This is a genomic window from Pantoea wallisii, from assembly GCF_002095485.1.
GTDB classification, from domain to species: Bacteria; Pseudomonadota; Gammaproteobacteria; order Enterobacterales; family Enterobacteriaceae; genus Pantoea; species Pantoea wallisii.
Genome location: NZ_MLFS01000010.1, coordinates 1 through 57,671 on the forward strand (window position 1 = coordinate 1; position 57,671 = coordinate 57,671).

General features: G+C 57.3%; 48 protein-coding genes, 6 pseudogenes and 1 riboswitch (1 of these 55 running past the window's edge). Of the genes and pseudogenes, 32 read left to right on the forward strand and 22 right to left on the reverse strand.

Going from position 1 to position 57,671, the window contains the following annotated elements; translation table 11 throughout:
* From HA48_RS05430 to ilvA, 5 genes are all read left to right on the forward strand, one after another.
* The coding region (locus HA48_RS05430) for a thiamine pyrophosphate-dependent enzyme (RefSeq protein WP_425270658.1) at positions 1-1,024 on the forward strand (1,024 nt) is incomplete at its 5' end.
* Positions 1,021-1,278 carry an acetolactate synthase 2 small subunit gene (gene ilvM, locus HA48_RS05435; protein WP_128600120.1) on the forward strand — a complete coding sequence of 86 codons (258 nt, stop codon included), beginning with the start codon at positions 1,021-1,023 and terminating at the stop codon, positions 1,276-1,278. The genes HA48_RS05430 and ilvM, both read left to right, overlap by 4 nt.
* An 18-nt stretch (positions 1,279-1,296) precedes the next feature.
* On the forward strand, positions 1,297-2,226 hold the full coding sequence (gene ilvE / locus HA48_RS05440; RefSeq protein ID WP_128600121.1) for a branched-chain-amino-acid transaminase: 930 nt from the start codon (positions 1,297-1,299) through the stop codon (positions 2,224-2,226).
* 61 nt (positions 2,227-2,287) lie between these two features.
* Entirely contained in the window at positions 2,288-4,138 is a 1,851-nt protein-coding gene (gene ilvD, locus HA48_RS05445; protein ID WP_128600122.1) for a dihydroxy-acid dehydratase, read from the forward strand.
* A gap of 6 nt (positions 4,139-4,144) precedes the next feature.
* Positions 4,145-5,692, forward strand: coding sequence for a threonine ammonia-lyase, biosynthetic (ilvA, locus tag HA48_RS05450; protein ID WP_128600123.1), 1,548 nt, complete (start codon positions 4,145-4,147; stop codon positions 5,690-5,692).
* Here the strand turns inward: ilvA and ilvY are convergent, their stop codons facing one another.
* Positions 5,693-6,574 carry an HTH-type transcriptional activator IlvY gene (gene ilvY, locus HA48_RS05455; RefSeq protein WP_128600124.1) on the reverse strand — a complete coding sequence of 294 codons (882 nt, stop codon included), beginning with the start codon at positions 6,572-6,574 and terminating at the stop codon, positions 5,693-5,695.
* A 161-nt stretch (positions 6,575-6,735) separates the two neighbouring features.
* Here ilvY and ilvC point away from each other — a divergent pair, with 161 nt between their 5' ends.
* Positions 6,736-8,211, forward strand: coding sequence for a ketol-acid reductoisomerase (ilvC, locus tag HA48_RS05460; RefSeq protein ID WP_128600125.1), 1,476 nt, complete (start codon positions 6,736-6,738; stop codon positions 8,209-8,211).
* Positions 8,212-8,348: 137 nt separating this feature from the next.
* On the opposite strand, the gene HA48_RS05465 is transcribed toward ilvC, so the two are convergent.
* The 3 genes from HA48_RS05465 to HA48_RS05475 form a co-directional block, all read right to left on the reverse strand.
* On the reverse strand, positions 8,349-9,683 hold the full coding sequence (locus tag HA48_RS05465; RefSeq protein ID WP_128600126.1) for an MFS transporter: 1,335 nt from the start codon (positions 9,681-9,683) through the stop codon (positions 8,349-8,351).
* Between the two features lie 289 nt (positions 9,684-9,972).
* Positions 9,973-10,974: an inner membrane protein YhjD gene (gene yhjD, locus HA48_RS05470; RefSeq protein WP_128600127.1), complete on the reverse strand. Its 1,002-nt coding sequence runs from the start codon at positions 10,972-10,974 to the stop codon at positions 9,973-9,975.
* 141 nt (positions 10,975-11,115) lie between these two features.
* Positions 11,116-12,015 (reverse strand): LysR family transcriptional regulator, encoded by a 900-nt coding sequence (locus HA48_RS05475; protein WP_128600128.1) that lies wholly within the window; start codon positions 12,013-12,015, stop codon positions 11,116-11,118.
* 115 nt (positions 12,016-12,130) lie between these two features.
* Between HA48_RS05475 and HA48_RS05480 the strand changes: the two genes are divergently transcribed.
* Positions 12,131-12,889: an SDR family NAD(P)-dependent oxidoreductase gene (locus HA48_RS05480; protein WP_128600129.1), complete on the forward strand. Its 759-nt coding sequence runs from the start codon at positions 12,131-12,133 to the stop codon at positions 12,887-12,889.
* 112 nt (positions 12,890-13,001) lie between these two features.
* Here HA48_RS05480 and HA48_RS05485 read toward each other — a convergent pair whose 3' ends face one another.
* A complete protein-coding gene (locus HA48_RS05485; RefSeq protein WP_128600130.1) occupies positions 13,002-13,850 on the reverse strand; it encodes a PhzF family phenazine biosynthesis protein in 849 nt (282 codons plus the stop codon).
* 113 nt (positions 13,851-13,963) lie between these two features.
* On the opposite strand from HA48_RS05485, the gene HA48_RS05490 reads away from it, so the two are divergent.
* Positions 13,964-14,587, forward strand: a complete 624-nt coding sequence (locus HA48_RS05490; RefSeq protein ID WP_128600131.1) for a glutathione S-transferase family protein — start codon at positions 13,964-13,966, stop codon at positions 14,585-14,587.
* On the opposite strand, the pseudogene HA48_RS05495 reads toward HA48_RS05490, so the two are convergent.
* A pseudogene (locus HA48_RS05495) lies at positions 14,554-16,055 on the reverse strand (aminotransferase-like domain-containing protein). The gene HA48_RS05490 and the pseudogene HA48_RS05495 sit on opposite strands and share 34 nt — an antisense overlap.
* Before the next feature lie 126 nt (positions 16,056-16,181).
* Between HA48_RS05495 and HA48_RS05500 the strand changes: the two are divergent.
* Entirely contained in the window at positions 16,182-16,769 is a 588-nt protein-coding gene (locus HA48_RS05500) for a LysE family translocator (RefSeq protein ID WP_128600132.1), read from the forward strand.
* A 59-nt stretch (positions 16,770-16,828) separates the two neighbouring features.
* On the opposite strand, the pseudogene mqo reads toward HA48_RS05500, so the two are convergent.
* Both mqo and HA48_RS05510 read right to left on the reverse strand, forming a co-directional pair.
* Positions 16,829-18,435 (reverse strand): annotated as a pseudogene (mqo, locus tag HA48_RS05505) (malate dehydrogenase (quinone)).
* Between the two features lie 514 nt (positions 18,436-18,949).
* Positions 18,950-19,195 carry a DUF1158 domain-containing protein gene (locus HA48_RS05510; RefSeq protein WP_128600134.1) on the reverse strand — a complete coding sequence of 82 codons (246 nt, stop codon included), beginning with the start codon at positions 19,193-19,195 and terminating at the stop codon, positions 18,950-18,952.
* 285 nt (positions 19,196-19,480) lie between these two features.
* Between HA48_RS05510 and mntP the strand changes: the two are divergent.
* The 4 genes and pseudogenes from mntP (at position 19,481) to treB (ending at position 22,999) form a co-directional block, all read left to right on the forward strand.
* Positions 19,481-20,052, forward strand: a pseudogene (gene mntP, locus HA48_RS05515) (manganese efflux pump MntP).
* Between the two features lie 129 nt (positions 20,053-20,181).
* Complete coding sequence (azuC, locus tag HA48_RS22915; RefSeq protein WP_128600184.1) at positions 20,182-20,259, forward strand: stress response protein AzuC; 78 nt, start codon at positions 20,182-20,184, stop codon at positions 20,257-20,259.
* A 194-nt stretch (positions 20,260-20,453) separates the two neighbouring features.
* Complete coding sequence (locus HA48_RS05525; protein WP_128600135.1) at positions 20,454-21,290, forward strand: fumarylacetoacetate hydrolase family protein; 837 nt, start codon at positions 20,454-20,456, stop codon at positions 21,288-21,290.
* Between the two features lie 266 nt (positions 21,291-21,556).
* Positions 21,557-22,999 (forward strand): PTS trehalose transporter subunit IIBC, encoded by a 1,443-nt coding sequence (treB, locus tag HA48_RS05530; RefSeq protein ID WP_128600136.1) that lies wholly within the window; start codon positions 21,557-21,559, stop codon positions 22,997-22,999.
* Between the two features lie 128 nt (positions 23,000-23,127).
* Here the strand turns inward: treB and HA48_RS05535 are convergent, their stop codons facing one another.
* The 8 genes from HA48_RS05535 to HA48_RS05560 all read right to left on the reverse strand — a co-directional run bounded on the left by HA48_RS05535 (position 23,128) and on the right by HA48_RS05560 (position 30,736).
* Positions 23,128-23,913: a hypothetical protein gene (locus tag HA48_RS05535; protein WP_128600137.1), complete on the reverse strand. Its 786-nt coding sequence runs from the start codon at positions 23,911-23,913 to the stop codon at positions 23,128-23,130.
* Between the two features lie 46 nt (positions 23,914-23,959).
* Positions 23,960-24,085 (reverse strand): hypothetical protein, encoded by a 126-nt coding sequence (locus HA48_RS22770; RefSeq protein WP_279626735.1) that lies wholly within the window; start codon positions 24,083-24,085, stop codon positions 23,960-23,962.
* Positions 24,082-25,110: a radical SAM protein gene (locus tag HA48_RS05540; protein WP_244182801.1), complete on the reverse strand. Its 1,029-nt coding sequence runs from the start codon at positions 25,108-25,110 to the stop codon at positions 24,082-24,084. Before HA48_RS05540 ends, HA48_RS22770 begins: the two co-directional genes overlap by 4 nt.
* Positions 25,083-25,364: a hypothetical protein gene (locus tag HA48_RS22400; protein WP_244182802.1), complete on the reverse strand. Its 282-nt coding sequence runs from the start codon at positions 25,362-25,364 to the stop codon at positions 25,083-25,085. The genes HA48_RS05540 and HA48_RS22400 overlap by 28 nt, the downstream gene beginning before the upstream one ends.
* A complete protein-coding gene (locus tag HA48_RS05545) occupies positions 25,364-26,638 on the reverse strand; it encodes a glycosyltransferase family 2 protein (protein WP_128600138.1) in 1,275 nt (424 codons plus the stop codon). The genes HA48_RS22400 and HA48_RS05545 overlap by 1 nt, the downstream gene beginning before the upstream one ends.
* Before the next feature lie 13 nt (positions 26,639-26,651).
* Entirely contained in the window at positions 26,652-28,025 is a 1,374-nt protein-coding gene (locus HA48_RS05550; RefSeq protein WP_128600139.1) for a glycosyltransferase family protein, read from the reverse strand.
* Between the two features lie 291 nt (positions 28,026-28,316).
* On the reverse strand, positions 28,317-29,663 hold the full coding sequence (locus tag HA48_RS05555) for an MFS transporter (RefSeq protein WP_128600140.1): 1,347 nt from the start codon (positions 29,661-29,663) through the stop codon (positions 28,317-28,319).
* A gap of 170 nt (positions 29,664-29,833) precedes the next feature.
* On the reverse strand, positions 29,834-30,736 hold the full coding sequence (locus HA48_RS05560; RefSeq protein WP_128600141.1) for a GntR family transcriptional regulator: 903 nt from the start codon (positions 30,734-30,736) through the stop codon (positions 29,834-29,836).
* 136 nt (positions 30,737-30,872) lie between these two features.
* On the opposite strand from HA48_RS05560, the gene HA48_RS05565 reads away from it, so the two are divergent.
* The 3 genes from HA48_RS05565 (at position 30,873) to HA48_RS05575 (ending at position 33,509) form a co-directional block, all read left to right on the forward strand.
* Complete coding sequence (locus tag HA48_RS05565) at positions 30,873-31,901, forward strand: zinc-binding alcohol dehydrogenase family protein (RefSeq protein ID WP_128600142.1); 1,029 nt, start codon at positions 30,873-30,875, stop codon at positions 31,899-31,901.
* 169 nt (positions 31,902-32,070) lie between these two features.
* Positions 32,071-32,147, forward strand: a riboswitch (Fluoride riboswitch).
* An 86-nt stretch (positions 32,148-32,233) separates the two neighbouring features.
* A complete protein-coding gene (crcB, locus tag HA48_RS05570) occupies positions 32,234-32,611 on the forward strand; it encodes a fluoride efflux transporter CrcB (protein ID WP_128600143.1) in 378 nt (125 codons plus the stop codon).
* Positions 32,612-32,711: 100 nt separating this feature from the next.
* The gene (locus HA48_RS05575) at positions 32,712-33,509 is read left to right on the forward strand and encodes a sugar phosphate isomerase/epimerase family protein (protein ID WP_128600144.1); all 798 of its coding nucleotides are present in this window, start codon (positions 32,712-32,714) and stop codon (positions 33,507-33,509) included.
* Here the strand turns inward: HA48_RS05575 and HA48_RS05580 are convergent.
* A pseudogene (locus HA48_RS05580) lies at positions 33,506-34,110 on the reverse strand (alpha/beta hydrolase). The gene HA48_RS05575 and the pseudogene HA48_RS05580 sit on opposite strands and share 4 nt — an antisense overlap.
* 209 nt (positions 34,111-34,319) lie before the next feature.
* Here HA48_RS05580 and HA48_RS05585 point away from each other — a divergent pair.
* Positions 34,320-35,444, forward strand: a complete 1,125-nt coding sequence (locus HA48_RS05585; RefSeq protein ID WP_128600145.1) for a GNAT family N-acetyltransferase — start codon at positions 34,320-34,322, stop codon at positions 35,442-35,444.
* Here HA48_RS05585 and HA48_RS05590 read toward each other — a convergent pair.
* Complete coding sequence (locus tag HA48_RS05590; protein ID WP_128600146.1) at positions 35,441-37,273, reverse strand: ABC transporter ATP-binding protein; 1,833 nt, start codon at positions 37,271-37,273, stop codon at positions 35,441-35,443. The genes HA48_RS05585 and HA48_RS05590 overlap by 4 nt on opposite strands.
* A 63-nt stretch (positions 37,274-37,336) precedes the next feature.
* Between HA48_RS05590 and HA48_RS05595 the strand changes: the two genes are divergently transcribed.
* Positions 37,337-37,831: a GNAT family N-acetyltransferase gene (locus tag HA48_RS05595; RefSeq protein ID WP_128600147.1), complete on the forward strand. Its 495-nt coding sequence runs from the start codon at positions 37,337-37,339 to the stop codon at positions 37,829-37,831.
* A 181-nt stretch (positions 37,832-38,012) separates the two neighbouring features.
* Here the strand turns inward: HA48_RS05595 and HA48_RS05600 are convergent, their stop codons facing one another.
* Positions 38,013-38,927: a sugar ABC transporter substrate-binding protein gene (locus tag HA48_RS05600; protein WP_128600148.1), complete on the reverse strand. Its 915-nt coding sequence runs from the start codon at positions 38,925-38,927 to the stop codon at positions 38,013-38,015.
* Between the two features lie 435 nt (positions 38,928-39,362).
* Here HA48_RS05600 and HA48_RS22255 point away from each other — a divergent pair.
* The 9 genes and pseudogenes from HA48_RS22255 to HA48_RS05640 all read left to right on the forward strand — a co-directional run.
* A pseudogene (locus tag HA48_RS22255) lies at positions 39,363-40,736 on the forward strand (MFS transporter); the annotation flags it as partial.
* 54 nt (positions 40,737-40,790) lie between these two features.
* Positions 40,791-41,702: a 2-hydroxyacid dehydrogenase gene (locus HA48_RS22405; RefSeq protein WP_279626736.1), complete on the forward strand. Its 912-nt coding sequence runs from the start codon at positions 40,791-40,793 to the stop codon at positions 41,700-41,702.
* Positions 41,703-41,911: 209 nt separating this feature from the next.
* Positions 41,912-43,075 (forward strand): HD-GYP domain-containing protein, encoded by a 1,164-nt coding sequence (locus HA48_RS05610; RefSeq protein WP_128600150.1) that lies wholly within the window; start codon positions 41,912-41,914, stop codon positions 43,073-43,075.
* Positions 43,076-43,183: 108 nt separating this feature from the next.
* The gene (gene kdpF / locus HA48_RS05615; protein ID WP_021507879.1) at positions 43,184-43,273 is read left to right on the forward strand and encodes a K(+)-transporting ATPase subunit F; all 90 of its coding nucleotides are present in this window, start codon (positions 43,184-43,186) and stop codon (positions 43,271-43,273) included.
* The gene (gene kdpA, locus HA48_RS05620) at positions 43,273-44,952 is read left to right on the forward strand and encodes a potassium-transporting ATPase subunit KdpA (protein WP_128600151.1); all 1,680 of its coding nucleotides are present in this window, start codon (positions 43,273-43,275) and stop codon (positions 44,950-44,952) included. The genes kdpF and kdpA overlap by 1 nt, the downstream gene beginning before the upstream one ends.
* Before the next feature lie 7 nt (positions 44,953-44,959).
* Positions 44,960-47,008, forward strand: coding sequence for a potassium-transporting ATPase subunit KdpB (gene kdpB, locus HA48_RS05625; protein ID WP_128600152.1), 2,049 nt, complete (start codon positions 44,960-44,962; stop codon positions 47,006-47,008).
* An 11-nt stretch (positions 47,009-47,019) separates the two neighbouring features.
* Complete coding sequence (kdpC, locus tag HA48_RS05630; RefSeq protein WP_128600153.1) at positions 47,020-47,592, forward strand: potassium-transporting ATPase subunit KdpC; 573 nt, start codon at positions 47,020-47,022, stop codon at positions 47,590-47,592.
* 95 nt (positions 47,593-47,687) lie between these two features.
* Entirely contained in the window at positions 47,688-50,363 is a 2,676-nt protein-coding gene (gene kdpD, locus HA48_RS05635) for a two-component system sensor histidine kinase KdpD (protein WP_128600185.1), read from the forward strand.
* Positions 50,364-50,417: 54 nt separating this feature from the next.
* Positions 50,418-50,915 carry a TIGR00645 family protein gene (locus HA48_RS05640; protein ID WP_128600154.1) on the forward strand — a complete coding sequence of 166 codons (498 nt, stop codon included), beginning with the start codon at positions 50,418-50,420 and terminating at the stop codon, positions 50,913-50,915.
* A 109-nt stretch (positions 50,916-51,024) separates the two neighbouring features.
* Here the strand turns inward: HA48_RS05640 and HA48_RS05645 are convergent, their stop codons facing one another.
* Complete coding sequence (locus tag HA48_RS05645; RefSeq protein ID WP_128600155.1) at positions 51,025-51,954, reverse strand: LysR family transcriptional regulator; 930 nt, start codon at positions 51,952-51,954, stop codon at positions 51,025-51,027.
* Between the two features lie 93 nt (positions 51,955-52,047).
* Between HA48_RS05645 and HA48_RS05650 the strand changes: the two are divergent.
* From HA48_RS05650 to HA48_RS05670, 5 genes and pseudogenes are all read left to right on the forward strand, one after another.
* A pseudogene (locus tag HA48_RS05650) lies at positions 52,048-53,257 on the forward strand (MFS transporter).
* A gap of 53 nt (positions 53,258-53,310) precedes the next feature.
* Entirely contained in the window at positions 53,311-54,660 is a 1,350-nt protein-coding gene (locus tag HA48_RS05655; RefSeq protein ID WP_128600156.1) for a cation:proton antiporter, read from the forward strand.
* Between the two features lie 26 nt (positions 54,661-54,686).
* Positions 54,687-55,034 (forward strand): hypothetical protein, encoded by a 348-nt coding sequence (locus tag HA48_RS05660; protein WP_128600157.1) that lies wholly within the window; start codon positions 54,687-54,689, stop codon positions 55,032-55,034.
* 212 nt (positions 55,035-55,246) lie between these two features.
* Positions 55,247-56,143 (forward strand): alpha/beta hydrolase, encoded by an 897-nt coding sequence (locus tag HA48_RS05665; RefSeq protein WP_128600158.1) that lies wholly within the window; start codon positions 55,247-55,249, stop codon positions 56,141-56,143.
* Between the two features lie 226 nt (positions 56,144-56,369).
* Entirely contained in the window at positions 56,370-57,011 is a 642-nt protein-coding gene (locus tag HA48_RS05670; protein ID WP_128600159.1) for a hydrolase, read from the forward strand.
* A 40-nt stretch (positions 57,012-57,051) separates the two neighbouring features.
* Here HA48_RS05670 and HA48_RS05675 read toward each other — a convergent pair whose 3' ends face one another.
* Together HA48_RS05675 and HA48_RS05680 are read right to left on the reverse strand one after the other, a co-directional pair.
* Complete coding sequence (locus tag HA48_RS05675; protein ID WP_128600160.1) at positions 57,052-57,480, reverse strand: hypothetical protein; 429 nt, start codon at positions 57,478-57,480, stop codon at positions 57,052-57,054.
* Positions 57,477-57,671: the 3' portion of a hypothetical protein gene (locus HA48_RS05680; protein WP_128600161.1), read on the reverse strand. 504 nt of this gene lie beyond the right edge of the window; 195 of the gene's 699 nt are visible here — the last part of the coding sequence; its start codon lies off the right edge, out of view; it ends in the stop codon at positions 57,477-57,479. Before HA48_RS05680 ends, HA48_RS05675 begins: the two co-directional genes overlap by 4 nt.

The following is a 57,671-nucleotide window of genomic DNA, read 5'->3' on the forward strand; positions in this document are numbered from 1 at the left end:
GGCATGGCGCAGGCGGTGCCGGCGCTGCGTGCTCTGGCACAGGAGACCGGCATCCCATCGGTATCTACCTGAAAGGCTGGGCAGCGCTGATGTCAGCAGCGATCTCTATCTCGGCATGCTGGGTATGCACGGCACTAAAGCGGCGAATCTGGCCGTGCAATCCTGCGATCTGCTGATTGCAGTAGGCGCGCGTTTCGATGACCGCGTAACCGGTAAGCTCGATACCTTCGCACCGCATGCCAGCGTGATTCACATCGATATCGATCCCGCCGAGCTGAATAAGTTGCGCCGTGCCCACGTCTCTCTGCAGGGCGATCTTAATCAGGTGCTGCCAGCGCTGAGTATGCCGCTGCACATCGACGGCTGGCGCAGTGAAGTTAAAGCCATGAAAGCGGAGTTTGACTGGCGTTACGATCATCCGGGCGAAGCGATCTATGCGCCGCTGTTGCTGAAGCAGCTGTCGGATCGCAAACCCGATAGCGCCGTGGTGACCACCGATGTCGGGCAGCACCAGATGTGGGCCGCGCAGCATATGCACTTTACCGCACCTGAAAATTTCATCACCTCCAGCGGTCTGGGCACGATGGGCTTCGGCTTGCCGGCAGCAATCGGTGCGCAGGTGGCGCGTCCTGACGATACCGTAATTTGCGTATCAGGCGATGGCTCCATCATGATGAACATCCAGGAGCTGGGCACCATTAAGCGCGGTAAGCTGCCGGTAAAAATTCTGCTGCTGGATAACCAACGTCTCGGCATGGTGCGCCAGTGGCAGCAGCTGTTCTTTGGTGGCCGCTACAGCGAAACCATCCTCACCGATAATCCCGATTTCCTCACGCTGGCCAGCGCGTTTGATATTCCTGGCCAACGCATTAGCCGTAAAGATCAGGTCGACGCCGCAATTGATGCGCTGCTGAACAGTGAAGGTCCTTACTTCCTGCATGTTGCGATTGATGAGCATGAAAACGTTTGGCCACTGGTCCCGCCAGGTGCCAGCAACGCAAATATGATGGAGAAAACCGTATGAACCAGCATCAATTGTCTATCGAAGCCCGCTTCCGCCCTGAAATATTGGAGCGCATTTTGCGTGTTGTGCGCCACCGTGGTTTTCAGGTGTGCTCAATGAATATGGCGTCCGCCATCAACGCGGAAAATATTAATATCGAAATGACCGTTGCCAGCCAACGCTCCGTCGATTTACTGTCAACGCAGTTAAGCAAACTTATGGATGTCGCCTGTGTCGAGATCCAGCAACAGACAACACAACAAATCCGCGCTTAGTCGCCAAAGGAAATAACGATGAGTACGAAGAAAGCAGACTTTATTTGGTTCAATGGCGAGATGGTTAAGTGGGAAGACGCGAAGGTTAGCGTTATGTCTCACGCACTGCATTACGGTACTTCTGTGTTTGAAGGCGTACGCTGCTACGACTCACACAAAGGTCCGGTGGTGTTCCGTCACCGTGAACACATGCAGCGTCTGCACGACTCCGCCAAAATCTATCGTTTCCCGATTACCTCCAGCGTTGATGAGCTGATGGAAGCGTGCCGCGAAGTCATCCGCGTGAATAACCTGAAAAGCGCCTATATCCGTCCGCTGGCCTTTGTTGGCGACGTTGGTCTGGGCGTGAATCCGCCAGACGGCTACACCACCGATGTCATCATCGCCGCCTTCCCGTGGGGCGCTTACCTCGGTGCGGAAGCGCTGGAAAACGGTATTGATGCTATGGTCTCTTCATGGAACCGCGTGGCGCCAAATACCCTGCCAACCGCAGCTAAAGCCGGTGGTAACTACCTCTCTTCACTGCTGGTGGGTAGCGAAGCGCGTCGTCACGGCTATCAGGAGGGGATCGCTCTTGATACTCAGGGTTACATCTCAGAAGGCGCAGGCGAAAACCTGTTTGAAGTAAAAGATGGCATTCTGTTCACGCCGCCGTTTACCTCTTCAGCCCTGCCGGGCATCACCCGTGATGCCATCATCAAACTGGCGAAAGATATGGGCATTGAAGTGCGTGAGCAGGTGCTGTCGCGCGAATCACTGTACCTGGCTGATGAGATCTTCATGTCCGGTACGGCCGCTGAGATCACCCCGGTACGCAGCGTTGATGGCATCAAAGTGGGCGCAGGTAAACGCGGCCCGGTGACCGAGCGCATCCAGAAAGCCTTCTTTGGCCTGTTCACCGGCGAAACTGAAGACAAGTACGGCTGGTTGGATCAGGTTAATCCATAACAAGATCGCTACGCGGGTGCAGCAGCGCCCGCGTCATTTTTCAGACTGGAGTAAATAGAGCATGCCAAAGTACCGTTCCGCCACCACCACCCATGGTCGTAACATGGCGGGTGCCCGTGCCTTGTGGCGCGCGACAGGAATGACCGACGATGATTTCGGTAAGCCGATTATCGCCGTGGTCAACTCATTCACCCAATTCGTCCCGGGCCACGTGCATCTGCGCGATCTTGGCAAGCTGGTTGCTGAGCAAATTGAAGCAGCGGGTGGTGTGGCTAAAGAGTTCAACACCATTGCGGTGGACGACGGTATCGCCATGGGCCATGGCGGCATGCTGTATTCACTGCCTTCACGCGAGCTGATCGCGGACTCCGTTGAGTACATGGTCAATGCACACTGCGCCGATGCCATGGTGTGTATCTCTAACTGCGATAAAATCACCCCGGGCATGCTGATGGCGGCACTGCGCCTCAATATTCCGGTGATCTTCGTCTCCGGCGGCCCGATGGAAGCGGGGAAAACCAAACTCTCCGATCAGATCATCAAGCTGGATTTGGTGGATGCGATGATCCAGGGTGCGAACCCGAACGTCAGCGATGCCGACAGCGAGCAAATTGAGCGCTCAGCCTGCCCAACCTGCGGCTCCTGCTCCGGTATGTTCACCGCTAACTCCATGAACTGCCTGACAGAAGCGCTGGGCCTGTCCCAGCCGGGCAACGGCTCGCTGCTGGCCACGCACGCCGATCGTAAAGAGCTGTTCATCAATGCCGGCAAACGCATTGTTAGCCTCACCAAACGCTACTACGAGCAGGATGACGTCAACATGCTGCCGCGTAACATCGCGACCAAAGCAGCGTTTGAGAACGCCATGACGCTGGATATCGCCATGGGCGGTTCCACCAATACCGTACTGCATCTGCTGGCGGCGGCGCAGGAGGGCGAGATCGACTTCAATATCTCCGATATCGACCGCCTGTCACGTAAAGTGCCGCAGCTGTGTAAAGTGGCGCCCAGCACCCCGAAATACCACATGGAAGATGTGCACCGCGCCGGCGGCGTAATCGGTATTCTTGGCGAACTGGATCGCGCAGGGCTGATCGACACCAGCGCGCGCAATATTCTGCAGCAGACGATGCGTGAGACGCTGGATCAGTACGACATCATGCTGACGCAGGACCAGGCCGTAAAAGATATGTTCCGCGCCGGCCCGGCGGGCATCCGCACCACGCAGGCTTTCTCGCAGAGCTGTCGCTGGGACACGCTGGATGACGATCGTGCTGAGGGCTGTATCCGTACGCGCGAACACGCCTACTCACAGGATGGCGGCCTGGCAGTCCTGTACGGTAACCTGGCGGAAGATGGCTGTATCGTTAAAACGGCGGGCGTCGATAAAGAGATTCTGACCTTTAAAGGGCCGGCAAAAGTCTATGAAAGCCAGGATGATGCCGTTGAAGCGATCCTGGGCGGTAAAGTGGTGGCAGGCGATGTCGTCGTCATTCGCTACGAAGGGCCAAAAGGCGGCCCGGGTATGCAGGAGATGCTCTATCCAACCACCTATCTGAAGTCGATGGGCCTCGGCAAAAGCTGTGCGCTGATCACCGATGGCCGCTTCTCAGGCGGCACGTCCGGCCTGTCGATCGGCCATGCCTCGCCGGAAGCCGCAAGCGGTGGCACCATTGCGCTGGTGAAAGATGGCGACATGATCGAGATCGATATCCCGAACCGCGGCATTAAACTCGCCGTGCCGGATAACGAACTGCATGCCCGTCGTGAGGAGGAGCAGGCGCGTGGCGAGGCGGCGTATACGCCACATGGCCGTGAGCGTCAGGTCTCCTTCGCGCTGCGTGCTTACGCATCTCTCGCCACCAGCGCTGACAAAGGCGCGGTGCGCGATAAGTCTAAGCTGGGAGGCTAATCTCTGATGGCTGAGTCTCAACCGCTCTCCGCGTCGCCAAACGGCGCGGAGTATCTGCGCGCGGTGCTGCGTTCACCTGTGTATGAAGTTGCCCAGGTGACACCGCTGCAACCGATGGAAAAAATATCATCACGTCTTGGCAACACGATTCTGGTGAAGCGTGAAGATCGCCAGCCGGTGCACAGCTTTAAGCTGCGCGGGGCTTACGCGATGATTGCCGGGCTGACTGAAGAGCAGAAAGCGCGCGGCGTGGTGACGGCTTCGGCGGGTAACCATGCGCAGGGCGTGGCGCTCTCAGCCAGCCGGCTGGGCATTAAATCGCTGATTGTGATGCCGGTTGCCACGGCGGACATCAAGGTTGATGCCGTGCGCGCATTTGGCGGTGAGGCTTACCTCTATGGTGCAAACTTCGATGAGGCCAAAGCGAAAGCGATTGAGCTTGCGGAGCAGCAGGGTTACACCTTCATACCGCCGTTTGACCACCCGGCGGTAATTGCCGGGCAGGGCACGCTGGCGATGGAGCTGCTGCAGCAGGATGCACATCTGGATCGCGTGTTTGTGCCGGTGGGCGGCGGTGGCTTAGCCGCAGGCGTCGCCGTTTTAATCAAACAGCTGATGCCGCAAATCAAGGTGATCGCCGTCGAGTCCGTAGATTCAGCCTGCCTGAAAGCGGCGCTGGAGGCCGGTGAGCCGGTCGATCTGCCGCGTGTCGGGCTGTTTGCCGAAGGCGTCGCCGTGAAGCGTATCGGCAACGAAACGTTCCGGCTGTGCCAGGCCTATATCGACGACATCGTTACCGTGGACAGCGATGCTATCTGCGCGGCGATGAAAGACCTGTTCGAAGACGTGCGGGCCGTGGCGGAGCCGTCAGGCGCGCTGGCGCTGGCGGGCATGAAAAAGTACATTCAGCAGCACGACATCAAGGGCGAACGCCTGGCGCACGTGCTGTCCGGCGCTAACGTGAACTTCCACGGTCTGCGTTATGTTTCTGAACGCTGCGAGCTGGGTGAACAGCGCGAAGCGCTGCTGGCGGTCACCATTCCGGAGCAGCAGGGCAGTTTCCTCCGCTTCTGTCAGACGCTGGGCGGCCGTGCTGTCACGGAGTTCAACTACCGGTATGCTGATGCGGATAACGCCTGCATCTTCGTGGGTGTGCGCCTGACGCGCGGGCTGGAGGAGCGCAGCGAGATCATCAGCCAGCTAACCGAAGGCGGTTATCAGGTGGTGGATTTGTCAGATGATGAGATGGCGAAGCTGCACGTGCGCTACATGGTCGGCGGCCGGCCGTCGAAGCCCCTGCGCGAAAAACTGTTCAGCTTTGAATTCCCGGAAGCGCCCGGTGCGCTGCTGAAGTTCCTGCAGACGCTGGGTGCGCACTGGAACATCTCCCTGTTCCACTACCGCAGCCACGGCACCGATTTTGGTCGCGTGCTGGCAGCGTTCGAGGCGAACGACAAAGAGCCGGATTTCGAAACCCATCTCAATGCGCTGGGCTACGAGTGGCACGATGAAGCGAATAACCCGGCGTTCCGTTTCTTCCTCGCCGGGCAGTAGCTACAGCAGGTTCCAGAACGCATTAATCAGCGGCTCACCGAGCCGCTTTTTTTGTACGCAGACGCCCAGCTCCAGCGGCGCCACCGACTCCACGTTCTCCAGCGTCAGCACGCGATTGCGCACCGGTTCAGGACTGTTCTCCAGCACCACGTCCGGCAGCAGCGCAATGCCGCAACCCAGCGCCACCATCGATACGATCGCTTCATGGCCCGAAACCGTGGCATAGATCACCGGATTAGCGATGCGCCGCCGGCGGAACCACAAATCAATGCCGCGCCGCACCGGGCCTTGTTCCGGTACGATAAACGGAATCTGCGACCAGTCTGGCTGCGCCTGCGTAGCCTGGCTGCGCACCGCACACGGCAGCGCGGGCGCGATCAGCACCAGCGGGAGAATGGCGAGCGGCGTGAAGTCGATGCTGGCGGGCAGCGATTCCGGGCGACCGGCAATCGCCAGATCGGCCTCACCGGACTGCACCATCTCAATTGCGTCGGCCGCATCGCCGGTAGTGAGCTTGATTTCCACCTGGGGATGCTCCGCACGAAAGCGGTCGAGAATCGGTGGCAAATGGCTGTACGCGGCCGTCACCGAACAGAACAGGCGCAGCTCGCCGCTCAGCGATGGCCCGTTCAGATCCATCACGTGGCGCAGCTGCTGGTATTGCAACAACGTTTGTTGAGCAAACTGACGCAGCCGTTCGCCGGCTTCGGTTAACGTCACCGTGCGGTTATCACGCAGAAACAGCGCGTGGCCCACATCCTCCTCAAGGCGCTGAATCTGGCGCGAGAGCGTGGACGGACTCACGTGCATGGCACGCGCGGTGCGGCCAAAGTGGCAGCTCTCCGCCAGGTGGAGGAACAGTTTCAGGTCTCGTAAATCCATGCGCGTTTACCCCGGCAGTGATGTTGCAAATATTGCAATGTGACGTTGTTAATATATCAATTTAAGCAACAGAATTCCTGTCATATGATGGGGTCATTCGCGGCGCTGCTTACAACGCCGTTACTGAACAAAAGCAAACACAACATCTGAGCGGAGTCCCCATGGCTAACTACTTCAACACACTGAATCTGCGCAATCAGTTAGCGCAGTTAGGCAAATGTCGCTTTATGGCGCGTGATGAATTTGCTGACGGCGCCAGCTTCCTGAAAGGGAAAAAAGTGGTGATTGTCGGCTGCGGCGCGCAGGGCCTGAACCAGGGTCTGAACATGCGTGATTCCGGTCTGGACGTCGCCTATGCGCTGCGTGCTGAAGCCATTGCTGAGAAGCGCGCCTCGTTCCGCAAAGCCACCGAAAACGGTTTTAAAGTGGGGACTTACGAAGAGCTGGTTCCGCAGGCGGATCTGGTGGTTAACCTGACGCCAGACAAACAGCACTCCTCTGTTGTGCAGGCTGTTCAGCCGCTGATGAAAGATGGCGCCGCGCTGGGTTACTCGCACGGTTTCAACATCGTTGAAGTAGGCGAAACCATCCGTAAAGACATTACCGTCGTGATGGTAGCGCCAAAATGTCCGGGCACCGAAGTGCGTGAAGAGTATAAGCGTGGTTTCGGTGTGCCGACGCTGATCGCCGTTCACCCGGAAAACGATCCAAAAGGCGAAGGCATGGCGATTGCCAAAGCCTGGGCAGCAGCAACCGGCGGCGACCGTGCGGGCGTGCTGGAGTCCTCCTTCGTGGCCGAAGTGAAATCTGACCTGATGGGCGAGCAGACAATTCTGTGCGGTATGTTGCAGGCTGGCTCACTGCTGTGCTTCGACAAGCTGGTGGCAGAAGGGCACGATGCAGCCTACACCGAAAAACTGATTCAGTTCGGCTGGGAAACTATTACCGAATCGCTGAAGTTTGGCGGCATCACTCTGATGATGGATCGTCTCTCTAACCCGGCGAAAATCCGTGCTTATGCGCTGTCTGAGCAGCTGAAAACCATTATGGCACCGCTGTTCCAGAAGCACATGGATGACATCATCTCGGGCGAATTCTCCTCTGGTATGATGGCTGACTGGGCGAACGACGACAAAAACCTGCTGACCTGGCGTGAAGAGACCGGTGCAACCGCATTCGAGAACGCGCCACAGTTCGAAGGCAAAATCGAAGAGCAGGAGTACTACGACAAAGGCGTCGTGATGGTAGCGATGGTGAAAGCGGGCGTTGAGCTGGCGTTTGAAACCATGGTTGATGCGGGCATTATTGAAGAGTCAGCGTACTACGAATCTCTGCATGAGCTGCCGCTGATTGCGAACACCATTGCACGTAAGCGTCTGTATGAGATGAACGTGGTGATCTCCGATACCGCTGAATACGGTAACTACCTGTTCTCCTTCGCCGCAGTTCCGCTGCTGGAAGAGTTTATGACCACGCTGCAGCCGGGCGATCTGGGCAAAGCGATTGAAGGTACGCAGGTGGATAACGCGCAGCTGCGCGACGTGAACGAAGCGATTCGCCAGCATCCAATCGAAGCGGTTGGCCGTAAACTGCGTGGCTACATGACCGACATGAAGCGTATCGCTGTAGCGGGCTAAGCCCCGAAAGACACGATTTTCAGCCCACAAAAAACCCCGGTTTGCCGGGGTTTTTTTATGTCCGCATGCAGAAGCGTCTCGCCATACACGCAATAAAAACCCGGCCAGCGCCGGGTTTCCCACTCAATCACTCTGCATCACACCGCTTCATACAGCGTTTGATGGCGCGTCTCTTTACAGGCAATCAGCGCGATCAGCGTCAGCACGGCCATTGACGCCAGATAGAAGCCAACCGCCTGCAAGCCGTAATTCGCGTTCAGCCAGGTCGCGATATAGGGCGCAACCGACGCACCCAAAATTGACGACAGGTTATAGGAGAACGAGGCGCCGGTATAACGCACTTCAGTCGGGAACAACTCTGGCAGCAGCGCGCCCATCGGGCCAAACGTCAGGCCCATGATGCTGAGGCCCAGCAGCAGGAAGCCCATCACCAGGATCTGCGAACCCGATCCGAGCAATACCGGGAACATCAGCGCAAAAGCGATAATCATCAGCGTAATCGTGATCATGGTTTTGCGACGGCCAAAGCGGTCCGCCAGCAGGCCGGCAATCGGCACCATCACACCAAAACCGATGACCGCCACCATCAGCATCCACAGGAAGCTGTTACGTGAATAACCCAGACCGACCGGCGCTGGCGCGGTGCCATAGCTCATTGAGTAGACGGTCATGATGTAGAACAGCGTATAGGTAGCCAGCATGATAAAGGTGCCAAGGATGGTCGCGGTCAGGTGCTTGCTCAGTAGCGTACCGATCGGCATCCGTACCTGTTTGTTCTCTTTCTGTACCTTCGCAAATACCGGGCTCTCGTGCAGCGACACGCGCACATACAGGCCGATCAGCACCAGAACGGCAGAGAGCACAAACGGAACGCGCCAGCCCCACTCCATAAACTGCTCATCGGTCAGCAGCCAGGAGAGCAGCAGGAAAGTGCCGTTGGCAAAGAAGAAGCCGATCGGCGCGCCCAGCTGCGGGAACGATCCGTACAGCGCGCGCTTCTTCGCGGGGGCGTTCTCGGTTGCCAGCAATGCTGCGCCGCCCCATTCACCGCCCAGCCCCAGCCCCTGACCAAAACGCGCCAGCGCCAGCAGCAGCGGTGCGGCCACGCCAATGGTTTCATAGCCTGGCAGCAGGCCGATCAGTACCGTTGAGACGCCCATCGTCAGCAGCGAGGCAACCAGCGTGGCTTTACGACCCACGCGATCGCCAAAGTGGCCAAACAGCGCAGAACCAATAGGGCGCGCAACGAAAGCGATCGCGAAGGTCGCCAGCGACTGAAGCGTTGCGACCGTGGCATCACCCTGCGGGAAGAAGATGTGCGGGAAAACAATCACCGCCGCCGTCGCGTAGATATAGAAATCGAAAAATTCGATAGCGGTGCCGACCAGCGAGGCGACAACCACTTTGCCACGTGAGTTAACCGGCGTATCGGCCTGTTGTTGATCAGATGATGTTGAGATAGAGGCTTGCATAATTGTTTCTTAATTGTAAATGTAAACAAAGAATCTTACGCACCTGTTTTGCGGCATTCAATGGCGAAAAACCGCGTGAAAACAGGCTTTTTCGGGGAAAAAGAGGATAATTTCTGAGTTAGGTTAATCGGCGGCGGATGGGCGCGGGAAGTGAGCGTTTTCTGGCGGGATTCTCTGCAAAAGGGCCAAATAAAAGTGACCCTTTAGCGTTTCCTGCTGGTTATTGCACGATTAATAACCAGCAGGGGATATTTTCAACTACGGCAATGCACGTAACCTGATTGTCGCCTCATGCGGAGTGACGCGGCTGCGATATCTCCGGATCGTCTTTGTATTTTGCGGTGGCGATCCACGCCGCGCAAAACAGCGTCAGGCGCGCAAAGAAGTAGAAGAAGGCCATTAACCCCAGCACGGAACCAAAGGCCGCCCCGGAAGGCGAGGTCGCCAGTTTCGGCAGCGTCAGCGTCATGACAAACTTAATTACCTCAAACCCAATGGCCGCCAGCAGCGTGCCGCGCAGCAGCGCCTTTTTACGTGGTTTGTGGCGCGGTAAGATCCAGAATATCCACAGGAACAGCAGATAGTTGGCAAAGATAGAGATGGAGAGTGCAATGATGGTCATCGCCGGACGCAGCCACTCAATATCCTGCAGCCCCAGCGCAGTGACGATGGCCTCCTGCGCCGAACCGGCAATCGATGTCAGCGACAGGGTGATCACCAGCGCCAGCATCAGGCCGAGCAGCGACAACAGATCGCGGGCATATTTCTTCCAGAACTTCTCTTTATCGTCCGGCTTGCGCTCCCAGACATCGCGCGACTGGGCCCGTACCGCTTCACGCAGGTTGCCCATCCAGTTAATCCCGGAGTAAAGCGCCAGCAGTAAACCGGTCAGGCCGACGGTAGCGCGCTGCTGAATGGCTGTGTTCACCGTGTTCTTTAACGTGGTGGCCAGCGTCGGATCGCTAATGCTGTTAACGATCTTATTGATCAAGCCAGTAAGCAGATCCTGATTTGACGCCAGCACAAAACCTACTGCGGCAAATGACACCATCAGAATCGGTATCAGCGAGAGAAATGAAAAATAGGTAATTGCTGCGCCAAACTGGCTACCGAGACGATCGTTAAAGCGCTCCAGCGCGCGCATAAAGTGCGCAACGGCCGGAATGGCCTGAAACCAGGCAGCAAAGCGCGACACGTTCTGAATTGAGCCGTCCACGGTTTTATTGCCGGTTTTAATATCGATCAGCGGCTTGGTCTCTGCCGCACGCTCTTCTGCATGTTTGTCCGTCATAGACGATAACCATCCTGTTCACTGCGAAAATGAAATTATATACCCTAAATTGCGGGTGAGGCAGGAGAGCGACAATCGGCCGCCTGGCAAAGCCACTCTTTGGAATAATGCGCGCACTATTTGGACAGGGCGGAGAAGCGCTCAGGTTACATACTCCTGCAGCACATGGCTCAGCCACTCCATAAATACGCGTACGCGGCGCGCCACGTTGCGGCGATGCGGATAGAGCAGCGAAATCGGCATGGGTTTCGCCGGGAAGTGGTGCAGCACCTCCACCAGCTGTCCGGACTCCAGCAACGGCTGTACGCCAATGGCCGGCACCTGAATGATGCCCAGCCCGGCAATGCAGGCCGCGCGATAGGTCTCCGTGCTGTTTACCGTGACGACGCCGCCGGTTTGGACATAGTGGCTCTGCTTACCGTCAAAATATTCAAATCCCGACGAAGGCTGACCGAGCTGTTGGGTGTAGTGGACCATGGCGTGCTGCGACAGATCTTCCAGCCGTACCGGCATCCCGAAGCGGGAGAGGTAACCCGGACTGGCGCAGTTGATTAATGCATGTGAGCCGATTTTGCGCGCAATCAGCCCGGAATCTTTCAGCTCACCGACGCGGATAACGCAGTCAAAGCCTTCCCGAATTACATCAACCTGACGGTCGCTGCTGCTGAGCTCAATCTCGATACCGGGATAGTGCTGCAAGAACTCCGGTAAACGCGGCAGGATAAAGCCTGTCGCCATGGCCACCGACATATCAACGCGCAGCTTGCCGCTCAGGGTAGTGGGATCGTGCTGGAAGAGGCTGTCCATATCATCCAGCATTGAGAGCAGATCGAGACAGCGGTCGTAATAAACTAACCCATCCTGCGTCAGATGTACGCGTCGGGTAGTACGGTGTAACAGACGCGTTCCCATCTGATTCTCCAGCGCCTGCAGCTGCCGCGACACGCTGCCTTTTGGCAGGCCAAGGCTCTCAGCCGCCCGGGTAAAGCTGCCCATCTCTGCCACCCGCACAAAAACCTGCATTGCGTGAATTTTATCCATGTTGTTCACCGATTGTTGTTGTTAGTGAAACAGTGCTGCGTATTTCCCTGCGTTTATAGATCAATTATTCGCGAATATCCTTAATGCGTGTTCAATTTTCCAACCGGAGCGAAGCATGTCTCACAAAATTGCATTGATTACTGGCGGTAACCGCGGTCTGGGCAAGAATGGTGCGCTGAAACTGGCGGCAAAAGGTATCGATATTCTGTTTACGTATCGCGGCCACGCGGAGGAAGCGCAGGCAGTCGTGAAGGAGATTGAAGCGCTGGGCGCGCATGCCGTGGCGCTGCAGCTGGATGTTAGTGACAGCTCGCAGTTCGACGCCTTTGTTGCGCAGGTGAAAGAGACGCTGCAAACCACCTGGCAACGCGACAGCTTTGATTATTTAGTGAACAACGCTGGCCACGGGCACTACAAGCTGTTTGCAGAAACCACCGAGGATGAGTTTGACGCGCTGGTAAATGTCCATCTGAAAGGTCCGTTCTTCCTGACGCAGAAGCTGCTGCCGCTGATTATTGATGGCGGACGTATCCTGAATATCTCCAGCGGCCTGACGCGCATGACGCTGCCGGGTTCAGGGACATACGCCGCTGTCAAAGGCGCGATGGAAGTGCTCACGCGCTATCAGGCCAAAGAGTTGGGTGAGCGCCGCATTCGCGTCAACATCCTGGCACCAGGTGCGATCGAGACCGATTTTGGTGGCGGCCGCGTGCGGGATACGCAGGATCTTAACAACCATATCGCTTCCGTGACCGCGCTGGGCCGCGTTGGCCTGCCGGATGATATCGGCGATGCGATTAGCGCCATTCTCAGTGAAGAGACCGGCTGGATCACCGCGCAGCGCATTGAGGCTTCCGGCGGCCAGGCGTTATAAACCGGTGTGATTTTGCCAGGTGCGCATCAATGCGCACCCTACATACCCAAAACGACGCTATTCATGTAGGGTCAGCATTCATGCTGACCTGGTAAAAAAGCATGCTGCCTTTTTATATTGCTATCGTTCCGTCAATCACTGTCACCGTCTGCCCGCCGATCCAGATCGCCTCATCAGCAAACGTCACCTCAATACGGCCGGCGCGCTGAATGGCGCTCCCCTGACGCGCACGGTAATCGCGCGTCTGGCCTTGCGCCGCCAGATAGCGTGCCAGACAAGCATTTGCGCTCCCGGTAACCGGATCCTCCGTCAGACTGCCGCCCTCTACCAGCAAGGCGCGAACCTCATACTGCTCACTCTCTCCTTGCGGCAGCGCACCAAACAGCGCCGCGCCGTTCACATCTGCATGCTGCAGTAAGCGCTGCAGATCTGCCGCGCTGGCCGCGACATCCAGTACCGCCTGCGCACTGCGCATCGGAATCATCAGCCAGCGGATCCCCATATCTACAATGGCTGGGGTCTGACTCAGGTCAAACGCTTCACTGTTAAACGCGCTACTCATCAGCGCATCACTGAACGGCGTCAGCGTTGCCGCTGGCGCAGCAAAGGCCAGCGCGCCGTCATCGCTGATGCTGACTTCGACCAAACCGATACCGCACTCCTGCACGATTTTACCGGGCGTTTTTAGCGGCCAGCCCGCTTCCAGCAGCGCGTGCGCGGTACCCAGCGTGGGGTGGCCGGCAAAGGGCAACTCACCTTCCACGGTAAAAATACGTACGCGGTAGTCCGCTGCGGCATCCTGCGGCGGCAAGACAAACGTGGTTTCGGAGAGGTTAGTCCAGCGTGCAATTGCTGCCAGCTGCGCATCGTCATACCCGCGCGCGTCCATGATCACCGCCAGCGGATTGCCTTTGAACGGTATTGAGGTAAAGACATCCACTTGTTTAAACGCGACCTTCATTGCCACTCCTTTCTCATTAAGGTTGTCTGAAACCCGGATTTACATCCTGCTGATTGCGTATCACATCGAACAGGGCTATGAATAGATTAAGAATTCTGGAAGCGGAGTCCGCCATGTTAAAAGTGTTAGGTCGTAACTCTTCAATCAACGTGCGTAAAGTACTGTGGCTGTGCGCTGAGCTGGATATCGCTTATGAACACGAACCCTGGGGCGAAGATCCACAATCGCTGCATTCAGCACAGTTTATGGCGCTCAATCCCAACGCCATGGTGCCGGTGATCATTGAAGATGATCTGGTCCTGTGGGAATCCAATGCTATCCTGCGCTATCTGGCCAACAGCAATGGCGGCGAGTGGCTTTACTCCGATAACCCTCGCGCACGCGCGCCGGTTGATCAGTGGATGGACTGGCAAGCCACAGAACTTAACACCTCATGGCGCTACGCGTTTATGTCGCTGGTGCGAAACTCGCCAGCCCATCAGGACCCGCGCCTGCTGGCCGCTGCCGTAAAGGGCTGGACGCACACCATGGGCATTCTCAATCAACAGCTGGAGAAAACCGGCCGCTATGTCGCCGGACGCAATTTCACGCTGGCGGATATTCCGGTGGGCCTGGCGGTGAATCGCTGGTTTGAAACCCCGCTCGACCATCCCGATCTGCCGGCGGTGCGCAACTATTATGAGCGCCTGACCGAGCGTGAGGGTTACACCACCTGGGGCCGCAACGGCAAACCCTGATCCTGTCCTGGTGCGATGCCGGTGATTTCGCAGGCCAGCGCACCGGTGCGCTTCAGCGCCCAGGTATAACGCTCGTCAAACGGATAGCAGCAGGAGAGGCGTAGCGCATGTTTATAGCGTTCGCTAAGCGAGTAAAGCGCGCCTGGCGTGACGCAAATCTGCTCCTGCAGTAACCGGTGAAACATCTCTACGGTATCCACGTTTCCCGGCAGCTCTACCCAAAACACAAAACCGCCGCGCGGCAGCGTGGCGCGGGTTCCCTGCGGGAAGTGGCGTGCAATAATGCCACGCGCCGCATCAAGATTGGCGGCATAGCGGCGCCGCAGCGAGCGCAGATGGTGATCGTAACCGCCGTTAGCGAGAAACTCCGCCAGCGTTTCACTCAGCAGCTTTGATTCCGTCATGGAGGAGACCGCTTTCAGCCGGGCAATCGCCGCGTGAAAACGCCCGGCGGCAGTCCAGCCAATGCGGAAATCCGGTGCGACGGTTTTCGTAAAGCTGGTGCAGTAAATGATCCAGCCATCCTCATCAAAGGCTTTTGCCGGCGGTGAGAGGGGCCAGTCGAACTGCAACTCGTCATACAGGCCATCTTCAATGAGCGGACAGTGGTAAGTATTCACTAACTTTGCCAGCCGTTTTTTGTTTGCCAGCGGCATGACATACCCCAACGGGTTCTGTGCGCCCGGCATGGCGATCAGCGTCTGGATGCGCTGCTCCTGCAGCAGCATCTCCAGCGCGTCCAGCGACAGGCCATTTTGTGGATCGGTGGGAATCTCCAGCGCTTTCAGCCCCAGCGACGCCAGTAGCGGAAACAGGAAGAAGTAAGTCGGGGACTCCAGCCCTACGCAGTCGCCCGGTTTGGTCACGGCGCGCAGGGCCAGCTGCAGCGCCTCCATACAGCCGTGGGTGAGGGTGATATCCTGCACGGCGAGATTCAGCCCGGTATGCAGACTGCGGCGCGCAATCTCCTCCCGTAAGCGCTCACTACCCGGCGGAAGCGCGTAACGTCCAATGATGTCGTTATCACGCCGGATAATCGAGGCCGTAATACGGCCTAATTTTGCCGCCGGGAAAAGCTCACTGTCCTGCGGGCAGGCCAGCGAAATGTTAGTATAATCAGGATGGTTCTGCGCGGCAAAAACCTGCTCAATCAGCGCGAGCTTCTGCGTGCTGGGATCGTTAACCTTTGCCGTTAACGGTTTTAACGGCGGCTTAATCGCGGGCAACACGCCACGCACGTAATAGCCCGATTGCGGCCGGGCTTCAATCAAACCGCGATCTTCAAGAATTTGCCAGGCATTGAGCACGGTATTGATGCTCACCTGATGCGCCTGGGCAACGCGGCGAATGGCCGGCAGCCGTTTACCCGGCTTTAGCGTGCCTGATGGATGGATTCGGCAAAGCTATCGGCCAGTTGCTGGTAGAGCGTCTGACCGGATGAAGCAGCAAGGGACACAAAAGCCTCCATGCACCATGGGTACAATTGAATGATCAGTAAACTGTATCCATTACAATAGTCATTTTGTGTCTCTGTTTCCATTACGCTGCGCGCATTAGCATGATGAGCACTACTGGTTCATCAAGGAAACGCCCCATGCTCGATCCCTCTTTCTTTAGCTATGTCACGGTTATGTCGATCACGCCCGGCCCCAATAATCTGCTGCTGGCGACGTCAGGGGTCAACTTCGGCTTCAGGCGTACCCTGCCGATGCTATTTGGAATACTGCTGGGATGCGCGCTACAGATGCTGCTGGCGAGCGTGGCGCTGGAGATGCTGCTGCACTGGATGGCCTCAATACGCCTGCCGCTGACGGCGATAGGGTGCAGTTACCTTTTATGGCTATCGTGGAAGATCTTTCGTGCCGGAGCTCCTCAAACGCGCGAGCGCCCACGGCCGATGACGCTGATGGGCGGTATCTGCTTCCAGGCCGTGAACCCCAAAGCCTGGCTGATGGTCACCAATGTCGCGCTGATGTACGCCAACAGTAATGGGGTGCTCACGGTGATACTCGGATTTGCCGCGCTTAATCTGCCGTGCATTCTGATTTGGGCCGCGCTGGGTGACCAGCTACGCAGTCACCTGCAGGTGGCGTGGAAACGTCAGGCGTTTAATAGCGTGATGGCGCTGTCGCTGGTGGCGACAACGGGATGGATGCTGTATGACGCGGTGCAGTTAAGTTAAGGTCAGCAGGATGCCATGTGTGCCAACCCGGTTTGCCATGAAGCAAACCGGGCTGCTATTTACTTGCCTACACTGTGCCGTTCGCGCGCTTCGTCGTTGGCGGCCAGCGGTGTAACAACCGGCGCGTAATCGAGTTGCAACACGCGGCTGGTTTCGGCCAGCACTTTCTCGGTCAACGCCACATCGCCGTTCAGCTTACGGCCCCATGATGGGATCACGTTACGGATTTTGGTCTGCCACTCCGGTGAGCGCATCTGCTCAGGGAAAGCTTTCGCCATCAGCTCCAGCATAATTGGTGCAGCGGTTGAGGCGCCGGGAGAGGCACCCAGCAACGCGGAGATCGAGCCGTCAGCAGACGTGACCACCTCCGTGCCCAGACGCAGCACGCCGCCCTCTTTCTCATCATTTTTGATGATCTGAACACGCTGACCAGCCGTGACTAAGCGCCAGTCCTCCTGCTTCGCCTGCGGTACATAGGCGCGCAGCGCTTCCATACGATCGGCATCGCTTTGCAGTACCTGATCAACCAGATATTTCACCAGGTCAAAACTCTTCAGACCCACCTGCATCATAGGCAGCAGGTTGCTGGTGTTCATGGCACCAAACATATCCAGCAGCGAACCCTGCTTCAGGAATTTGGTTGAGAAGGTCGCAAAGGGACCGAACAGGAGCACCTGCTTACCATCCAGCACGCGCGTATCCACATGCGGTACCGACATGGGCGGGGCACCGACGCTGGCTTTGCCATACACCTTCGCCATATGCTGCGCGACCACGTCCGGGTTCTCGGTAACCAGGAAAGAGCCCCCCACCGGGAAGCCGGCGTAACCTTTCACTTCCGGAATGCCGGTTTTCTGCAGCAGCGGGAGCGCTGCACCGCCGGCACCAATAAATAGCTGACGCGCGATAAGCTGGCGATGCTCACCGCTGGCCAGGTTGTGCAGGCTTACCTGCCAGCGGCCATCGCGCAGGCGCTTGATATCCCGGACTTCCTGGCGCAGGCGCAGACGGAAATGCGCTTTCTTCTCCAGCGCGGCAATCAGCTGGCGCGTCACTTCACCGAAGTTAACGTCGGTGCCCATTTCGGTCCAGGTAGCCGCAACCTTCTGTTTCGCATCGCGTCCGTTCATCACCAGTGGAATCCACTGACTGATTTGATCGCGATCTTCAGAGTAGTTCATGCCGCGGAACAGGGTGCTTTTTTGCAGCGCCTGAAAGCGTTTGCGCAGGAACTCAACGTTTTCATCGCCCCAGACGAAGCTCATGTGCGGCGTACTGTGGATAAAGCTTTTGGGATTACGCAGATTGCCCTTCTGGACATGATACGCCCAGAACTGGCGGGAGATCTGGAACGACTCATTGATCGTCACGGCTTTGGCAATATCAATGCTGCCATCCGCCTTTTGCGGCGTATAGTTCAGCTCTGCCAGCGCGGCGTGTCCGGTGCCGGCATTGTTCCAGCCGTTAGACGATTCGACCGCCACGTCATCAAGGCGCTCTACCATCTCAATTAACCAGTCCGGCTCCAGATCCTGCAGCCACGTGCCCAAGGTCGCGCTCATCACACCCGCGCCGATCAGCAGCACATCAACGTCTTTTCGTTCCTGAGGTTTGCGCTTTCCTTGCCAGCGGCGGCCAGCGCCAGATTTACCGCAGTATTGCTCATGAGGCGACATCTCCTCTCTCTGTTGCCCTGAAGCTCAACAGGTTCGCAGGCGAAATAGCCACGCTTCTTGCGAGCGCGTTGCGCTATCTCTCAAAGGTTAAGACTCAGGTTAAGCCATGGGGCGATAACGGTTAACTACACGTTATGCATATGCATCTGAATATAACATTCTCGTATCGGAATTAAACGTTTGTTTATTTTTTAAATGCAGAAATGATTCAGCATAAGAATTAATCAGCCAGAACCTGGCGTCATAAGGGATTTTTATCCCGTAATCAGTCGCTTATGTTAACGCAGTTGTTATGGCGTTGTAGGAGGAGAAGAAACAGGCAGTGAGCAGGATCACAATGTAATTCATTGAAATTAAAGGCTGTGATAGAAATTGCTTTTTAATGCGGATTTTCTGTTGCGCAATGTGTCGCCCACTTGTGTAAGAAAAATGTTACGTTTTTGTGATTCTGATTTTGGGCGCGGTGAACACGCTCTGTACAGAGGAGAGTGAGCGACTGAGACCTTAGCGCGGTTGAGACCAGCGGCGCCAGGCGAAGCGAATGATGAAAAACTCAATCGTGCCCAGCAGTAAAAACCACAGGCAAAAAACGATGGTATAGAGCTGGCTGAGATCCTGCAGATGCAGACTCTCCTGCAGCTGTTTTGCCAGCGCAAGACCAAATGAGGGGGCAGGCAGCAGCAGCGCGGAAAAAAAGCCCAGCAGCAGAATACCGCCTGGGATGATCAGCGTTTCGAACGGGTTTTTCATTGCACATTTCCAAATCTGTTAGCGCAGGCATTAGCGCATAAAACCGCGGCACGACGCAATCCCCATGCCCCGCAGTCGCCAGAAATTTCTTCTATTCCATCTACTTAGCGCCATAATTAGCGCAAGTTAAGAGTTATAGCCTTTGCTATACTTAAACCCATGATTTTGTTGTCTTTTTATTCGTGTTTTTGCGTGTTAGACTGCGCGCACTTTTTCATTACTGAACAACAAATGCGGACAAAGTGCAGGCTTAATCGTCTTTTCCGCCATGTTAGTTGAAAACCCATGACATTTATCGCAACCCTGATTCTGGCTTTAGGCATGTCGATGGACGCCTTCGCTGCCGCACTTGGCAAAGGCGCGTCGCTGCATCGCCCGGGATTCAAAGAAGCCTTGCGTACGGGTTTGATCTTCGGCGTGATCGAAATGCTGACGCCTCTGCTTGGCTGGGCAATCGGACTGGCTGCCAGTCACTACATTATGGCGTGGGATCACTGGGTCGCCTTTAGCCTGTTGAGCGTACTGGGCGGCCGTATGATTATGGAAGGGTTCCGCCAGACGGCAGATGAACCCTGCGAAGCGCCACAGCGCCATGGCTTTATGGTGCTGGCCCTCACCGCCGTGGCAACCAGCTTGATGCGCTGGCTGTCGGCGTGGGGCTGGCCTTCCTGCAGGTGAATATTGTTTTAACCGCGCTGACTATCGGTGCGGCCACAACCGTCATGGCCACCACGGGTGTGCTGGTCGGGCGCTTTATTGGTCCGGTACTGGGGAAATGGGCCGAAGTGCTGGGCGGCGTGGTACTGATTAGCATCGGCTGCACCATTTTGCTGGAGCATTTAGGGCTGTTTCGTTAACGTCTGATTCGCTCCAGGATACCCGAAACAGCTCAATTTTGTGATCTGGTTCAAAAATATTTGCGTGAAAAACACGCGGAAGTTATACTTTTCGCGTATTTCTTCAACAATTTTTGAATCAGGTGCACCATGAAACGTTTTTTCCGCTACGTGTTTCGTTCTTATGTAGAGACGTTTAAACACGTACCGCCGGGCGCATTACACTAAGCGCTCTGCAAGTAACCCTCGATAATCGCGGTCAGGGATCGACCTGTGGTTATCACCCTCTGCTTTGCCCCTGCCTGACCTCTCCCGATACCAAAACTCACAAACATTAATTACTTTACCCTCAGGTGGTACCGCTTTTCCGTCGGGCTTTTGGTAACCTGCGCGCAAATTTTTTATAACAATTGAGGCAAGCCATGCAGCTCTGCAGTTTTTCTCTTTCTGACCAGGCAACCAAACGTTACGGCATTGTGCAATCAACGGGCGTGATCGATCTCACTTCACGTCTGGGCGCAGAGTGCCCGGATCTTAAAACGCTGTTGCAGCGCGGTGGCATAAGTGATTTGCGCGCGTTTGATGACCAACCGGTAGATCATCCATTCAGCGCAATTCGCTTCCTGCCGGTCATTGAAAACCCGGGCAAGGTATTTTGCGTTGGTATGAATTACGCTGATAAACGTCAGGAGTTTGCTGCCACGCTCGACGCGCCAACTCTGTTTGTGCGCTTTGCTGATTCGCTGGCGGCCCATGAACAACCGCTGCTCAAGCCGGCCACGACCTCAGAGTTCGACTATGAAGGCGAGCTGGCCGTTATCATCGGCAGTGCGGCTTATCAGGTAAAAGCGCAGGATGCTCTGCAGCATGTGGCGGGCTACAGCTGCTTTATGGATGCCACCGTACGCGATATGCAGTTTACCTGGTTTACCGCCGGGAAGAACTGGCAGCAGACCGGCGGTTTCGGGCCATGGATGACTACGGCAGATGAGATCCCCAATCCGCAGCAGCTGAGCATCAAAACCTGGCTAAACCAGCGTGAAGTTCAGAACGATACCACTGCCAGCATGGTGCATCCGGTGGCAAAGATCATTGAATACATCTCTGCTTTCAGCCCGCTGTCACCGGGTGATGTGATCATCACGGGTTCACCTGGCGGCGTTGGCAAGAAACGCACGCCTCCGCTGTTTATGTTCCCGGGTGATGAGATCGAAGTCGAAATTGAGAAAATTGGCCGACTGCGCCACCGGATTGCCTGAAAGCATTCTGGCAAGCGGGGCGGGTGTGCAGTAATGCGCACCCGATTTAATAAATAAACCCATGCGAACTGTCCCGAAATATATTTAATTTCCTCATAAGGCGTTAGGGAAATAAATATCGCTTGTTATAATATTTTACTGCATCTGTATAAAAACGGATTTTTTGTGACCGTCATTAAAGTCCCTGCTTCTGTCGCATTTAAAAATAAACTTCACGGCGTATTATATTTTCCTGCCGCATCCGGGCAGGAAAATAAGGGACGATAATGAAAAAGAGTCATGAAGGGATCATTGATGATCTCATTAACTACGTGGGTGGTCGGGAAAATATCGCGTCGCTAACGCACTGCATTACGCGCCTGCGTTTTGTGCTGCAGGATATGGCGCGTGCAGATGTCGAGGCGATACGCGCGCTGCCGGCCGTGAAGGGTTGCTTCAGTGCCGCCGGGCAGTTTCAGGTTATTATCGGCACCGACGTGGATATTTATTACAAAGCGTTAGTCGAAAAGCTAAATATTAGCGAATCATCACGCGAACAGATTAAATCGGCCGCGCGCAGTCAAATGAAATGGCACGAGTCGCTATTATCGCACTTCTCGGAGATATTTTTCCCGTTACTGCCTGCGTTAATTAGCGGCGGATTGATTCTCGGCTTTCGTAACGTGCTGGGCGATATTATGGTTGCCGATAATAAGACGCTGGTGCAGCTCTATCCTGGCGTAAAAGGGCTGTATGATTTCCTCTGGTTAATCGGTGAAGCCATCTTTTTCTATTTACCGGTGGGCATCTGCTGGTCGGTGGTGCGTAAATTGGGCGGCACGCCGGTGCTGGGGATTGTGCTGGGCATTACCCTGGTTTCACCGCAGCTGATGAACGCTTACCTGCTGGGCAGCCAGCTGCCGGAAGTGTGGCATTTTGGCTGGTTCAGCATTGAGCGGGTCGGGTATCAGGCGCAGGTAATCCCCGCGCTGCTGGCGGGTCTGGCACTGGCGAAAATAGAGCTGGAGATAAAGCGCCTGGTGCCGGCCTGGCTGACGCTGGTTGTTGTGCCGGTCAGCGCGCTGCTGCTATCGGTATTTCTTGCCCACAGCATCATAGGGCCGTTTGGCCGACTGCTGGGCGACGGCATCGCGTTTGCCGTGCGCCACTTGATGACCGGCAGCTTTGCCCCGATTGGCGCGGCACTGTTTGGTTTTCTGTATGCGCCTATGGTGATCACGGGTGTACATCAAACCACGCTGGCAGTGGATTTACAGATGATTCAGAGTATGGGCGGCACGCCGGTATGGCCGCTGATCGCGCTGTCCAACATTGCGCAAGGCGCAGCGGTTGTGGGGATCATTATCGCCAGTAAGAGCCGTGCTGAACGTGACCTCACGGTACCGGCCGCGATCTCCGCATGGCTGGGAGTGACCGAACCGGCGATGTACGGCGTTAACCTCAAATATCGCTATCCGATGCTGTGCGCCATGATAGGTTCCGCCATGGCCGCGCTGCTCTGTGGCCTGAACGGTGTGATGGCGAACGGGATTGGCGTGGGCGGCTTGCCAGGGATTTTGTCAGTCCAGCCGCAGTTCTGGACCGTCTATGCCATGGCTATCCTGGTGGCGATTCTGGTACCGATGGGGCTCACGATTGTTATCACCCGGCGCAAAGCGGTGGTTGCACAGGTACAGCAGTCAGCGCTTGCCGATCCTCCACAGTCGTAAGGCGGTTGTACGGTACGGAGAGATCGTTACGGTTAAGGCTGCAAAGCCAAAATCCCGGCTTCTTATCTGGCGGCCCGCAGGTTTGATGGCTTTCGGGCCGCCACGACGAAACGGTGAAAAACCGCGCCTTACCGGCACTCTCCGGCTTCGGCCACGGCGATGTAATCGGTATAGAGCTGCGGAGATCCGGAGAAGGAGGCCAGCTGCTTCCACTCCTCATACATCTGTTTGGTGTCACGATGCGCGCGGGCAAAATCTGCCGCGCTGTCGGTTGCGATATCTGGCTGAGGATAAAACACATTCAGTGCCGCTTCGCTCTCAATCTCCATCATGACCACATATCCATCCAGCCGGTTGCCGCTATGGCCCTTTAACAGATGAAACTTCCAGCCGGGGTAGTCCACGATGCGCCCGGCATTCTCCGCAATAAACCGCTCAAACGTCTGCGGCTGGACGCCCGGCTTCAGGGCCAGATAATGGGTGCCAAGGATACGCGCAGTACCGTTGCGGGCGTCAAAACGCGGGCCCGGCACAACGGTGCTCAGCGTATTCTCTGCCAGCAGGGTGAAATGGGTAAACAGGGTAGGACGATGTGCAAAGGTGGCCAGCTGGCGCCACCCGGCCAGTAAGGCATCGGCCTCCGGGTGCTGCTGCCAGAAACGGGTGGCTTCAGCGGTCAGCTCGCCATCATCCTGCATAAAGCGCGCGCGCTGTGCCGCGTCTTTCATCTCAAACAGCATCAGGTATTGATCAACACGCTCACCGCGCAGCCCGCGGAACAGCGTCCAGCGCCAGCCAGGATAACAGGGTAAATTCACGCCCTTTTCCCGCACGAACGCTTCAAATTGCTGATGCGTAACACCAGCTTCGGTATCAATGGCGATATAGAAAAAACTGTAGACGGATGATGACATAGCGAACTCCAGGCACGCCGCAGCGTGCCGGTAAAAGATGAAGGGATTAACCGAACTGCGTATTGATAATGGCTTCGACCAGTACGCGGCCGGCGGGCGTCAGCGTCACGCTTCGGCCATCGCTGATGAGCAAACCGCGCTGCTGCAGATCGCGCAACGCGCGAGCAATCACCGGCTGAGCAAACAGCTGACGCCAAATTTCTGCTGAAACAGCGCATCATCAAGCGGGATCAGCGTTGAGAGCGCCATCTTGCAGCCGTTAATCGCCTGCTGGTCTGGCGACATACCGCGCACCGATGCCACAGGCAGTTGACCGCTATCCAGCGCCCGCTGATAGTCAGCGTAATCGGTCAGGTTGATCAGCTCCGCGCCCGCGCACTTTGAACTGCCGCCAAGACCTATCGCCACCTCCGGCGCCTGCTGATCCAGATCGGTAATGATCGCTTTCCACTTCTCGGGCTGCGCTGTGCGATGGTGGAAATACATGGTCGGATGTTCAAGGTAGTCGCCATCCAGCCACTGCTCCGCCAGGGCGCGCATCTGGTACTGCTGGCCAAGGCTGGGCATGGTCGCCTCTTTACGCTGCCAGGTATTTTCACCCTCTGCCGACACGCCGGTGCGGCTCTCGGCAAACGGCTTCATGTGCAGCTTGGTAAAGACCAGATGCGACAGATCCAGCGCGCGCGCCTGCTGTAAATCATCCCGCACGTCATCCACCGTTTGCCCCTGCAGGCCATACATCAGATCAACACTGACCAGTGCAAATCCCAGCTCGCGCGCATCGCGGATAACCTGGTAGCAGGCTTCGGCACTGTGCATCCGGCCGCAGCCCTTAATCAGGCGATCGGAAAACGACTGCGCACCAAACGAAAGCTTACTGAAGCCAAGTTCACGCAGCTGCGCCAGGAATGCGCGCGTCAGCGTGCCCGGTTCGCCCTCGAAACGCAGCGTGGCATCGCGAAAATTGAAGTGGTTACGGTAAAAGGTCATCAGCCGTTGCAGCTCTTCGGGTGGCAGCAGCGACGGCGTGCCGCCGAACAGATTAAATTCCCCGACCGGCACTTCACCCAGCGCGGGTATCTGCGCCAGCCACAGTTTGGCTTCATGAATATTGCGGTCAACGATGTCGCGGAACAGCGCCGGCGCCCGCGCTGAGGCCGGATTAACGATCACCGTGGAAACTGGCAAAAGTGACATTTGTAGCGGCAGGTTGGAATATAGGCCCACAGATGGATATGCGGGGCGCGCTGCAGGCTGTGCTGCATTGCGCGAAAGAAATCTGGCAGCGGAAAGTCATCAATGTCACCAGGAAACACATGGCAGCCGAAAGGATCGCGTACCACGTACTCAAGCAGATCGGCGTTTTCCGGGCGGCTTAGCACCTCACAGATCGCCGGTCGCGGGTAGTTGCGGTCAATATCCTGCAGGGATTGCAGCCAGGCAGCGCGCATCAGAACACCCCGCCGTTTGCAAAATAGTTATGGGCTTCACCGGATTCGCGATCCTCACAGTAGTACCAGACGAAACGGCTGAAATCCTCTTCCGCGACACGGGCGAAGCAGGCGGGCAACGGCGGAGGTGCTCCAATGTCTTCTCCCACTGCACGACGCAGCGCGGCAAACAGCGCATGATGAAACTCAAAGTAGAGGCGGAAAGCCGGGGTTTTGTAGCTGTGAATCGGCAGAAAATCGGTGACGCTCATCTCCTGCATTATGCAGTGAATGCGTGCATACATCTGCTCAGCCACCGCAGGCGTAAAGAAGTCGATTACGGCGGTATTGTCCCGCAGCAGCGAGGGATTAAGCAGCACTGGCAGCACCAGATTCTTCGGCACATAATCTTTAATCGAGTAGTCCCAGGCTTGCTGCGCCTGCTCCGGGGTAACGTCGGTAAACGGCGTCAGCGCGGCCAGCGCCGGGCGGACATCTTTCATGATGATGGTGCCGTTGTGCCCGTAAGCCACGCCTTCAATGACCTCATGCAGCAGGTTATCCACGCGACGACTATTAATCTGCACCCGCGAATGCGGCGCGTACACCGGTTTGCCACCGGCAGCAATCACCTTGATGCCAAAGTCCCAGTCATCGGACAGATGTTCAACAAACTCGCCGTTCTTCAGCTGGCAGAAGATCTCAATGCCGCCCACTTTGTCATACAGCTGCTTCTCCACGGCAAAACCTTTGCCATCGGGAAAGCCGCCAAACAGTGAAAACGAAGCGTGCCGGCAGCGCAGGGTCTTTTCGATTTCGCTATACAGACGCGGACGCTCATGGAAATCTGCGGTTTCGTAGTAGTAGTTGCAGGTACCGAGATCGCCCTGCTGTGCGATCATGGTGCTGACCAGTTCGTCAATCCACAGATCATCGACAGTGCAATCGGCATCGGCAGAGAGGATGTAGTGTTTGCGCGGATAGCCGCTGGCTTCATCGCGCGCCCCGGCGCGCTGCGAGGCGAAATCCATCCCTTTTTTGCGCGCCGATGAGACCCCCTGTACAGCTTCATGCAGCAGATGCACGCGCAGCTGAGGATGCTGTGCGGCAAATGCGGTGATTAACGCCACCGAGTTATCAGTGGAGTTGTTATCCACCATAATGACTTCAAGATTATCAAAACTGAACAATCCGCCGGGTGAACGCTGCTGTAATATTGAGGCCATTACCGCATTAATTCGCGCGGCTTCGTTATAAACGGGCAGCACAACTGAAATAAAACATGGGTTATCCATCGTCACTCCTTAACTACCTGTGAAATATCGTGTGGAAAATATGATCTGAAAGCAAAGATTTACCTTTATGATAATTGCGCAGGGCCATGGCTAAACGCCGCTCATCATCATGTAATAAGCGATCAACGCGCTGTATAAATTCGCTGTCTGGTAATCCATCCTGGCCGGCGGAAATATCCATCAGCTCGCCCTCAAATCCATGCTGGCCATAAACTTCGTGGTAATATTCATAACGCGTGGCGATATAGCTGCGCTGGTGGCTAATGGCCTCGCCAATCGGGTTGCCATAACTGTCGTAATCCCACGCGGTTAAAAAAGAGAGCAGATCGCAGGCGTGATAGAGATCCTGAATGGTAGTCGCATGCGGATTATGCTCCATAAAATCATGGTTCAGCGCGCCGAAAAAGATGACATAAGGTTCCAGTTGCAGAGCGTTAATCTGCTTTTTCAGCGTGGCAAAATGGCGCTCATCTTCCAGCGGATCGCCGGCTACCATTAAATAGACGCGATGGGGTAAATGCTGTTCAATTAACCTTCTGTTTATGGCCTGTAATAGATATATATCCCGATCGAGGCGCTTGGCCGGAATAATACGCGTAGTGCGCGCAATCACTTTATCCTGCGGCTGCAGGCCAAACAGCTGGCGCAGATCTTTACGCGGATGCTGTGGATCGAACGGATAGGTGTTGCGCATCACCTCAATATTCACCTGATGATCGCACCAGGCTGCCAGCTGCGAAGCCAGCGCCTGATTGAGCGCCACATAGGTGATGTGCGGCGAAGGCTGTGGTTTTACGGCATGGAGCCAGGGCGCCTCACCGTAGCGTGATGAGGTCGATTCACTGTTCCACATCAAATCGTGATCGCGCCATAATACATAGCGCTCAAGCTGTCTCTCTTCGCCATAGTGGGCAATGGCCAGATAGAGCGCCCGCGTAAAAATAATATTGTCCGGTAGCGTGCCGTTTTCGATGATTAAATAGTGAATATCCAGCGCCCGCCACTTCTCACACAGCTTTTGCGCGACATCAGCCGCCATCTTGTGACTGATATTCAGCAGGTGCTGTTCTGCATCGTGCGTGACTTTTTCACTGCGATTAATGAATACGTCGTGAATATATTGCAGAAAAGAGGGTGTATACCCTTCAACCTGACGAATAGCATCGTGACGCACTAATGTGAAGTGATGCTGCAGGGCTGCTATTTCATGATCTGAATAAGGGCGGGCGAAATTGCCTTTATCCAGTTTAATGTCATAGCCAATATCCAGATAGCAAAGCGTATTTTCATCGCGTAAGCGTACGGCAATCTTAGCCGCTTCTACGGTAATTCCGGAGAGGGCAACAGCATCAAAAGAGATAAAAAGGGCCTTGCGTTGTAATTCCATTTTTGGTCACCACGCTCATACCTGAACATTAACGGTGACTGAACGTTAAGTGAATTTATTAGGTTAAACTATGATCTCATCCACAAAACGTTATTGCTGCTGATCTATTAAGTCTTACTAATGCATTTATGGATAAATTAATCAGGCCGAATATTTTTATTATTTAATTGGCTTTAAGCCTTGTCTCAAAAAAATAATTATTAAATGCGCTGCTATATATTTCGCTGTGGATAAGTGCGCAATAAAAAAAGCCTCCCGCAGGAGGCTCTCACACTGGCGATGGATCAGAACTCAGGCGCCATCGGTAATGGGTTTTCTCACCAGCAGCAGATAGGCCAGCGCACCCACCACCGTGACACCGGCACAGATCATCAGTGCAAGGCTGAACGATTTAGTGGTATCCAGCACCCAGCCGGTGATGATTGGCGCGAAGGAGGCAAACACAAAGCTGGCAAAGTTCTGGATACTGCCGACCGACGCCGTCATACGCGCTGTAACGTTGGCATGAATCAGACCCCAGCAGGAGGTGCCGGCAAAGTGGATGCAGAACAGTGCCATCCCAATCAGCGCGACGGCGCTGGTGGTATCCGTGGCGCGCGTAACAAGGGTGGTGAACGCGGCTGACAGCAGCATGCCGCTTACGATCGACACTTTGCGCACCTTCACGGCATCCATACCGCGGCGCACCAGCGCATCCACCGCGTAGCCATTCAGCAGCATACCGGCGGCGCCAAACAGGAAGGGAATCGCCGCCAGCAGGCCCGTACTTTTTAAATCCAGATGATAGGTTGATTGCAGATATCCCGGCAGCCAGGCGATGTAGAGCCACGCCGTGTAGTTGATGCCGCTAAAGCCAATCATCATGCCCCACATGGTGCGCTGCTTAAACAGGCCGCGCCACTCGGCAAAGCTCAGCGGCTCTTTGCGGGATGCTACGCTGCCAGCCTGCAGATAGTGGATCTCTTCACCGCTCAGCGTGTTGTTATCACGGTCGCGGTAAGTCAGATACCAGCCAATCGCGAGGAACATCCCCAGTACGCCGATGGTGACAAACATGCCGCGCCAGCCCATTACCAGCATCATGGCGGCGAGAATCGGCGGGGCAATCGACAGGCCAATCATCGAGGCGGCGTTAAACATGCCCATCGGCATACCGCGATCTTTGATATTGAACCAGTCATTGATCACTTTAACGCCGCAGGGGTTCATCGGTGCTTCACCGATCCCCAGGCCAATACGCACCAGCACAAACTGGGTAAAGTTATGCACCAGGCCGGCTGCCGCCTGGAACAGCGACCAGAAAAACATCCCGATCGCCAGCATAATGCGCGGGCCTTTGCGGTCCAGCAGCGCTCCGCACGGCAGCTGCGCTAATCCGTACGCCAGCGAGAAGGCTGAAAGCAGCACGCCGATCTCCGTCGCGGAGAGTCCCAGCTCTTCGCGAATGGTCATGTTCGCCACCGAGAGCGAACTGCGGTCAAGGTAGTTAATGATGGCGGCAAACAGCAGCAGCAGCATAGCCGTAATCTGGATCTTGCGGATGCGCGGTGAACGCACCACATCACCGCGTGCCGGAACGAACTCCTGCCCTTGGTGTTCGGGCGCGTTCTGGCGACCACGCGTCGATGTATTTTCCATTGCAACCTCCCGGGTGGGGTACTTATCGTTATCAGTCGTTGGCTCCTGCGGCAGCAAAGCGGTACTGCCGCAATGGATTGTTTCCGAGACTAGAAGTAAACCGGCGGAGATGTTGCAAACATGTTTCTGATTCGTGCGGGCGCTTATGCTTTGTGGTTTTTAATCGGTTTTTAATTGTACTGCCGAAGAGAACGGATCATCGATGTTTTGGCCGTGGCAAGGTGCGCGTGCAGTGCGCATAGCGCATCCACATCCTGACGGCTGATCAGCGCAGTCAGTATCGCCATGTGCTCCTCAAGCGCGACAATATTCCGCTGCTTGAGATCGCTCTCATCCCATTGATAGTGTGAGTGGAAAATCACAGAGATAATCTCCAGCGACTGGTTGAAAAAGGGGTTGTTGGCGGCTGAGAGAATCAGGGTATGCATCTCCTTATCCAGCGCCGCAAACTGCCGGTAGTTGCTGGCGATGGTGTCACGCAGGGTACGATGGCGATCCAGCAGATCGCGCGCCTGCATCCAGCGCTCATCATCCGCAGCGAGGTTCAGGAAGCGTGTTAACGCGTGGGTCTCCAGCATTTCGCGCAGCTCAAACAGCTTCGCGGCGTAATCCTGATCGAACTTTTTCATGCGCCACTGGCCACGCTTAACCGGCTCAAGCAGGTTATAGCGCATAAAGCGCAGCAGAAATTCACGTACGACAACCGGGCTGACTTTAACCCGCTGCGCCAGCTGCAGTTCGGTGAAGCTGTCGCCCGGTACCAGCTGGCGTTGGTTAATCAGATTAAAAAATGCCTGCTCAAACTGCAGCGCCTGCTGATCAATCGGCAGCGTCAGGTCGCTGAATCCATCCTCTTCGTCCGGAGCGCGCACGATCACCCACGTCTCTTCGACCTTCTCCAGCACACCGCGCAGATGCAGGTGGTGCAGGGTATGGCGCACCGTAGTCCGGCTGATATTGAACATCTCTGCCAGCGCCGCCTGCGGCGGTAACGGCGAGCGAATATGGCCGCGGGCGATAGCCTCCAGCATCTGGTTAATGACGTTCTGGCGCAAATTCTGACTTCGGCTCATCCGCTTCTCCGGTTTTTTATGCATTAAAAACCACACAAAGCCCAAAAAAATCGTCCTGCTTCACATTTCCCACCGCGCATTAAACGGCAGCGCCTGATTTTCGCCATAACTGCGACATCAGCACAGGAGAGCAGCAATGACAAACATGAGAACCCTGGTGGTCACCGAGCCGCGCCATATGGTGTGGCAGCAGCGCGTAAAACCGACACCCGGTGCGCACGACGTTTTAATCAAACCGCTTACCGCCGGCATCTGCGGCACGGATATTCACGCCTGGGCCGGGAATCAGCCGTTCTTCTCCTATCCACGCGTGCTGGGCCATGAGCTGTGTGGAGAAGTGGTGACGCTGGGCGCTGAAGCACAAGGGTTCCGGGTAGGACAGCGTGTGGCGCTGATCCCGTATGTCGCCTGCCAGCGCTGCGATGCGTGCCTGAGCGGGAAAACCAACTGCTGTGAGAACATTTCAGTGATCGGTGTGCACGAAGATGGGGGATTCTGTGAATTCCTCTGCGTGCCGGAGAGCAACCTGCTGGCAGTAGATGATGTGGCGCCGGAAGCGGCGGCGCTGATTGAGCCTTTTGCCATTAGCGCCCATGCGGTGCGGCGTGCTGCCGTCATCGCCGATGAGCAGGTGCTGGTGGTGGGTGCCGGTCCGATTGGCCTCGGCGTGGCCGCCATCGCCGCGGCAGCGGGCGCACAGGTGGTGGTCGCCGATACCAGCGCGCAGCGCCGCGAGCATGTGACGCAGCAGCTCCGGCTGGCCACCGTCGATCCTCTGGCGCACGATTTTGACGCGGCGTTGCGCGCAGAGTTTGGCGGACGCCTGGCGGCAAAAGTGATTGATGCCACGGGCAATCCGGCGGCGATGAACGGCGCGGTAAAACTGATTCGCCATGGCGGCACCATTGTGTTTGTCGGCCTGCATAAAGGCGACCTGGTGATTCCGGATACCGAGTTCCATAAGAAAGAGACGACCCTGATGGGGAGCCGCAACGCCACGCGCGAAGATTTTGATAAAGTGCGCGAACTGATGGCGAACGGCCAGCTGCGTGCCGACATGATGCTGAATCGTCACTATGATTTCTCCGGGCTGGCCGACTGTTTTGAGACGGAAGTGATTAACAATCGCGCGCTGATTAAGGGCGTGATTCATTTCACGCGGTAGCGGCGCACAGGCATTCAGAGCGGGCCCGGACACTGAACACGGTCAGAAGGCATGGATGCCGTTGTGGCTGAAAACCCTCTCTCTTCAGGCTCTTGTCATGGCCAGCCCACGGCTCACACCTTGTCACCTTTACCCATATTGTCTCCTTTCTGCTGCCAGCGTATTATCGTGCGCCTGAGGTGATGGCGTGCCACCTTACCCAACCGCCGTTCTGGTAACCAGACGGCTGATGACGCCTGACAACACACGTATCCTTGCGCGGGAGACGGCGGTGTGTCAGGTGACTCTCCTGCCGCGGCCCTGCGCGTATCCCATTTCAGGAGCTTCATAAGATGTTGAAATCGCTGTTTGCGGTGATGATCGGTGGCGCGGCGGGCTGTACGTTACGCTGGCTTATCTCGTTACGTTTCAATGCTTTTTTTCCGAATTTGCCGCCGGGCACGCTAATCGTAAACCTTGTCGGTGGCTTTATCATCGGTGCGGCGATGGCGTTCTTTGTGCGCAACCCGCATATCGATCCCGCCTGGAAATTGTTAATCGTCACCGGCCTGTGTGGCGGGCTCACCACGTTCTCTACCTTCTCGGCGGAAATTGTCACCTTGCTACAATCAGGGAAGTATCTCTGGGCGATGACCAGCGTCATGGTGCATGTGATCGGCTCACTGCTGATGACCTTCGCCGGTTTTGCCGCGGTGACCCTGCTGGGCTAATCGGCGCTTGAAATCCCCCTTAAGAGGTAGATACTGATCGAGGTTCTGTCCGCCCCAGGGCAGAACCCTCACCGATTATCCGGACGATTAAGGAGCCTTTATGCCGCAAAATCCCAAATTCCTTAACCTGGTGCTGTTGAGCGGTGAACCTGAGCACAAGCTGCGTGCCGCGCGCGCGGCGGGTTTCGGGCAGGTTGAGATATGGCGCGAAGACATTGATGCCAGCACGCCGCAGCTGGCGAACGCGTTGAACCTTGGCTTTACTAATGTGCAGGTACTGCGGGATTTCACCGGCGCACCGGGGGATGAACGGCTGCAAAAACGTGCCGAACTGCGCGAGTTTATCCGGCTGGCACAGACAATTGGCTGCGACACTATTCAGGCTCCTGCTACCACCCGTGAAGATTGCATTCCTGAACGTATCGATGAAGATTTGCGCTGGCTGGCGTCAGAAGCAGCACGCTACAACATGCGCATCATGTACGAGCCCATGGCGTGGTGCAGCGTTGATAACACCCTGCCGCTGGCGTGGCAGCGCCTGCAACGGCTGGATCAGCCCAACATCGGGCTGGTGGTCGATCTGTTCCACATCTGTGCATTAGGCGGCGACGCTTCGCAGCTCGACGGCATCCCCGCCGATCGCATCTACGAAGTACAGCTGTGTGACATGGCCGACGTGCCGCCGCAGGGCAAAGAGGCGCTAAGCGAGTACGCGCGCCACCAGCGGCTGCTGCCGGGTGACGGCATTATCGATGTCGCGCGCTTTGTCGATAAGCTGAAGAGCGCGGGCTATTGTGGGCCGGTCGGCATTGAAGTCTTCAATGACGATCTTAAAGCGCAACCCGCTGACGTCGCCGCACAGCGAGCCTGGCAGGCGCTGAACCGCTACTGGCCCTAATCCTGCAAACACTGCGCGATATACGCCGCCGCCTGCATCGCGCCCTGCGCCGAGATGGTGTGGCCGGTGGCGGCTTCGTAATGCGCCTCAACATGCACGCCCGCGGCCTGCAAACGCTGCGCGGCAGATTCGCTCTCGCTAAACGGAATCACATCATCGGCTTTGCCGTGCACAATCAGGCTGAAGCGAACGGCTGCGGCGCCGGTATCCCGTCAAAGGAGAGGCGACCGGAGAAGGCTACTACGCCCGCCAGCGGATAGCGCCCGGAGGCCAGCGCGTCCAGCGCCATGATTGAGCCCTGGGAAAAACCAACCAGAATCACCTTATCCCATGCATCCGCCATACCGTGCTGTGCCATCAGCTGTTGTAGCGTCTGATCGAACGCCGCCCGCGCTGCCCGCACGCGTGCCGGACGATTTTCCGGCGTGATGCCGGTCAGACTAAACCACTGATACCCCATCGCATGTTCAAACGGAAAGGGCGCATCAGGCGCAGCAAAAGCCACATCCGGCAGCAGCGAGGCCCAGTGCTGTCCCAGCCCCGCCAAATCCGCGCCATTGCTGCCCACGCCATGTAAAAAGATCGCTAATGCTTTTGCCACAGTCCAGCTCCTTATTAACCTTATGCGCCATAATCGGTAAGCGATGCCATCCCGCGCGCATGGCGCAATCGCAAACCGCCAGCATACGCGGTGAAGGGCAATTGTGCACCGGCCGTAGTGCGCTTAGTCATTCAGTGCGCCGCACCTTTCGCCGCGCGGAAAAACCTGCTGAACTACAGATTCGCTTTTTCGCTGGCCGGGAGCCATGCATGTCTTTACTTCATCTGCCTTCGCTGGCAGACATTTCTGCCGCCGAATGGGATGCGCTGTTACCGGACGATCAGCCGTTTTTACGCCACGCGTTCCTGCTAACGCTGGAAGAGAGCGGCAGCGTGCGCGCCGAAAACGGCTGGCAGCCCGACCATCTGCTGTGGCACGAAAACGGCGCGGTACGTGCCGCCTTGCCGGGCTATCGCAAACGCAACTCATGGGGTGAGTATGTCTTCGATCACGCGTGGGCCGATGCCTGCCAGCGCGCGGGGATTGCCTATTACCCTAAATGGCTCGGTGCCATTCCGTATAGTCCGGTAACCGGTGCGCGCCTGCTGGGCGATCGCGACGCCATCAGCCAGTTACTGACCGCGCTGCCGGACAATCTGTTACGGCACGGCCTGAGCGGGGCGCACATCAACTTCACCACGCCCGATGCCGGTGACCTGCTGGCGCAGCAGCCCGCGTGGCTGGCGCGCCTCGGCGTGCAGTATCACTGGCACAATAAAGGCTACCGGGATTTTCAGGACTTTCTCGACACGCTGATGTCGCGCAAGCGCAAACAGCTGCGTAAAGAGCGTGAGCAGGTTACGCACAGCGGATTTGATTTCACCTGGTATCGCGGCGATGCGTTACGCGAAGATCAGTGGGATTTCGTCTACACCTGCTACGCCAACACCTATGCGGTGCGCGGCCAGCATCCCTACCTGACGCGCAGCTTCTTTAGCCTGCTGGCCGAACGCATGCCGCAGGCGATTCGCGTGGTGATTGCCACCGTCCAGGGTCAGCCAGCCGCGATGGCGTTTTATTTAAAAGACAGCACCACGCTCTACGGCCGTTACTGGGGCTGCCTGGCGGAGTTTGATCGTCTGCATTTTGAAACCTGTTTCTATCAGGGCATGGCGTTCGCCATTGCGGAGGGATTGCAGCGCTTTGATGCCGGTGCCCAGGGTGAGCACAAGCTGGTGCGTGGTTTTGAGCCGCAGCTAACGCAATCCTGGCACTATCTGTGCCATGAAGGATTACGCGCTGCGGTAGAGGATTTTCTCGTGCAGGAGCGGGCAGGAGTGCGCGCCTGGGCGCTGGAGGCGTGCGAATCCCTGCCATACCGGCGCGGCGATTAATCTGCGCCGACAAAACCGCCGGTCTGATGTTGCCACAGTCGCGCGTACAAGCCACCGTGCGCCAGCAGCTCGCGGTGGTTACCCATCTCAACGATTTCGCCTTTCTCCAGCACGACCAGGCGATCCATCTTCGCGATGGTTGATAAGCGGTGGGCAATGGCGATTACCGTTTTCCCCTGCATCAGCGTCTCCAGACTCTCCTGAATTGCCGCTTCCACTTCGGAATCCAGCGCGGAGGTGGCCTCATCCATGATCAGGATCGGCGCATCCTTCAGCAGCACGCGGGCAATGGCAATACGCTGACGCTGGCCGCCGGAGAGCTTCACGCCGCGCTCACCCACGTGAGCACCCAGCCCGGTGCGGCCCTGGGGATCGGAGAGCAGCGGAATGAACTCGTCGGCGCGGGCGCGAATAATCGCCGCCTGCAGCTCGGCCTCGGTGGCATCCGGGCGACCATAGAGCAAGTTCTCACGAATCGAGCGGTGCAGCAGAGAGGTGTCCTGCGTGATCATGCCAATCTGGCTGCGCAGACTCTCCTGCGTGACCTCTGCGATGTTGTGATCGTCAATCACGATGCGCCCGCCGTTGATGTCATACAGCCGCAGCAGCAGGTTCACCAGCGTTGATTTTCCTGCCCCAGACGGACCAATCAGACCGATCTTCTCGCCCGGTTTGATGTTCAGGTTCAGGCGATTAATCACCTGACGGCTGCCGCCGTAATCAAAGCGCACATCCTCAAACCGGATCTGACCACGCGTCACCTGCAGCTTCTGCGCTTTGGGCGCATCCTGCACGCTGAGCGGCTGCGCAATGGTGTTCAGGCCATCCTGCACCATACCAATATTTTCAAAGATGCCGTTCACCACCCACATGATCCAGCCGGACATGTTAACCAGGCGAATCACCAGCCCGGTGGCCAGCGCAATCGCGCCGACGCTGATCAGCGACTGGCTCCATAACCACAGCGCCAGGCCCGAGGTGCTGACAATCAGCAGGCCATTCAGCGTAGAGAGCGTGATGTCCATGGTGGTCACCATACGGCTGGCGTGCTGCGTTTTGTTGGTCTGCTCCTGAATCGCCTCGCGCGCGTAGCGCTTTTCCAGGTCGTTATGCGCAAACAGTTTGATGGTGGCAATATTGGTGTAGCCATCAACGATGGTACCCATCAGTTTAGAGCGCGCTTCAGAAGAGACCACCGAACGCTGCTTAACGCGCGGCACAAAGAAGCGCAGCGACAGGCTATAGGCGACGATCCAGATAATCAGCGGAATCATCAGGCGCCAGTCCGCCTCCGCGAACAGCACCAGCGAGGTGACGGCGTAGATCACCACGTGCCAGATAGCATCCACCAGCTGTACGGCAGAGTCACGCAGTGAGTTACCGGTCTGCATAATGCGCTGGGCGATGCGTCCGGCAAAATCATTCTGGAAGAAGTTCAGGCTCTGGCGCAGCACATAGTTGTGGTGCTGCCAGCGGATCATGCTGGTCATACTGGGGTTAATGCTTTGATGCACCAGCATATCATGTACCGCGATCACCACCGGCCGCAGGATCAGCGCCACCGCGGCCATCCACAACAGAATTGACCAGTTTTCACGGAACAGCGTGGCGGGTGTGGAGTGATTGACCAGGTCGATAATGCGGCTGAGATAGCTGAACAGCGCCACTTCGATCAGCGCCTGCGCCAGCCCGACCACCAGCAGCGCGAGGAAGCTTGGCCACACCTGGCGCAGGTAGTAGAGGTAAAACGGCCACACGCGCGTGGGCGGCGAGTCGGTGGGGGCATCCTGGAAAATATTGATAAAACGTTCAAAACGACGATACAACATAGGGGCACTCTTTCCGATCGGTGAGAGTTAACAGCTTAGTGCAACTGAACAGGGAATACCGACATGGAACTGAAGATTCGCGGTCGTGAACCGGCCGATGCTGCGGCTTATCAACGCCTTTACAGCCACCCGGAAGTGTATCGCTGGACCACCCAGCTGCCGTTCCCCAGCGTGGCAACCTGGCAGAAAAAGTTTGAGCGCATGGACGCAGAGGGTTACATCGCCTTTATTGCCGAGATCGACGGGCAGATGGTGGGCGAGCTCACGCTGTTTACCGAACAACGCCCGCGCACGCGCCACAGCCTGAGCTTTGGCATTAGCGTAGATCCGGCTTTTAGTGGACGCGGCATTGGCGAGCAGCTGATTCGCACCGGCATCGATTACGCCTTCAACTGGCTGGGCATCGTGCGCGTTGAGCTGGAGGTGTTTCACGATAATCAACGTGCGCTGCGGCTGTATCAGCGTCTGGGATTCGAGCAGGAGGGCGTCAAGCGCAAAGCCTGCCTGCGTGAAGGCGAGTATCACGACATCATCGTGATGGCGAAATTGCGGGATTAAGAAGAAGGGCGATATATCGCGCTGCTTTGCATCACGGCACTCGCGAACCTGGCGGCCCTGCGGGTCGCCACTACCAAAACCGGAAGAGAATATGTCGTAGTGGCGACCCGTCAGGGCCGCCAGCGCAGAAATACATAGCCTGGCTTTAGGTGTTAAGAGATCGTCAGCTGCACTACCCGAATTACTGCCCCTTCTCCACATACTTCTGCATATTCTCTTTGGTTACCAGCTCAAACGGAATCCAGACGTGTGAATCAACTTTCTCCCCCTTAATCAGCTTCTGTGCCACATCCACTGAGGCTTTGCCCTGGCCGATGGCATCCTGAAACACCGTCACCTGGATCTTGTTCTGCGCCAGCGCTTTCAGGCCATCCGGCGTGGCGTCAATGCCGCCAACCAGCACCTTTTTATTGCTCTTCGCTAACGCCATCGCGGCACCGATCGCCATCTCATCATTATTGGCGGCCACAATATCAATCGCTTCGCCGTTACCTATCCAGTTCAGCATCAGATCCATTCCTTCATTGCGCGCATAGTTCGCCGGCTGTTTCTGTACCACTTTCATGCCCGGATACTTCGCCACCACCTGCTCAACATCTTTCGTACGCTGTAGCGCGCCAGCATCGGTCAGGTTACCGATCATGATGGCAACATTGCCTTTGTAGTTAGCCATTTTTGCCAGCGCTTCCATCTGCAGCGTGCCGGATTCCCGCTCATCGGAGCCGACAAACACCACGCCCGCCGGTAGCGTTTTATCACCCGGCGTGCGGTTAACGTACACCAGCGGGATCTTCGCCTGCTGCGCCAGTTTGGTCAGCTGCGGCGTGCTGGCGGAGTCCACCGGATCAACGATGATCGCGTCCACGCCTGCACCGATAAAGCTCTGAACCTGATCCGTCTGGCGGCCGACATCACCACGCGCATCTTCAAACTGTACCTCCAGCCCGCGCGCTTTGGCTTCTTTATCAATCGCCTGGCGAATAATGGTCAAAAAGTTTTGGTCGAAGTAAGCCATCGATACACCTATTTTCTCTGCCAGCGCGGAGGCTGAAACGGATAACAGGCCAAGCAATACCACTGCCTTGAGGGTTCTCATCGCGGACTCCAGGGTAAGATTATATTTAGAATATAAATTTCATCGTTTTGAAAAATGGATAAATGAAATCATTTGCAGATTACGAGGCGCTTTTCAGCCTGACAATCAGGACGTGAGGAATTTGCTGCTAAGCGCACACTTTGCCGTTTGCGCACAGTTTCTTTGCCTGCTCATAGTTATAGCGCGAACTAATTTCTCAGCGCTGGCGCACACTCCGGTGAAAAAACCACGGGATATTTAAGGTTCTGTGCGGCACCGCACCTCAGTTTGTGGCAGATGCCAAAACCGCCGCAATTTTACCGCGCGGATTCCTTCATTCGCACAATGACCCACGCCCGCCTGGCTCTCTATAGTTGCTAAACAGTGAAATCCGAGCGGTATTCCTGAACATCATCGCGTTGGGGCAGGATGCTCCCCTTTCGAGGAATTCAGCCTATGTTGCAAAGTCAAAACCGCAGCCAGAACAGCCATGTGCGCATCTGGATTCTCTGCCTGATCCTGTTTCTCTCCGTTGTGGCTTATGCCGATCGCTCGATCCTGTCGATCTCGGGATCGGCGATCAAAGATGAGTTCGGATTGTCAGCGATCCAGCTGGGTCTGATCCTGTCTGCCTTTAGCTGGGCCTATGTGATCGGCCAGATCCCCGGCGGCCTGTTCCTGGATCGGTTCGGCACGAAAAAGGTGTATGGCGTCACGCTGGCCTTGTGGTCGGTCTCAACCATTTTGATGGGATTTGTGGGCGAATTTTCTACCGGCATGACCATGGCGCTGACGCTGATGTTCGTGCTGCGCTTCGCCCTTGGTTTGATTGAGGCGCCGAGCTTCCCGGCAAATGCGCGCACCGTCATCATGTGGTTCCCGGGCGCTGAACGCGGTCGCGCCTCATCGCTGTTTGCCTCCGCGCAGTACTTTGCCGTTGCCATCTTCTCACCCCTCTCTGGCTGGCTGGTCTCGCGTTATGGCTGGGAGTGGCCGTTCTTTGTGCTTGGCGGCATCGGTGTCGTGGCGGTGTTTGTCTGGGCCTGGTACATGCGCAGCCCGAAACAGCATCCGCACGTGTCGGAAAACGAGCTGCACTATATCGAGCAGGGTGGCGCGCTGGTGGATATTGATGCGGCGCAAACCCTGAAAGCCCGACCACCGCTGAGCAAAGCGATGTTCAAAACGCTGCTCAGCAATCGCATGCTGTGGTGCGCTTATCTCGGTCAGTACTGCATCATCGCGCTGAGTTACTTCTTCATCACCTGGTTCCCGATCTACCTGGTGCAGGCGCGCGGCATGAACATTATGGAGGCGGGCTTCGCCACTATCGCCCCCGCGCTGTTCGGCTTTCTCGGCGGCATCAGCGGCGGTTACATCTCCGATAAACTGCTGGCGCGCGGCTGGAGCCTCTCCTGGGCGCGCAAGGCACCCTACATCGTCGGCATGCTGATGGCGGCCTCACTGGTACTGGCCGCCATCATCCCCACTAACACCGGCATTATCGCCATCATGTCTTTCGCGTTCTTTGGTAAAGGCGTGGCGGCAGGCGCAGGCACCTGGACCATCGTCAGCGATACCGCGCCCAAAGAGGCGGTGGGTCTGGCAGGCGCTATCTTCAACGGCATCGGCAATATGGCCGGCTTTATCACGCCGCTGCTGTTTGGCGTGATTGTTGGCCTGACCGGCAGCTACAGCATCGGACTGGTGTTTGTCGGCGCGCATTGCATTGTTGCTGCGCTGCTGTTCCTGCTGGTGATGGGGCCGATTGAGCGTGTGGGCGATGAGCAGCAGACTTCTGCAGGCACCTATAAATCACAGGGGGAGAATCATGCATCAAAGCCGTTTAACGTACTGCTGAAAGGTCCGCTGTTACCGCAGCGGCTGCAGGATAACCTTGACGCGCACTTCACGACATTCCGGTTGTGGCAGCAGGATGATAGTGAAGCCTGGCTGGCGGAGCACGGCAGCCAGATCGATGCGCTGGTCACCAGCGGTAATGCGTTGATGGGAGCCAGCGCGGCGCTGATAGCGCAACTGCCCAATCTGAAGGTGATTTGCAGTAACGGTGTCGGCTACGACGCGATTGATATCGCCGCCGCTGAAACGCGCGGCATCGTGGTGACAAACACGCCTGGCGTACTCAACAGCTGCGTGGCTGATACCGGCATGGCGCTGATGCTGGATGTGGCACGCCGTATCAGCGCGGCGGATCGCTACGTGCGCGCCGGGTCGTGGCAGAGTCAGGGGCGCTATCCGCTCACTACCAAAGTGGGAGGCAAAGTCTGTGGCATTGTTGGCTTAGGCGGCATCGGTAAAGCGCTGGCGAAGCGCGCGCAGGCGTTTGATATGGATATCCATTTCTATAACCCGCGTTCGCGCCCGGATGTGCCTTACCAGCGGCATGATTCGCTGCTGTCGCTGGCGAAACAGGCCGATTTTCTGGTGCTGACAATACCGGGCGGTGCGGCCACCCACCATTTGATCAACGCTGAGGTGTTGCGCGCCCTCGGGCCACAGGGCTTTCTCATCAACATAGCACGCGGAAGCGTCGTGGATGAACAGGCGCTGATCGCCGCGCTGGAAGCCAGCGAAATCGCCGGCGCAGGCTTAGATGTCTTCGAACAGGAGCCAGCAGTACCGGCGGCGCTGCGCCAGCGTGATGATGTGGTGATCACCCCGCATCTTGCCAGCAGTACCATTGAAACCATGGCTGCCATGGCCGATCTGGTGTTTGAAAACCTGCTGGCCTTTTCACAAGGTGAAGCGGTACTGACCAGAGTGGTGTCGCGCTGATGCATTAACTGGCGCTCCCTGCAGGCGCGCCATCCTTTATACCCTCTCAACCGTCGCGGCGCTGACGCCTCGCCACAACGGGCGCGCTAAATAAGGTGGCCGCACAAGCCACGCATGTTTGCCCGTTTTAGCGCACAAATCCCCTGAAGATTTTTTGCTCAGCTGCCGATATCTCTCCTTACCATCCACTGATATTAAGGAGCGATATCGTGATAAAGCTGATTACCGTTGACGAATTGCGCCAGGGAATGTTTATCCACAAGCTCGAAGTTTGGTGGCTGAAAGACAAGCGCATTCGCAACCAGATGCTGATCACTGATAAACGCCAGATCGCCATGATCCGTAACGAGGGGATCCAGCAGCTTTGGATCGATCTTGATAAATCGGTACAGGCGCCCGCCGTGCCTGAGCCAAAGAAAGCGATCCCGGCTACGCCGTTCTTCCGCGAGCTGGATCAGGCGCAGAGCATCTTCAATCAGGGCAAGCCGAAGGTGCTGGCGATGTTCAATGAAGCGCGCATGGGGCAGGGGCTCGATCTGGGTTTTACCCTCGATATCGTGGATGAAATCGCCGGTTCCATCACCCGTGAACCCACGGCGCTGCTCAGCGTTGCCCGGCTAAAAAACCATGACGATTACACGTATCTGCACTCCATGGCGGTGTGCGGACTGATGATCTCGCTCGGCAAAAAAATGGGGCTGGATGAACACCAGCTGCGGCGTGTTGGCATGGGTGGATTGCTGCATGACGTAGGCAAAGCGGCGGTACCGCTGGAGATCCTCAACAAGCCAGGCAAGCTGAGCGAAGAGGAGTTCAGCATTATGCGCCAGCACCCGATTGTCGGTGCCCAGATATTGATGGAAGCGGAGGCCGGTGAAGACCTGCTGGATATCGCGCTGCATCATCATGAAAAGTTCGATGGCAGTGGCTATCCGCACGGCCTGAAAGGCGAAGAGATCACCCTGTTTTCCCGTATGGCGGCCGTGTGTGATGTCTACGATGCGGTAACCTCAGATCGCCCCTATCGCAAAGGCTGGACCCCCGCCGAGGCGATGCACAATATGCTGAGCTGGCGCGGCCACTTTGATAACAACTTGCTGCACGCTTTTGTGCGTACCATTGGCATCTATCCGGTGGGATCGCTGGTGCGACTGGCGTCCGGACGCGTGGCGCTGGTGGTACAGGGCGGTGAAAAGTCGCTGCTTAAACCCAAAGTGCATGTCTTCTGGTCGCTGCACTCACAACGCGAGGTGAAGCCGCAAGCGCTGGACCTTGGTGACAGCTTCTGCACCGACACGATTACCGGCGCGGAAGACACCACGCTGTGGCAAAACATTGATATGAACCGCATCTGGGCGCTGGAAACCGCATAAATTCACCCCGTTTTTATACTTTCTTTACGCCCGCATCCCGCCTTTTTACCTCTTCTTTACGCCGCTCCGCGCATGCTTGCAGCACGATTAAATCCTCTGGAGGTTGCTGTGAGCGTGGGCGTGATAGCCGGCATCGTGCTGGTCTTTTTACTACTGGGCTACCTGATTTATGCCCTGCTAAATGCGGAGGCGTTCTGATGGCGGCGAATGCTTTTTTACTGATCGCGCTGTTTTTGCTGGTGCTGATGATACTGGCGCAGCCGCTGGGACGCTTTCTGGCGCTGTTGGTGGCCGATAAGCCGCTGCTGCCCCGCACAGAAGGGGGGCTGTGGCGCCTGGCGGGCGTGGAGGCGCAGGCAATGCGCTGGCCGCACTACCTGCTGGCGCTTCTGCTGTTTAACGCGCTGGGCTTCCTGGCACTGTTAACCACCCTGCTGCTGCAGGGGGCGCTGCCGCTTAACCCACAACATTTGCCTGGCCTGAGCTGGGACCTGGCGCTGAACACCGCGATCAGCTTTGTCACCAACACCAACTGGCAGGCGTACGGTGGCGAAAGCACTGTAAGCTACTTCAGTCAGATGGCCGGTTTAACCGTGCAAAACTTCCTGTCAGCGGCAACCGGTATTGCAGTGGCCTTCGCCCTGATGCGCGGCTTCGCTAACCGCTCGCTGGCAACCCTCGGGAACGCCTGGCGCGACCTGACGCGCATCACCCTCTATGTGCTGCTGCCCATCAGCCTGGTGATTGCGCTGTTTTACGTCAGCCAGGGCAGTATTCAAACCTTTGCGCCGTATCATGCGCTCACCACGCTGGAAGGCGCACAGCAGACGCTGCCGCTCGGTCCGGTGGCCTCGCAGGAAGCGATTAAGATGCTCGGCACTAACGGCGGCGGGTTCTTTAACGTCAACTCGGCACATCCGTTTGAAAACCCGACCGCGCTAACCAATTTTGTGCAAATGCTGAGCATCTTCCTGATACCGGCGGCGCTCTGCTTCGCCTTCGGTCAGCACCCTGGCGCTCGCCGGCAGGGCCACATGCTGCTCTGGGCGATGAGCATCATGTTTGTGCTGGCGGTGGTTGCGGTGATGTGGGCCGAAGTGCGCGGTAATCCGCACTTCCTGGCATTGGGGGCAGACAGCGCCATCAACATGGAGGGCAAAGAGACGCGCTTTGGCATCCTCAACTCCAGCCTGTTCGCGGTGATCACCACGGCAGCGTCCTGCGGTGCGGTCAACGCTATGCATGACTCCTTTACCGCGCTGGGTGGCATGGTACCGATGTGGCTGATGCAGCTCGGTGAAGTGGTGTTCGGCGGCGTGGGCGCGGGCCTGTACGGCATGCTGCTGTTTGTGCTGCTCGGGGTGTTTATCGCCGGTCTGATGATTGGCCGCACGCCAGAGTACATGGGTAAAAAGATTGATGTGTGGGAGATGAAGATGACCGCGCTGGCGATTCTGGTGACGCCAACGCTGGTGCTGCTCGGTAGCGCGCTGGCCATGATGACCGATGCCGGTCGTGCCGGCATGGCCAACCCCGGCATTCACGGCTTTAGCGAAGTGCTGTACGCCGTCTCATCCGCTGCGAATAACAACGGCAGCGCCTTTGCCGGGCTGAGCGCTAACACACCGTTCTGGAACCTGCTGCTGGGCTTCTGCATGCTGGTGGGCCGCTTCGGCATCATCATTCCGGTAATGGCGATTGCCGGCTCGCTGGCGGTGAAGAGAATCCAGCCGGTGGGCAACGGTACGCTGCCTACGTACGGTCCACTGTTTATCGCGCTGCTGATTGGCACCGTACTGCTGGTGGGGGCACTGACGTTTATCCCCGCGCTGGCACTGGGCCCGGTAGCGGAACATCTGCAATTAATTCAGGGATAACGGAAAGATGAGTCGTCAACAGCTGGCGTTGTTTGATGCAACGCTGACGCGTACAGCCATGCTGGATGCGGTAAAAAAACTCGATCCGCGCGTGCAGTTTCGTAACCCGGTGATGTTCCTGGTGTGGATGGGCAGCGTGCTGACGTCGCTGCTGGCCGTGGGCATGGCGAGCGGCCATCTCAGCGGCAGCGCCGGTTTTACCGCGGCGGTTGCCATCTGGCTCTGGTTCACCGTGCTGTTTGCCAATTTCGCCGAAGCGCTGGCCGAAGGACGCAGCAAGGCGCAGGCCAACAGCCTGAAAGGGGTGAAAAAAACCAGCGACGCGAAAAAACTCAGCGGGGCGCATTATGGTGCGAGCTGGCAGAGTGTCTCTGCCGATACGCTGCGCAAAGGCGATGTGGTGTTGGTGGAGGCGGGTGACATCATCCCGTGCGACGGCGAGGTGCTGGAGGGCGGAGCATCGGTGGATGAGAGCGCCATTACCGGCGAATCGGCCCCGGTGATCCGCGAATCCGGCGGGGATTTCGCGTCCGTTACCGGCGGCACGCGCATTCTCTCTGACTGGCTGGTGATCCAGTGCAGTGTCAATCCCGGCGAGACGTTCCTCGACCGGATGATCGCCATGGTGGAAGGGGCCAAACGCCGCAAAACGCCGAACGAGATCGCGCTGACTATCCTGCTGGTGTCGCTCACCATCGTCTTCCTGCTGGCAACTGCCACGCTGTGGCCGTTCTCGGCTTACGGCGGCACGCCGGTCAGCATTACGGTGCTGGTGGCGCTGCTGGTGTGCCTGATTCCTACCACCATCGGCGGCCTGCTGTCGGCAATTGGCGTGGCCGGCATGAGCCGTATGCTCGGCGCTAACGTCATCGCCACCAGCGGACGCGCGGTGGAAGCGGCGGGTGATGTGGATGTGCTGATGCTGGATAAAACCGGCACCATCACGCTCGGCAATCGTCAGGCCACGCAGTTCCTGCCTGCGCCGGGCGTCACCGAACAGCAGCTGGCCGATGCCGCACAGCTGGCGTCGCTGGCGGATGAGACGCCGGAAGGGCGCAGCATCGTGGTGCTGGCGAAGCAGAAATTTAACCTGCGCGAGCGCGATCTGAGCAGCATGGGTGCCAGCTTTATCCCCTTCTCGGCGCAAACGCGTATGAGCGGCGTCAACGTACAGGATCGCCTGATTCGTAAAGGCGCGGTCGATGCGGTGCGGCGCTATATTGAGGCCAGTAATGGCCGCTTCCCGGCAGAAGTGAACGCCAGCGTTGAAGAGGTCGCGCGCGCTGGCGGCACGCCGCTGGTGGTGGCGGAGGGCGCGCAGGTGCTGGGCGTGGTAGCGCTGAAAGATATCGTTAAAGGCGGCATCAAGGAGCGCTTTGCGGAGCTGCGTAAGATGGGCATTAAAACGGTGATGATCACCGGTGATAACCCGTTAACCGCCGCGGCGATTGCGGCAGAAGCGGGCGTGGATGATTTTCTGTCAGAAGCGACGCCGGAAGCCAAACTGGCGCTGATTCGTCAGTACCAGGCCGAAGGGCGTTTAGTCGCCATGACCGGCGATGGCACTAACGATGCGCCGGCGCTGGCGCAGGCTGACGTCGCGGTCGCCATGAACTCCGGCACTCAGGCGGCGAAAGAGGCCGGCAACATGGTCGATCTCGACTCCAACCCGACCAAGTTGCTGGAGGTGGTGCACATCGGTAAACAGATGCTGATGACGCGCGGCTCGCTAACCACGTTCAGTATCGCCAACGATGTGGCGAAGTATTTTGCCATTATTCCGGCGGCGTTTGCGGTGACCTATCCGCAGCTCAACATGCTTAACGTAATGGGGCTGCACTCTCCCGGCTCGGCAATTCTGTCGGCCGTGATTTTTAACGCGCTGGTGATTGTGTTCCTGATCCCGCTGGCGCTGAAGGGCGTGAGTTACCGTCCGATGAGTGCCGCCGCGCTGCTGCGCCGCAATCTGTGGCTGTATGGCGTGGGCGGTTTAGTGGTGCCGTTTATCGGGATTAAAGCGATCGACCTGCTGCTCACGCTGTCGGGCCTGGTGTAAGGAGAAGAGAAATGAGTCAGTTACGTCCGGCTATTGTATTGTTAATCCTGCTGACGCTGTTAACCGGCGCAGTCTATCCGCTGCTGACCACCGGCCTGGCGCAGTGGTGGTTTCCCTCGCAGGCCAGCGGTTCGCTGATTGAGCGCGACGGTGCGGTGCGCGGTTCGGCGCAGATTGGTCAGGCATTTAGCCAGCCGGGCCACTTCCAGGGCCGTCCGTCGGCCGCCGGCGATACGCCGTACAATGCGCTGGCCTCCAGCGGCAGCAACCTGGCGGCCAGCAATCCGGCGCTGGACAAAGCGGTAGCGGAACGGGTGGCTGCGCTGCGTGCCGCCAATCCACAAGCCCCGACGGCGATACCGGTAGAGCTGGTCACCGCATCGGCCAGCGGATTAGATCCGGATATCTCGCCGGAAGCGGCACGGTGGCAGGCACCGCGCGTGGCGGCCGCGCGTAACATGGCGCTGAAGGATGTGGAGGCGCTGATTGCGCGTCATACCGAGCGCCCGCTGCTGCCGTTTATCGGGGAAGAGACGGTGAACGTGCTGCGGCTGAATCTGGCGCTGGATGATTTGCAGGGATAAGGTGAACCCGGTGCGCATGCATGCGCACCCGGGCCGGAGGTCGCCATTTATGGCGACCGTTTCCATGACCGTACGGAACTTACTATTTGAACGACATGAATGACGAACTCCCCCGGCCCGATCCTGATGCGCTGCTGCTGAATCACAGCGACAGCCATCGTGGCAAACTCAAAATCTATTTCGGTGCCTGTGCCGGCGTAGGAAAAACCTTTGCCATGCTGCAGGAGGCGCAACGCCTGCGCGCGCAGGGGCTCGACGTACTGGCCGGCGTGGTGGAGACCCACGATCGTGAAGAGACCGCAGCGCTACTGTCAGGGTTGACGGTGTTGCCGCGCCGCGCCACCGGGCGTTCCCGGCATGCGGAGTTTGACCTCGATGCAGCGCTGGCGCGCCATCCGGCGGTAATTCTGATGGACGAACTGGCACACACCAACGTGCCGGGCTCGCGTCATCCCAAACGCTGGCAGGATATCGAAGAGTTACTCGACGCCGGCATTGATGTGATCACCACCGTCAACGTACAGCATCTGGAGAGCCTTAATGACGTGGTCGGTGGCGTCACCGGGATTCAGGTGCGTGAAACCGTGCCCGATCCCTTCTTCGACAGCGCCGATGAAGTCGTGCTGGTGGATCTGTCGCCGGACGATCTGCGCCAGCGCCTGAAAGAGGGCAAAGTCTACGTGGGCGATCGCGCCGAGCGGGCCATTGAGAACTTCTTTCGCAAGGGCAACCTGTTTGCGCTGCGCGAGCTGGCGCTGCGGCGCACCGCCGATCGCGTGGATGACCAGATGCGCGCCTGGCGCGATCGGCAGGGGCGCGACAAAGTGTGGCACACGCGTGATGCCATTTTGCTCTGCATCGGTGACGACACCGGCAGTGAAAAGCTGGTACGCACCGCGGCACGTCTGGCGGCGCGACTGGGCAGCGTGTGGCACGCAGTATATGTTGAAACGCCGCGCCTGCACCGTCTGCCGGAGGCGCGGCGCCGCGCCATTCTGCGTACGCTACAGCTGGCGCAGGAGCTGGGGGCGGAAACCGCCACGCTCTCCGATCCGGATGAAGCCCGCGCGGTACTGCGTTACGCGCGCGAGCACAACCTGGGAAAAATCGTCACCGGTCGCCAGCCGCAGCGGCGCTGGCGGCGTGACAGTTTTGCCCGGCGGCTGGGCGATCTCGGGCCGGATCTCGATCTGCTGGTGGTTGCCCTGGATGAACCCGTCCGTGATGCTCCGCACCCGCTGAGCGGGCAGCGCGCCAGCAACGAAAAGTGGCGGCTGTTTCTGCGCGGCTGTCTGATGGCTCTGGTGCTGTGCATTCTGGTGACCGTTGTAGGCCGCTGGCTGCTGGTGGCCTTTGATCCGGCTAACGGCGTGATGATCTATCTGCTGGCGGTGGTGCTGGTGGCGCTGCGTTTCGGTCGCTGGCCGTCGGTGTTTGCCACGGTGATTAATATCCTCGCGTTTGACCTATTTTTCGTTGCGCCAACCGGCACCGTCGCGGTCTCGGATCTGCAATATCTGGTGACCTTTGCAGTGATGCTGGCGGTGGGCGTGATTGTCGGCAACCTGACGGCGGGCGTGCGCTATCAGGCCAACGTGGCACGCCACCGTGAGCAGCGCGCCCGGTATCTGTATGAGATGGCAAAATCGCTCGGCAGCGCACTGACGCCGCAGGATATTGCCGCCACCAGCCAGCGGGTGATCGACGTTACGCTCCAGGCGCGCAGCCAGCTGCTGCTGCCGGACGAGCAGGGCGAGTTGCGATCGGCCGGAGAGACTCGCCTCACCGCGCCGCCCGATCCGGGCATTGCCAAATGGAGCTACAGCAAAGGCCAGCCGGCAGGTGCCGGCACCGATACCCTGCCGGCGGTGCCATACCAGATACTGCCACTGAAGAGCGGCCATCACTGTGTGGGTTTACTGGTGGTAGAGCCGGAAAACCTGCGTCAGCTGATGATTCCGGAGCAGCAGCGGCTGGTGGAGACCTTTACGGTGCTGATTGCCAACGCGCTGGAGCGCATGGCGCTGTCACACAGCGAGGCCGCTTCGCGTCTGGCGGCGGAGCGGGAGAAGCTGCGCAACGCGCTGCTTTCCGCACTCTCCCACGATCTGCGCACGCCGCTGACCGTGCTGTTTGGTCAGGCGGAGATGCTGATGCTCGATCTCGCCAGCGAGCAGTCGAAATATGCCGGTCAGGCTGGTCAGATTCGCGAACAGACGCTCAGCACCATCCGGCTGGTCAGTAACATGCTCGATATGGCGCGCATTCAGTCTGGCGGCCTGAATCTGCGTGAGGAGTGGGTGGCGCTGGATGAGGTCATTGGCGGTGCGCTCAGCAGCATGGGGCCGTCGCTGAAAGGGCACGATTTTGTGCTGGATATGCCTGAGGACCTGGTGCTGATCAAAGGCGATAGCGCTATGCTGGAGCGGGTGTTTACCAATCTTGTCGAAAATAGCCTGAAATATGCCGGTAATGCGGCGCAGCACGGTATTCGCGCGTGGCGCGAGCCGTCGCGGCTGGAGATTGCCGTGTGGGATAACGGGCCGGGTATCGCGCCGGAGAATCTGACGCGCATTTTTGACAAGTTTGCGCGCGGCGATAAAGAGTCGGCGGTGCCGGGCGTTGGCCTTGGTCTGGCTATCAGCAAAACCATTGTTGAGTCGCATGGCGGGCGCATCTGGGCAGAAAATCGGGTGGAAGGGGGCGCGCTGTTCCGTTTATCGCTGCCGTTGCCGGACGCCCCTGAAATTTCTGAAGAGGGGCTGAAATAACTTCACATAAGTTCGGTTATACTCGCAGGCTTGTCTGTTGATAAGTGGGAACTTATGGAACGTTTTACCGAAAACCTGATGTATGCATCACGCTGGTTGCTGGCACCGGTTTACATTGGACTTTCGCTGGGGCTGCTGGCGCTGACCGTTAAATTTTTTCAGGAAATTTTTCACCTGTTGCCCAATATCCTCAGCATCGCGGAAAACGATCTGATTCTGCTGCTGCTTTCGCTGGTGGATATGACCCTGGTTGGCGGCTTGCTGGTGATGGTCATGCTCTCCGGCTATGAAAACTTTGTCTCTAAACTGGATATTGATGAGGGCAAAGAGAAGCTGAGCTGGCTGGGCAAAATGGATTCCGGCTCGCTGAAGAACAAAGTGGCGGCATCGATTGTAGCGATTTCCTCTATCCATCTGCTGCGTATTTTTATGGATGCGCGCAATGTCGCGAATGAAAAGCTGATGTGGTACGTCATTATTCACCTGACGTTTGTGCTCTCGGCATTTGTCATGGGCTGGCTGGATAATATGTCGAAGGTGGATAAGAAGTAAGCCTGCGCCCCCTGGAAAAACCCGCACCGCCTGTAGGGTCGCCATTCATGGCGACCTGCCAATGACCGCACCACTTTCCAGGGTCGCCATTCATGGCGACCCTGGTTGATCACCGCACCGGCTGCGTCCCCGTTAACTGCGGCATCACTTCCCTGATCATGGCAAAAAACTGGCGTAACCGGGCAGGGTAATAGCTGGCCCACGGATAGGTCAGCCAGACCGGCAGCGGCGGTGCCTGCCACTCCGGCACCAGCTGAATCAGATCACCGTTTGCCAAATCCTCCTGTACCACCCACGACGACACCACCGCGGCGCCCATGCCGGCTAAGGCTGCTTTGCGTACCGCGTAAAGACTGTCGCTGGCAAGACGCGGAGCGATCGCCAGATTTACCGGCTGGCCGTCGCTGATACGCTGCAGCGCAATTTCATTATGGTAAAAGCTGGTCAGCGCCAGCCACGGCAGCGTGACAAGCTCAGAAACCTCTTCGACCGGCGGATGCGCCGCCAGCAGGGCAGGCGCAGCAACCACAAAGCGCGGTACCTCGGCCAGCAGCACGGCCACCACAGAGGGATCGCCCGGCGCGCCCACCTGAATTGCGCAATCTATATTCTCGCTAATGAAGTCTGGCGTGCGGTCATTTAGCATCCACTCAACGTTAAGCCGTGGATAGCGCTGCAGGTAATCCACCAGCGGCGCGATCAGCTGATCCTGGCCAAACGCATGCGGCGCACGCACCCGCAGTGTGCCAACCGGATCATCCCCTGAACCGGTCAGCGCATCCTCCAGGGCATGCCACGTTGCCACCAGCTGACGCGCCTGCGCATAACAGCGCTCGCCATCGTCCGTCAGTTTCAGGGCGTGCGTGGTACGCAGAATCAGTTTCAGGCCCAGCCGCTGCTCCAGCGCCTGCAGGCGGCGACTGACGGTTGGCTGTGTGGTGCCCAGCTGCACGGCGGCGGCAGAGAGCGAACCGCTTTCAACAATGCGGATAAACGTCTGCATCAGTTCGATGCGATCCACGCTGGTAAGATTGCCCATACGTAATCCGTATAACAGTTCTGTGTTTCAGCAGTCTACCGCGTATGGCGGTGACGCGCTTTAATAAGCGCACTTTCACGGGAGAAACCGATTATGTCTGCTATTTCACACTCAGCTGCACTGCCAGCTGAAAAGCTGCCCACTCCGCTGGTCTTTACCCTGGCCGCAGGCGCCGGACTGAGCGTGGCGTCAATCTATTACAGCCAGCCGATGCTGGATATCATCAGCAAACAGTTCAACGTCGGGATTGGCAGCGTCGGTATGGTGCCGATGCTGACCCAGGCGGGCTACGCACTCGGCATTCTGCTGCTGGCCCCGCTCGGAGACCGCCACGATCGGCGTACCATTATTCTGGTTAAGGGCTTACTGCTGATGGCCGCGCTGCTGCTGTGCGGCTTCTCTGGCGGACTCAACGCGTTACTGATCGCCAGTTTCGCTACTGGCTTAACCGCCACCGTGGCGCAGGATATTGTGCCGGCCTCCGCTGCACTGGCCCCTGAACGCAGCCGGGGTAAAACCGTTGGCACGGTGATGACCGGGCTGCTGGTTGGCATTCTGCTGTCACGCGTGGTGAGCGGCGTCGTCGCCGAGTATTTTGGCTGGCGCACCATGTATATGATCGCGGCGGCGGCCGTGCTGTTCAGTAGTCTGGCGCTGTGGCGCGCTTTACCACGCTTCACGCCGGGTACCTCGGTCAGTTATCCGCGCCTGCTGCTGTCGCTGGCTCATTTGTGGCAGCATCACCAGACACTACGCCGCGCCGCGCTGGCACAAGGTTTACTCTCGGTGAGTTTCAGCGCCTTCTGGTCGACGCTGGCGCTGATGCTGAGCGAGCGCTTCCATCTGGACAGTGCCGTAGCCGGAGCCTTTGGCCTGGCGGGTGCGGCGGGCGCGCTGGCGGCAGCCGCTGGCCGGCAGCTTTGCCGACCGCATTGGCCCGGCCCGCGTAACGCAGTACGGCGCCACGCTGGTGATCGCCTCGTTCGCGCTGATGTTCCTGCTGCCGCTTCTGCCGGTGCCGGCCCAGCTTGGTCTGATTGTCATCAGCACCATCGGCTTTGACCTGGGCGTACAGGCTACGCTGGTGGCGCACCAGACCCTGGTGTACAGCCTGGCGCCGGAAGCGCGCAGCCGTTTAAATGCGCTGATGTTCACCGTGGTCTTTATCGGTATGGCGGCCGGTGCGGCGCTGGGCAGCCTGGCGCTGGCGCATTTCGGCTGGACGGGCGTCGTTACGCTTGCCACCTTCGCCGCTGTGCTTGCCTTGCTGATTCGCCTGGCAAGTCGCCATCTGAAAAACTGATCGCAAATCCTGTGCCAGGCTTAAGGGAGAATGTTATTTAAAAACGGAGCGTTATGAACTTCCTGGCCTGGACCGCCGCCACTGGCGGTCTGTTACTGTTAATGTCACTGGCTTCCGGCTGGATTCACCGGGGGCCAGTGACCTCGTTTGGTCTCTACCTGTTCGCGGGCGTCCTGTGCGGCCCGTGGATGTTCAATCTGCTGCAAATCGATATCATCGGTCACGCTGAGCTCGCTGCGCACATCACTGAAATCACCATGGCAGCCTCACTGTTTATCACCGGGCTCAAGCTGCGTCTGCCGATGAGCGCCCATGCGTGGCGTGTGGGCGTCAGGCTGGCCTTCCCGGCCATGCTGCTGACGGTGGCGGGCATGGCATGCCTGATTCACTGGATTACCGGCTTCTCCTGGCCGCTGTCGCTGGCGTTCGGGGCCATCGTCGCACCCACCGATCCGGTGCTCGCCAGCCTGATCTCGGTGAACGATGCGCGGGACGATGACGCACTGCGCGTGGCGCTCTCCAGCGAAGCCGGAATGAATGATGGATCGGCGCTGCCGCTGCTGATGCTGGCGCTGCTGCTGATCCAGCCCGAAGCCTTTCAGCTGGGCGATTTTTCCACCTGGGCGGTAAAAGATGTGATCTGGGCGATTGGCGGCGGTCTGGCCATCGGATACCTGTTCGGGCGCGTGATCGGCGTGCTGGCAACGCACCTGCGCAGCGCCCATGAGGATGTGGCGCCGAACGATTTTCTGGCGCTGGCGCTGATTGCGCTGAGCTATGCGGCAGCGCAGGCGGTGGATGCCTCCGGTTTTCTGGCTACCTTTGCGGCCGGTGTCGGCCTGCGTCGTGCTGAACTGCGCGTAACAAAACGTTTTCCGCTGGAGGAGCTGCCGGAAGAGAAGCGCTATTTGCCGGCGGAAGCGCTGGTCAATCCCAACCAGCGCCTGACACAACGCGGTGGCAGTATGGTGAAGTCGGTTGGCCTGGTGGTCAGTGATGCGCTGTCGTTTGGTGATACGATGGAGCGTCTGCTGGCAGCGGGCATGATGGTGGTACTGGGCATTACGCTGGCACATCACTGGAACCTCACCGGAATCGGACTCGGGCTACTGCTGTTTGTGGTGGTACGGCCGTTAGCGGTCTGGCTGACCACCTGGCGCTGTGAAATGCCGCCAATGCGCCGCCTGCTGATTGGCTGGCTGGGGATTCGCGGTATTGGCAGTATTAACTACATCGCCTATGCCTGGGTGCACGGTCTGCATGGCCCGCAGGCGGAACAGATGGTGGATATGGCGCTAACGTTAGTGGTGTGCAGCATCATACTGCATGGCATAACGGTGACGCCGTTATTAAACTGGCGTGCGGCCCGTCAGGCGGCGCGCGCAGAACACGACGAAACGTGATTTTCTGGAAATTACTGGAGCCTATTATGAAAGCATTGCTTATCGCCCTGTTTGGGCTTTCCCTGTCGGCCAGCGCCCTGGCTGATGATACGGACGCCGATGCACAGGAAAATGTCTACGCCAGCCAGCTTTGTCATATCGTCAGCAGCGAACAAAAAACCGGTGATATGCAGAGCTATACCGAAAAAATGAAAACCCAGCTGGCCGGGGGCCAGTCACCTTCCGCCATGAATAAGCCTTCGTTTAACGAAGAGACCGCGCAGGAAGTGGTGAATGGCTGGCTGGAGCTGGGTGAAGAGGAGCGGGCAAAACTGCGTCACGATCAGCAGCAGTGCGAGCAGACGGTCATGACACAGTTCCAGCAGCAGGATTAAGTCATTGTTAACGGGTTTGTTAACATGACCGGAACAGGACATTTATCGTAATCCGCCGGATTACAGATAGAATACGCGCCTTTTCAGGCGCGTTTTTTTATGGCTTTTTTGTACGAAATGCGTACATTATCGCCAAATCGAAATCAGACATGCATCACATAACGAGACGCAGCCCTCAAGGCTGCCATTTTTCATATCGGCTACCGGGCAAGATGATTACACGTCGTGGTTTTATAATGGCTGGCACTGCCACTCTCCTTTCAATGACAACGGGCAAACTATTTGCGCGCGATGACATCATTCCGCTGTGGCCGGACGACCCGCCGGGCGGCGGTGGCCCCTCGGGCTTGCTGAAAGTGAGTGCCAACGGTTCATGGACCAATATTGTCTCGCCGGCGATTCAGCGCTTTCGTCCGGAAAACCCCAACGGCGAAGCGGTGATTGTCGCGGCAGGCGGCGGCTACCGTTTTATCGGCATGGGGCGTGAAGCCTGGCCGGTGGCACGCTGGCTGAACGCCAATGGCTATACCGCATATGTGCTGAGCTACCGTTTACCCGGCGAAAAGTGGCAGGCGGGCAATCTGGCGCCGTTACAGGATGCGCAGCGCGCCATTCGCATGGTGCGATCGATGGAGCAGAAGGTGCATCTGCTGGGCTTCTCCGCCGGCGGGCATCTGCTGGGCATGGCGGCGGCGCGCCCTGGTTTTACCTCCTATCCGGCGCAGGATTCACTGGATGACATCATCCCCAGCGCAGACAGTGTAGGGCTGATCTATCCGGTGATTACCCTTGAGGCGCCCTATCAGCACACCCGCACGCACCAGATGATGGTGGGCAACAACGCTACGCCCACTCAGGAAGCGAACTGGTCGGTGCAAAATTACGTCACCCGTGATTTTCCCGCGACTTTTCTTGCTCAGGCGGAGGACGACCGCACCTCCAACCCGCACAATACCGAGCTGATGCGCGATGCCTGCCGCCGGATGCGCGTGCCGGTCGAACTGATTGAATTGAGCAGCGGCGGCCACGGTTTTGGCCTGGGTAAAGCGGGCACGCCTGCTGCGCTGTGGGATCAGGCCTACGTACGCTGGCTGGATAAGCTGGGTTAAATGGCCGCACTGATGCTCTTCAGGGCGGCTTTACTCATCTTCATTTCCGCTTTTACAGGGCATAAAAGCGCGGGTTTTTAGATAAATATCTTTAATTATCAATCTTCTAAAAAGGCTTTGAACAAGTCGTAAAATTCTTTGCGTTATCTCTTCAGCGCAGCTTTCTCTAAAGTTCATTTCAGCAGCACGACACCCAAATTTGAACATCACTTTAGAGGAACACACCATGTCTAAACTTGACCTGCTCGACCCACAGAACTCCACCCTGATCTTCATCGACCACCAGCCACAGATGGCATTTGGTGTGGCCAATATCGATCGCCAGCAGCTCAAAAATAATACTGTCGCTTTGGCGAAAGCGGGCAAAATTTTCGACGTGCCGGTGATTTACACCTCTGTTGAAACCGAAAGTTTTAGCGGCTACATCTGGCCGGAACTGCTGGCGGTACATCCTGAATCGCAGCCAATTGAGCGCACCTCAATGAACTCATGGGAAGATGAGAAATTTGTTGAAGCGGTGAAGAAAACCGGCCGTAAGAAACTGATTATCTCTGCACTGTGGACGGAAGTGTGCCTGACCTTCCCGGCCCTGATGGCGCTGAAAGAGGGGTTTGAGGTGTACGTAGTGACCGATACTTCAGGTGGTACCAGTGTGGATGCTCATGAGCGCTCTGTTCAGCGTATGGTGCAGGCCGGTGCCGTACCGGTGACCTGGCAGCAGGTGCTGCTGGAGTATCAGCGTGACTGGTCACGCAAAGAGACCTATGACGCGGTGATGGATCTGGTGCGTGAGCACAGCGGTGCCTACGGAATGGGCGTAGATTACGCTTACACCATGGTGCACAAAGCCCCGCAGCGCCAGGGCTGAACAATCATCGAACACGAGGGCCTTGCGGGGCCCTCTTGTATTACTGCCATGGGCTGCTATAGACCTGTACTTTTATCTCATTGAGCGTATCTGATTTAATCACGGTAATGACGTCTTTATGGGAAGCGCTACGCCAGCAGTCGGCTACCACATCGCAGCTGCTCTGACGCGTATAACCTATTGAAGTAAGCCAGGTATTGACCGGATTAATGTCATTAACACCATAAAATGTTATTGATGCAATTTTTGCTTCAGGACCACTGACATTATTAAAGTCGAAATCATAATGAGGAGAAATTCTTGGCATGTCTTTCAGCAGTTGTGGTGTGTAAAAATTATATTCACTTATATTTTGCTCACTATAATGTGCGCTGCCCGCCAGTGCCATTCTAAGGGTTGGCCAAAGGAAGATAGCTGCGATAACAATCAGTAGCATTATCACAACGAAGATTTTACCCATCCGCGTCATAATATCAGATCACTCTTTCCGCTTTGAATAAAAGAACCATCCCGTGTTGCAATCGCAACGTTACCCGATTTGAAATCAGAGTAGGGGCGGATTGTTTGCATAAATTCCGGTAACTGACCCCGGTAGGGCGATGCATGTCGAAAGCGTTGCGGGTCAGGAAAGAGCAGAGGAAGGAAGGTTTCGTTTTTAAA

Coding starts and splice junctions, on each gene's coding strand:
- HA48_RS05665 (WP_128600158.1), top strand. CDS start 55,247: ATGATTACACGTCGTGGTTTTATAATGGCTGGCACTGCCACTCTCCTT.
- HA48_RS05490 (WP_128600131.1), top strand. CDS start 13,964: ATGTTAAAAGTGTTAGGTCGTAACTCTTCAATCAACGTGCGTAAAGTA.
- ilvD (WP_128600122.1), top strand. CDS start 2,288: ATGCCAAAGTACCGTTCCGCCACCACCACCCATGGTCGTAACATGGCG.
- HA48_RS22400 (WP_244182802.1), bottom strand. CDS start 25,364: ATGCGCGCTGCCTGGCTGCAATCCCTGCAGGATATTGACCGCAACTAC.
- ilvA (WP_128600123.1), top strand. CDS start 4,145: ATGGCTGAGTCTCAACCGCTCTCCGCGTCGCCAAACGGCGCGGAGTAT.
- HA48_RS05575 (WP_128600144.1), top strand. CDS start 32,712: ATGCCGCAAAATCCCAAATTCCTTAACCTGGTGCTGTTGAGCGGTGAA.
- kdpD (WP_128600185.1), top strand. CDS start 47,688: ATGAATGACGAACTCCCCCGGCCCGATCCTGATGCGCTGCTGCTGAAT.
- HA48_RS05640 (WP_128600154.1), top strand. CDS start 50,418: ATGGAACGTTTTACCGAAAACCTGATGTATGCATCACGCTGGTTGCTG.
- HA48_RS05540 (WP_244182801.1), bottom strand. CDS start 25,110: ATGTCACTTTTGCCAGTTTCCACGGTGATCGTTAATCCGGCCTCAGCG.
- HA48_RS05545 (WP_128600138.1), bottom strand. CDS start 26,638: ATGGATAACCCATGTTTTATTTCAGTTGTGCTGCCCGTTTATAACGAA.
- HA48_RS05555 (WP_128600140.1), bottom strand. CDS start 29,663: ATGGAAAATACATCGACGCGTGGTCGCCAGAACGCGCCCGAACACCAA.
- HA48_RS05670 (WP_128600159.1), top strand. CDS start 56,370: ATGTCTAAACTTGACCTGCTCGACCCACAGAACTCCACCCTGATCTTC.
- HA48_RS05510 (WP_128600134.1), bottom strand. CDS start 19,195: ATGAAAAACCCGTTCGAAACGCTGATCATCCCAGGCGGTATTCTGCTG.
- HA48_RS05480 (WP_128600129.1), top strand. CDS start 12,131: ATGTCTCACAAAATTGCATTGATTACTGGCGGTAACCGCGGTCTGGGC.
- HA48_RS05595 (WP_128600147.1), top strand. CDS start 37,337: ATGGAACTGAAGATTCGCGGTCGTGAACCGGCCGATGCTGCGGCTTAT.
- HA48_RS05565 (WP_128600142.1), top strand. CDS start 30,873: ATGACAAACATGAGAACCCTGGTGGTCACCGAGCCGCGCCATATGGTG.
- HA48_RS05600 (WP_128600148.1), bottom strand. CDS start 38,927: ATGAGAACCCTCAAGGCAGTGGTATTGCTTGGCCTGTTATCCGTTTCA.
- HA48_RS05645 (WP_128600155.1), bottom strand. CDS start 51,954: ATGGGCAATCTTACCAGCGTGGATCGCATCGAACTGATGCAGACGTTT.
- HA48_RS05660 (WP_128600157.1), top strand. CDS start 54,687: ATGAAAGCATTGCTTATCGCCCTGTTTGGGCTTTCCCTGTCGGCCAGC.
- HA48_RS05550 (WP_128600139.1), bottom strand. CDS start 28,025: ATGGAATTACAACGCAAGGCCCTTTTTATCTCTTTTGATGCTGTTGCC.
- crcB (WP_128600143.1), top strand. CDS start 32,234: ATGTTGAAATCGCTGTTTGCGGTGATGATCGGTGGCGCGGCGGGCTGT.
- HA48_RS05475 (WP_128600128.1), bottom strand. CDS start 12,015: ATGGATAAAATTCACGCAATGCAGGTTTTTGTGCGGGTGGCAGAGATG.
- HA48_RS05465 (WP_128600126.1), bottom strand. CDS start 9,683: ATGCAAGCCTCTATCTCAACATCATCTGATCAACAACAGGCCGATACG.
- azuC (WP_128600184.1), top strand. CDS start 20,182: ATGAAACGTTTTTTCCGCTACGTGTTTCGTTCTTATGTAGAGACGTTT.
- HA48_RS05560 (WP_128600141.1), bottom strand. CDS start 30,736: ATGAGCCGAAGTCAGAATTTGCGCCAGAACGTCATTAACCAGATGCTG.
- kdpB (WP_128600152.1), top strand. CDS start 44,960: ATGAGTCGTCAACAGCTGGCGTTGTTTGATGCAACGCTGACGCGTACA.
- treB (WP_128600136.1), top strand. CDS start 21,557: ATGAAAAAGAGTCATGAAGGGATCATTGATGATCTCATTAACTACGTG.
- ilvC (WP_128600125.1), top strand. CDS start 6,736: ATGGCTAACTACTTCAACACACTGAATCTGCGCAATCAGTTAGCGCAG.
- HA48_RS05500 (WP_128600132.1), top strand. CDS start 16,182: ATGCTCGATCCCTCTTTCTTTAGCTATGTCACGGTTATGTCGATCACG.
- ilvY (WP_128600124.1), bottom strand. CDS start 6,574: ATGGATTTACGAGACCTGAAACTGTTCCTCCACCTGGCGGAGAGCTGC.
- HA48_RS05485 (WP_128600130.1), bottom strand. CDS start 13,850: ATGAAGGTCGCGTTTAAACAAGTGGATGTCTTTACCTCAATACCGTTC.
- HA48_RS05525 (WP_128600135.1), top strand. CDS start 20,454: ATGCAGCTCTGCAGTTTTTCTCTTTCTGACCAGGCAACCAAACGTTAC.
- kdpA (WP_128600151.1), top strand. CDS start 43,273: ATGGCGGCGAATGCTTTTTTACTGATCGCGCTGTTTTTGCTGGTGCTG.
- HA48_RS05535 (WP_128600137.1), bottom strand. CDS start 23,913: ATGTCATCATCCGTCTACAGTTTTTTCTATATCGCCATTGATACCGAA.
- HA48_RS05590 (WP_128600146.1), bottom strand. CDS start 37,273: ATGTTGTATCGTCGTTTTGAACGTTTTATCAATATTTTCCAGGATGCC.
- ilvM (WP_128600120.1), top strand. CDS start 1,021: ATGAACCAGCATCAATTGTCTATCGAAGCCCGCTTCCGCCCTGAAATA.
- ilvE (WP_128600121.1), top strand. CDS start 1,297: ATGAGTACGAAGAAAGCAGACTTTATTTGGTTCAATGGCGAGATGGTT.
- HA48_RS05655 (WP_128600156.1), top strand. CDS start 53,311: ATGAACTTCCTGGCCTGGACCGCCGCCACTGGCGGTCTGTTACTGTTA.
- HA48_RS05585 (WP_128600145.1), top strand. CDS start 34,320: ATGTCTTTACTTCATCTGCCTTCGCTGGCAGACATTTCTGCCGCCGAA.
- yhjD (WP_128600127.1), bottom strand. CDS start 10,974: ATGACGGACAAACATGCAGAAGAGCGTGCGGCAGAGACCAAGCCGCTG.
- HA48_RS05675 (WP_128600160.1), bottom strand. CDS start 57,480: ATGACGCGGATGGGTAAAATCTTCGTTGTGATAATGCTACTGATTGTT.
- kdpC (WP_128600153.1), top strand. CDS start 47,020: ATGAGTCAGTTACGTCCGGCTATTGTATTGTTAATCCTGCTGACGCTG.